The organism is Pseudomonas sp. FYR_2, assembly GCF_043106425.1.
GTDB lineage: Bacteria > Pseudomonadota > Gammaproteobacteria > Pseudomonadales > Pseudomonadaceae > Aquipseudomonas > Aquipseudomonas monteilii.
In genome coordinates, this window is record NZ_JBICMM010000002.1 from 1 (window position 1) to 55,948 (window position 55,948).

53 protein-coding genes and 1 other RNA gene (1 of these 54 cut by a window edge) are annotated in these 55,948 nt (G+C 62.3%); 13 read left to right on the forward strand and 41 right to left on the reverse strand.

Going from position 1 to position 55,948, the window contains the following annotated elements; all coding sequences use genetic code 11:
* Positions 1–4: 4 nt before the first annotated feature.
* The 3 genes from ACF8R4_RS00085 to ACF8R4_RS00095 all read right to left on the reverse strand — a co-directional run bounded on the left by ACF8R4_RS00085 (position 5) and on the right by ACF8R4_RS00095 (position 2,800).
* Positions 5–1,249 (reverse strand): MFS transporter, encoded by a 1,245-nt coding sequence (locus ACF8R4_RS00085; RefSeq protein WP_392491419.1) that lies wholly within the window; start codon positions 1,247–1,249, stop codon positions 5–7.
* A 111-nt stretch (positions 1,250–1,360) separates the two neighbouring features.
* Entirely contained in the window at positions 1,361–2,200 is an 840-nt protein-coding gene (locus ACF8R4_RS00090; protein WP_392491421.1) for a mechanosensitive ion channel family protein, read from the reverse strand.
* A 114-nt stretch (positions 2,201–2,314) separates the two neighbouring features.
* On the reverse strand, positions 2,315–2,800 hold the full coding sequence (locus ACF8R4_RS00095) for a YajQ family cyclic di-GMP-binding protein (RefSeq protein WP_016713577.1): 486 nt from the start codon (positions 2,798–2,800) through the stop codon (positions 2,315–2,317).
* Positions 2,801–2,900: 100 nt separating this feature from the next.
* On the opposite strand from ACF8R4_RS00095, the gene ACF8R4_RS00100 reads away from it, so the two are divergent.
* Genes ACF8R4_RS00100 through ACF8R4_RS00110 form a run of 3 tightly spaced genes read left to right on the forward strand, consistent with a single transcriptional unit; the run spans position 2,901 to position 6,448 of the window.
* Positions 2,901–3,818 carry a putative 2-dehydropantoate 2-reductase gene (locus ACF8R4_RS00100; protein WP_060498015.1) on the forward strand — a complete coding sequence of 306 codons (918 nt, stop codon included), beginning with the start codon at positions 2,901–2,903 and terminating at the stop codon, positions 3,816–3,818.
* A gap of 37 nt (positions 3,819–3,855) precedes the next feature.
* Complete coding sequence (locus tag ACF8R4_RS00105) at positions 3,856–5,880, forward strand: ATP-binding protein (RefSeq protein ID WP_060498016.1); 2,025 nt, start codon at positions 3,856–3,858, stop codon at positions 5,878–5,880.
* Position 5,881: 1 nt separating this feature from the next.
* Positions 5,882–6,448, forward strand: coding sequence for a cob(I)yrinic acid a,c-diamide adenosyltransferase (locus tag ACF8R4_RS00110; protein WP_060498017.1), 567 nt, complete (start codon positions 5,882–5,884; stop codon positions 6,446–6,448).
* Positions 6,449–6,480: 32 nt separating this feature from the next.
* Here the strand turns inward: ACF8R4_RS00110 and ACF8R4_RS00115 are convergent, their stop codons facing one another.
* The 4 genes from ACF8R4_RS00115 to secA all read right to left on the reverse strand — a co-directional run bounded on the left by ACF8R4_RS00115 (position 6,481) and on the right by secA (position 12,250).
* Positions 6,481–7,425: a Nudix family hydrolase gene (locus ACF8R4_RS00115; RefSeq protein WP_060498018.1), complete on the reverse strand. Its 945-nt coding sequence runs from the start codon at positions 7,423–7,425 to the stop codon at positions 6,481–6,483.
* A complete protein-coding gene (locus tag ACF8R4_RS00120) occupies positions 7,422–8,054 on the reverse strand; it encodes a glutathione S-transferase family protein (protein WP_060498019.1) in 633 nt (210 codons plus the stop codon). The genes ACF8R4_RS00115 and ACF8R4_RS00120 overlap by 4 nt, the downstream gene beginning before the upstream one ends.
* Before the next feature lie 155 nt (positions 8,055–8,209).
* The gene (argJ, locus tag ACF8R4_RS00125; protein ID WP_060498020.1) at positions 8,210–9,427 is read right to left on the reverse strand and encodes a bifunctional glutamate N-acetyltransferase/amino-acid acetyltransferase ArgJ; all 1,218 of its coding nucleotides are present in this window, start codon (positions 9,425–9,427) and stop codon (positions 8,210–8,212) included.
* An 87-nt stretch (positions 9,428–9,514) separates the two neighbouring features.
* Positions 9,515–12,250: a preprotein translocase subunit SecA gene (secA, locus tag ACF8R4_RS00130; protein ID WP_016713569.1), complete on the reverse strand. Its 2,736-nt coding sequence runs from the start codon at positions 12,248–12,250 to the stop codon at positions 9,515–9,517.
* A gap of 302 nt (positions 12,251–12,552) precedes the next feature.
* Here secA and ACF8R4_RS00135 point away from each other — a divergent pair, with 302 nt between their 5' ends.
* Complete coding sequence (locus tag ACF8R4_RS00135; protein WP_104833378.1) at positions 12,553–13,008, forward strand: DUF721 domain-containing protein; 456 nt, start codon at positions 12,553–12,555, stop codon at positions 13,006–13,008.
* Positions 13,009–13,061: 53 nt separating this feature from the next.
* Here ACF8R4_RS00135 and lpxC read toward each other — a convergent pair whose 3' ends face one another.
* The 18 genes from lpxC to rsmI form a co-directional block, all read right to left on the reverse strand.
* Positions 13,062–13,973, reverse strand: a complete 912-nt coding sequence (lpxC, locus tag ACF8R4_RS00140) for a UDP-3-O-acyl-N-acetylglucosamine deacetylase (RefSeq protein ID WP_016713567.1) — start codon at positions 13,971–13,973, stop codon at positions 13,062–13,064.
* Between the two features lie 112 nt (positions 13,974–14,085).
* Positions 14,086–15,282 carry a cell division protein FtsZ gene (ftsZ, locus tag ACF8R4_RS00145; RefSeq protein WP_003251871.1) on the reverse strand — a complete coding sequence of 399 codons (1,197 nt, stop codon included), beginning with the start codon at positions 15,280–15,282 and terminating at the stop codon, positions 14,086–14,088.
* A 55-nt stretch (positions 15,283–15,337) separates the two neighbouring features.
* Entirely contained in the window at positions 15,338–16,600 is a 1,263-nt protein-coding gene (gene ftsA / locus ACF8R4_RS00150) for a cell division protein FtsA (protein ID WP_016713566.1), read from the reverse strand.
* A gap of 14 nt (positions 16,601–16,614) precedes the next feature.
* On the reverse strand, positions 16,615–17,484 hold the full coding sequence (locus tag ACF8R4_RS00155; RefSeq protein WP_012274056.1) for a cell division protein FtsQ/DivIB: 870 nt from the start codon (positions 17,482–17,484) through the stop codon (positions 16,615–16,617).
* A gap of 5 nt (positions 17,485–17,489) precedes the next feature.
* On the reverse strand, positions 17,490–18,446 hold the full coding sequence (locus ACF8R4_RS00160; protein ID WP_060499797.1) for a D-alanine--D-alanine ligase: 957 nt from the start codon (positions 18,444–18,446) through the stop codon (positions 17,490–17,492).
* The gene (murC, locus tag ACF8R4_RS00165; protein ID WP_016713564.1) at positions 18,443–19,891 is read right to left on the reverse strand and encodes a UDP-N-acetylmuramate--L-alanine ligase; all 1,449 of its coding nucleotides are present in this window, start codon (positions 19,889–19,891) and stop codon (positions 18,443–18,445) included. The genes ACF8R4_RS00160 and murC overlap by 4 nt, the downstream gene beginning before the upstream one ends.
* The gene (gene murG / locus ACF8R4_RS00170; RefSeq protein WP_060499796.1) at positions 19,884–20,963 is read right to left on the reverse strand and encodes an undecaprenyldiphospho-muramoylpentapeptide beta-N-acetylglucosaminyltransferase; all 1,080 of its coding nucleotides are present in this window, start codon (positions 20,961–20,963) and stop codon (positions 19,884–19,886) included. The genes murC and murG overlap by 8 nt, the downstream gene beginning before the upstream one ends.
* Positions 20,953–22,167 carry a putative lipid II flippase FtsW gene (gene ftsW / locus ACF8R4_RS00175; RefSeq protein WP_060499795.1) on the reverse strand — a complete coding sequence of 405 codons (1,215 nt, stop codon included), beginning with the start codon at positions 22,165–22,167 and terminating at the stop codon, positions 20,953–20,955. Before ftsW ends, murG begins: the two co-directional genes overlap by 11 nt.
* On the reverse strand, positions 22,164–23,510 hold the full coding sequence (murD, locus tag ACF8R4_RS00180) for a UDP-N-acetylmuramoyl-L-alanine--D-glutamate ligase (protein ID WP_028698611.1): 1,347 nt from the start codon (positions 23,508–23,510) through the stop codon (positions 22,164–22,166). The genes ftsW and murD overlap by 4 nt, the downstream gene beginning before the upstream one ends.
* Positions 23,511–23,516: 6 nt before the next feature.
* Positions 23,517–24,599 (reverse strand): phospho-N-acetylmuramoyl-pentapeptide-transferase, encoded by a 1,083-nt coding sequence (mraY, locus tag ACF8R4_RS00185; RefSeq protein WP_016713560.1) that lies wholly within the window; start codon positions 24,597–24,599, stop codon positions 23,517–23,519.
* Complete coding sequence (gene murF / locus ACF8R4_RS00190) at positions 24,599–25,966, reverse strand: UDP-N-acetylmuramoyl-tripeptide--D-alanyl-D-alanine ligase (protein WP_060499794.1); 1,368 nt, start codon at positions 25,964–25,966, stop codon at positions 24,599–24,601. The genes mraY and murF overlap by 1 nt, the downstream gene beginning before the upstream one ends.
* On the reverse strand, positions 25,959–27,449 hold the full coding sequence (locus ACF8R4_RS00195; RefSeq protein ID WP_177337114.1) for a UDP-N-acetylmuramoyl-L-alanyl-D-glutamate--2,6-diaminopimelate ligase: 1,491 nt from the start codon (positions 27,447–27,449) through the stop codon (positions 25,959–25,961). Before ACF8R4_RS00195 ends, murF begins: the two co-directional genes overlap by 8 nt.
* Positions 27,446–29,194 carry a penicillin-binding protein 2 gene (locus ACF8R4_RS00200; RefSeq protein WP_164525225.1) on the reverse strand — a complete coding sequence of 583 codons (1,749 nt, stop codon included), beginning with the start codon at positions 29,192–29,194 and terminating at the stop codon, positions 27,446–27,448. Before ACF8R4_RS00200 ends, ACF8R4_RS00195 begins: the two co-directional genes overlap by 4 nt.
* On the reverse strand, positions 29,194–29,487 hold the full coding sequence (ftsL, locus tag ACF8R4_RS00205) for a cell division protein FtsL (RefSeq protein WP_056801817.1): 294 nt from the start codon (positions 29,485–29,487) through the stop codon (positions 29,194–29,196). The genes ACF8R4_RS00200 and ftsL overlap by 1 nt, the downstream gene beginning before the upstream one ends.
* The gene (gene rsmH / locus ACF8R4_RS00210) at positions 29,484–30,431 is read right to left on the reverse strand and encodes a 16S rRNA (cytosine(1402)-N(4))-methyltransferase RsmH (RefSeq protein WP_019097348.1); all 948 of its coding nucleotides are present in this window, start codon (positions 30,429–30,431) and stop codon (positions 29,484–29,486) included. The genes ftsL and rsmH overlap by 4 nt, the downstream gene beginning before the upstream one ends.
* Entirely contained in the window at positions 30,428–30,883 is a 456-nt protein-coding gene (gene mraZ / locus ACF8R4_RS00215; protein ID WP_004575120.1) for a division/cell wall cluster transcriptional repressor MraZ, read from the reverse strand. Before mraZ ends, rsmH begins: the two co-directional genes overlap by 4 nt.
* A gap of 308 nt (positions 30,884–31,191) precedes the next feature.
* An RNA gene (gene rnpB, locus ACF8R4_RS00220) (RNase P RNA component class A) lies at positions 31,192–31,567 on the reverse strand.
* Positions 31,568–31,634: 67 nt separating this feature from the next.
* Positions 31,635–32,510 (reverse strand): 16S rRNA (cytidine(1402)-2'-O)-methyltransferase, encoded by an 876-nt coding sequence (gene rsmI, locus ACF8R4_RS00225; protein ID WP_060499792.1) that lies wholly within the window; start codon positions 32,508–32,510, stop codon positions 31,635–31,637.
* 186 nt (positions 32,511–32,696) lie between these two features.
* On the opposite strand from rsmI, the gene ACF8R4_RS00230 reads away from it, so the two are divergent.
* The 4 genes from ACF8R4_RS00230 to ACF8R4_RS00245 all read left to right on the forward strand — a co-directional run bounded on the left by ACF8R4_RS00230 (position 32,697) and on the right by ACF8R4_RS00245 (position 36,140).
* Positions 32,697–34,514 carry a penicillin-binding protein activator gene (locus ACF8R4_RS00230; RefSeq protein WP_060499791.1) on the forward strand — a complete coding sequence of 606 codons (1,818 nt, stop codon included), beginning with the start codon at positions 32,697–32,699 and terminating at the stop codon, positions 34,512–34,514.
* Positions 34,514–34,885: a YraN family protein gene (locus ACF8R4_RS00235; RefSeq protein ID WP_019098045.1), complete on the forward strand. Its 372-nt coding sequence runs from the start codon at positions 34,514–34,516 to the stop codon at positions 34,883–34,885. Before ACF8R4_RS00230 ends, ACF8R4_RS00235 begins: the two co-directional genes overlap by 1 nt.
* A gap of 86 nt (positions 34,886–34,971) precedes the next feature.
* Positions 34,972–35,565, forward strand: a complete 594-nt coding sequence (locus ACF8R4_RS00240; protein ID WP_012274070.1) for a phosphoheptose isomerase — start codon at positions 34,972–34,974, stop codon at positions 35,563–35,565.
* The gene (locus ACF8R4_RS00245; RefSeq protein WP_016713549.1) at positions 35,562–36,140 is read left to right on the forward strand and encodes a BON domain-containing protein; all 579 of its coding nucleotides are present in this window, start codon (positions 35,562–35,564) and stop codon (positions 36,138–36,140) included. Before ACF8R4_RS00240 ends, ACF8R4_RS00245 begins: the two co-directional genes overlap by 4 nt.
* A 315-nt stretch (positions 36,141–36,455) precedes the next feature.
* Here ACF8R4_RS00245 and ACF8R4_RS00250 read toward each other — a convergent pair whose 3' ends face one another.
* The 7 genes from ACF8R4_RS00250 to rplM all read right to left on the reverse strand — a co-directional run bounded on the left by ACF8R4_RS00250 (position 36,456) and on the right by rplM (position 41,319).
* Positions 36,456–36,884: a ClpXP protease specificity-enhancing factor gene (locus tag ACF8R4_RS00250; protein ID WP_082426418.1), complete on the reverse strand. Its 429-nt coding sequence runs from the start codon at positions 36,882–36,884 to the stop codon at positions 36,456–36,458.
* Between the two features lie 10 nt (positions 36,885–36,894).
* Positions 36,895–37,518, reverse strand: coding sequence for a glutathione S-transferase N-terminal domain-containing protein (locus tag ACF8R4_RS00255; protein WP_392491428.1), 624 nt, complete (start codon positions 37,516–37,518; stop codon positions 36,895–36,897).
* A 118-nt stretch (positions 37,519–37,636) separates the two neighbouring features.
* Positions 37,637–38,416: a cytochrome c1 gene (locus ACF8R4_RS00260; protein ID WP_060499788.1), complete on the reverse strand. Its 780-nt coding sequence runs from the start codon at positions 38,414–38,416 to the stop codon at positions 37,637–37,639.
* Complete coding sequence (locus ACF8R4_RS00265; RefSeq protein ID WP_003251825.1) at positions 38,416–39,627, reverse strand: cytochrome bc complex cytochrome b subunit; 1,212 nt, start codon at positions 39,625–39,627, stop codon at positions 38,416–38,418. The genes ACF8R4_RS00260 and ACF8R4_RS00265 overlap by 1 nt, the downstream gene beginning before the upstream one ends.
* On the reverse strand, positions 39,627–40,220 hold the full coding sequence (gene petA, locus ACF8R4_RS00270; protein WP_003251823.1) for a ubiquinol-cytochrome c reductase iron-sulfur subunit: 594 nt from the start codon (positions 40,218–40,220) through the stop codon (positions 39,627–39,629). Before petA ends, ACF8R4_RS00265 begins: the two co-directional genes overlap by 1 nt.
* Positions 40,221–40,483: 263 nt before the next feature.
* Positions 40,484–40,876 (reverse strand): 30S ribosomal protein S9, encoded by a 393-nt coding sequence (rpsI, locus tag ACF8R4_RS00275; RefSeq protein ID WP_003260797.1) that lies wholly within the window; start codon positions 40,874–40,876, stop codon positions 40,484–40,486.
* A gap of 14 nt (positions 40,877–40,890) precedes the next feature.
* The gene (gene rplM, locus ACF8R4_RS00280) at positions 40,891–41,319 is read right to left on the reverse strand and encodes a 50S ribosomal protein L13 (RefSeq protein ID WP_003251819.1); all 429 of its coding nucleotides are present in this window, start codon (positions 41,317–41,319) and stop codon (positions 40,891–40,893) included.
* A gap of 257 nt (positions 41,320–41,576) precedes the next feature.
* Between rplM and ACF8R4_RS00285 the strand changes: the two genes are divergently transcribed.
* Together ACF8R4_RS00285 and ACF8R4_RS00290 are read left to right on the forward strand one after the other, a co-directional pair.
* Entirely contained in the window at positions 41,577–42,617 is a 1,041-nt protein-coding gene (locus ACF8R4_RS00285) for an NADP(H)-dependent aldo-keto reductase (RefSeq protein ID WP_060499787.1), read from the forward strand.
* Positions 42,618–42,853: 236 nt separating this feature from the next.
* Complete coding sequence (locus ACF8R4_RS00290) at positions 42,854–43,774, forward strand: GlxA family transcriptional regulator (RefSeq protein ID WP_174442268.1); 921 nt, start codon at positions 42,854–42,856, stop codon at positions 43,772–43,774.
* A 115-nt stretch (positions 43,775–43,889) separates the two neighbouring features.
* Here ACF8R4_RS00290 and zapE read toward each other — a convergent pair whose 3' ends face one another.
* From zapE to ACF8R4_RS00305, 3 genes are all read right to left on the reverse strand, one after another.
* Complete coding sequence (gene zapE / locus ACF8R4_RS00295) at positions 43,890–44,984, reverse strand: cell division protein ZapE (protein ID WP_060499786.1); 1,095 nt, start codon at positions 44,982–44,984, stop codon at positions 43,890–43,892.
* Between the two features lie 198 nt (positions 44,985–45,182).
* Positions 45,183–46,532 carry a tryptophan--tRNA ligase gene (locus tag ACF8R4_RS00300; RefSeq protein ID WP_392491431.1) on the reverse strand — a complete coding sequence of 450 codons (1,350 nt, stop codon included), beginning with the start codon at positions 46,530–46,532 and terminating at the stop codon, positions 45,183–45,185.
* Positions 46,533–46,557: 25 nt separating this feature from the next.
* Positions 46,558–47,193, reverse strand: a complete 636-nt coding sequence (locus ACF8R4_RS00305) for an alpha/beta hydrolase (protein WP_060499784.1) — start codon at positions 47,191–47,193, stop codon at positions 46,558–46,560.
* Positions 47,194–47,328: 135 nt separating this feature from the next.
* Between ACF8R4_RS00305 and ACF8R4_RS00310 the strand changes: the two genes are divergently transcribed.
* Positions 47,329–47,766 (forward strand): YhcB family protein, encoded by a 438-nt coding sequence (locus ACF8R4_RS00310; RefSeq protein ID WP_016713539.1) that lies wholly within the window; start codon positions 47,329–47,331, stop codon positions 47,764–47,766.
* A gap of 47 nt (positions 47,767–47,813) precedes the next feature.
* On the opposite strand, the gene ACF8R4_RS00315 is transcribed toward ACF8R4_RS00310, so the two are convergent.
* The gene (locus ACF8R4_RS00315) at positions 47,814–49,010 is read right to left on the reverse strand and encodes a methionine gamma-lyase (protein WP_104833382.1); all 1,197 of its coding nucleotides are present in this window, start codon (positions 49,008–49,010) and stop codon (positions 47,814–47,816) included.
* A gap of 127 nt (positions 49,011–49,137) precedes the next feature.
* On the opposite strand from ACF8R4_RS00315, the gene ACF8R4_RS00320 reads away from it, so the two are divergent.
* Complete coding sequence (locus ACF8R4_RS00320; RefSeq protein ID WP_016498026.1) at positions 49,138–49,617, forward strand: Lrp/AsnC family transcriptional regulator; 480 nt, start codon at positions 49,138–49,140, stop codon at positions 49,615–49,617.
* 110 nt (positions 49,618–49,727) lie between these two features.
* Here the strand turns inward: ACF8R4_RS00320 and cysN are convergent, their stop codons facing one another.
* From cysN to ACF8R4_RS00335, 3 genes are all read right to left on the reverse strand, one after another.
* A complete protein-coding gene (gene cysN, locus ACF8R4_RS00325; RefSeq protein ID WP_060499782.1) occupies positions 49,728–51,629 on the reverse strand; it encodes a sulfate adenylyltransferase subunit CysN in 1,902 nt (633 codons plus the stop codon).
* Positions 51,630–51,645: 16 nt separating this feature from the next.
* Positions 51,646–52,563: a sulfate adenylyltransferase subunit CysD gene (gene cysD / locus ACF8R4_RS00330; protein ID WP_013974136.1), complete on the reverse strand. Its 918-nt coding sequence runs from the start codon at positions 52,561–52,563 to the stop codon at positions 51,646–51,648.
* Between the two features lie 194 nt (positions 52,564–52,757).
* Positions 52,758–53,516, reverse strand: coding sequence for a Nif3-like dinuclear metal center hexameric protein (locus ACF8R4_RS00335; protein ID WP_104833383.1), 759 nt, complete (start codon positions 53,514–53,516; stop codon positions 52,758–52,760).
* Between the two features lie 157 nt (positions 53,517–53,673).
* Between ACF8R4_RS00335 and algW the strand changes: the two genes are divergently transcribed.
* Positions 53,674–54,834 (forward strand): Do family serine endopeptidase AlgW, encoded by a 1,161-nt coding sequence (algW, locus tag ACF8R4_RS00340; protein WP_019098030.1) that lies wholly within the window; start codon positions 53,674–53,676, stop codon positions 54,832–54,834.
* 31 nt (positions 54,835–54,865) lie between these two features.
* Here the strand turns inward: algW and ACF8R4_RS00345 are convergent, their stop codons facing one another.
* Positions 54,866–55,630: an amino acid ABC transporter ATP-binding protein gene (locus ACF8R4_RS00345; RefSeq protein WP_043207442.1), complete on the reverse strand. Its 765-nt coding sequence runs from the start codon at positions 55,628–55,630 to the stop codon at positions 54,866–54,868.
* Between the two features lie 10 nt (positions 55,631–55,640).
* Positions 55,641–55,948, reverse strand: the 3' portion of a protein-coding gene (locus ACF8R4_RS00350; RefSeq protein ID WP_392491433.1) for an amino acid ABC transporter permease. It continues 790 nt past the right edge of the window; the window shows 308 of its 1,098 coding nt (coding positions 791–1,098); its start codon lies off the right edge, out of view — the gene reads right to left on this strand; it ends in the stop codon at positions 55,641–55,643.

Sequence of the window (55,948 nt, forward strand, 5' to 3'; positions counted from 1 at the left end):
AAGATTACTGAGCGACAGCCCCTTCCCCAGGCCGCCCGCCTACGACAAACCACAGCGGCCACAGCGCCAACGCCCCCGCCACACCCGCCGCCAAGGCAAAGTGCAGCAAGCTGGCCCCGGCGCCGATCATGGCCAGCACTGCCCCGCCCAAGCCCAGCAAGGCAATGGTGATCATCCCCAGCATGGCCGACACCAGGCCCTTGCTCTGCTCGCTGGAGAACAACGTCATGCGGTACAGCACGGCGTTGGCTACACCCAACCCCAGCGCGTACAGCGACATGCCCGCCACCACGCTGGTCACGCTTGGCCAGTACCAGGTCGCGAGCACCATCAGGCTCAGGCCGGCCAGATAAGGCCACAGCGCGCCTCGCACCAGGGCCGGCAGCGGGTAGCGGTCGGCGATGCGGTTGATGATCAGGTTGCCCAGGATCAGCCCGCCAAATACCGGCAGCTGCCACAAGGCGTATTCCATTGTGCTCAGCCCCTCATCGTGAATCAGCAGCACCGGCGACAGGCCGATCCAGCCAATCAGCGGCAAACCGACCAGCCCCAGGGCAGCACTGCCGGCAACGAAACGGCGGTTGGCCAACAACTGGCCATAACCGGCCAGCAACGGCAGCAGGTGAATCGGCGTAAATGCCAGGCGAGAACCGTCACGGCGCTCCACACCCAGCGTTTCCGGCATCAACCGGTACAACAGCACCCAGGCCAGCACCGCACCGATGGCAAAGGCCACGAACAGCCAGCGCCAATCCAGCCACTGCAGCAGCAAGGTACCCACCAGCGGCCCGAGCAACGGCGACAGCAAGGCGATGTTGGCCAGCAGGGCCATCATGCGCACCGCATCAGCCTCGCTGAACGCTTCGTTCAAGGCCGGGTAGCTGACCGTGACCACGAAGCCCAGGCCGATGCCCTGCAACAGGCGCAACAGGTTGAACAGGCCGATGTCGGGGACCCAGAACGTGGCCAGGCAGGCCAGGCCGAAGCACGCGCAGCCAGCCAGCAACAGCGGGCGCCGGCCATAACGGTCGGCCAGCGGGCCGATCAGCCATTGCAGCACCACGCCCCCCAGCAGGTACAGATTGAGGGCATGGGGGATGTATTCGGGGCTGGCGTTCAGGTCGCCCACCACCACCGGCATGGCCGGCATGACTGCGTCGCTGGCCAGGTAGGTCAGCAGCTCGAACAGGGCCAGAGTGAGGCCGAACAACAAGGCGCGCAGGGGGGTGATGTAGAGCAGTGGTTTCATGATGGCGTATCGGGTGTGGCAGGAGGGGTAAGGCTATATGCCAGAAATGGCGCGATATTGCTGTGAACAAGTGTAAAAACCGGGGCCTTGCGCCCCGGTTTCAATGAGGTGTCACTGCGTTGCAGTCTCCTGCACCACGCGAATCACCCGCTGCGGGAACGGAATATCGATCCCTTCAGCCTTCAGCCGGTCACGCGCATGCTCGTTGAGCATGAACATTACATCCCAGTAATCGGCGGTCTTGACCCACAGGCGCAACGACACGGTGATCGAGCTGTCGCCCAGGGTGGAAATCACCGCCTGCGGTGCCGGGTCGGACAACACGCGGGGGTCCTGCGCCAGCTCCAGCAACACATTGCGGGCCTTTTGCAGGTCGGCCTCGTAGTCCACGCCCACATCGAACACCACCTTGCGCGTCGGCTGGCGGTTGGTGTTGGTGATGATGCCGTTGGACAGGCTGCCGTTGGGCATGATCACTGTCTTGTTGTCACCGGTGCGCAGCACGGTGTGGAAGATCTGGATGCTGTCGACCGTACCGGCCACACCCTGCGCCTCGATCCAGTCACCGATGCGGAACGGGCGGAACATCAGGATCAACACCCCACCCGCGAAGTTTGCCAGGCTACCCTGCAGCGCCAGGCCGATCGCCAGGCCTGCGGCACCGATAGCGGCGACAAACGAGGTGGTCTCGATGCCGATCATCGACGCCACGCTGACGAACAGCAGCACCTTCAGCACAATGTTCGACAAAGTGCTGATAAACCCTTGCAGGGCCGCATCGGCGCGCAACCCGGCCAGCTTGCCCAAGCGCGTGCTGACCCGGTTGATCAGCCACCAGCCAATGGCCAGTGTCAGCAGCGCCAACAGCAGGCGGCTGCCGTATTGCATGATCAACGGGATCCACGTCTGGGACTGGCGGACGAGCTGTTCGACTTCAGCGTTCAAATCCATATTCATCTCCTGATGCCTGAAGGCATGTACACGGTAAAACCGGCCGCAACCCGCAACGCGGCCATGGAACCGATGGACATCATTTGGCCATCGGGGTTCCGGGCATTACCTGCATCAGTCGCGGAAGTTGTTGAACTGCAGCGGCATGTCGAATTCCTTGGTGCGCAGCAGGGCGATGGCTTCCTGCAGGTCGTCACGCTTCTTGCCGGTCACGCGCACTTGCTCGCCCTGGATGGCGGCCTGCACCTTCAGCTTGCCATCCTTGATGGTGGCAACGATCTTCTTGGCCAGGTCCTTGTCGATGCCTTCGCGGAACTTGGCTTCCTGTTTCTTTTCCTTGCCGGAGGCGTACGGGTCTTTGGTTTCCAGGCATTTCACGTCGATCTTGCGCTTGACCAGCGCCAGGCGCAGGATTTCCAGCATGGCTTCGAGCTGGAATTCTTCCTCGGCGGTGAGCATCACGGTCTGCTCTTTGTCCTTGAACTCGAAGGTGCCCTTGCCCTTGAGGTCGTAGCGGCGGTCCAGGTCCTTGATGGCGTTGTCGACCGCGTTCTGCACTTCGTGCTTGTCCAGTTCCGATACCACGTCGAACGAAGGCATGGTTGTTCTCCCAAAATAAAAGCGCGCTCAGGCTGACGATGGAGCGCGCTGGGTTTGACGGTTAAAATGCGGGCTCATTATAACGGGTTGCGAAACGCATATGAGCAGCACCTGGCATATTCTCGGCGCCGGCAGCCTGGGCAGCCTGTGGGCCTGCCGCCTGGCGCGCGCAGGCAAAGCTGTGCGCCTGATCCTGCGGGACGGTCAACGGCTGCAGGCCTACCAGCAAACCGGCGGCCTGACCTTGGTTGAACAGGACCAGCACCACCACTACGCCATTCCCGCCGAAACCGCGCAGGCGCAAGGCCCCATCCACCGCCTGCTGGTGGCCTGCAAGGCCTACGATGCCGCCCCGGCCATTGCCGGTGTGGCACACAGGCTGGCCGAGGGTGCCGACGTGGTGTTGCTGCAGAACGGCCTGGGCAGCCAGGACGACGTGGCCGACCTGGTGCCCCATGCACGCTGCATCTTCGCGTCCAGCACCGAAGGGGCGTTCCGCGAAGGCGACTGGCAGGTACGCTTTGCCGGCCATGGTTTCAACTGGCTGGGTGACCCGCGCCACCCGACCCTCCCCGCCTGGTTCGATGACCTGCATGACGCCGGCATCCCCGCTGAATGGACCGTGGACATCCTTACCCGCCTGTGGCGCAAACTGGCGCTCAACTGCGCCATCAACCCGCTGACCGTGCTGCACGACTGCCAGAACGGCGGGCTGCTGGGGCACCTGAGCGAAGTTGACGCGCTGTGTACCGAACTGGCCGAATTACTGCGCCGCTGCGGCCAACCGCAAGCAGCAGTCGAGCTGGACGAGGAAGTGCAACGGGTGATCCTCGCCACCGCAGCCAACTACTCTTCCATGTACCAGGACGTGCGCGCCGGCCGACGCACCGAGGTGCATTACCTGCTCGGCCATGCCTGCCGCGCAGCCGGGCGCCATGGCCTGCAATTGCCGCAGCTTGAACACTTGCGGCAGCGCCTGGTCGATAACTTGCGCACACGTGGCTTGCCCTGCGACTGATGCGGCCCTTCAACCGGATACGGACATTGCCTAGCCCATGACCTTGCGCCAACGCCTGGAAAACCTCCCGGTCGGGCAGAAGCTGCTGGCGGCCCTGCTGGTATTGCTGGTGACCATCCTGCTGGTGGCCAACCTCACCTTCATCAGTGCCGCCTACTGGATCACCCAGGAGAGCATGGCCCCGCAGGCGCTGCAGACTATCGGGCGGCTGGTGGCCAACCCGCAGCTTGCCTCCCGCGCGGGTGACACCGCAGAAACCGCCAACGCCCTGCTCAAGGAGCTGGACAGCTATACGCCATTACGTGCGGCCGCCGTCTACGGTGGCGATGGCCGCATGCTGGCGCAATTGCAGCATGGCGATCCGCTAACCCTGCCCAAGCGTTTTCGCAACATCGACGGCTGGCGCCTGATGGAGTTTCGCAGCACCCAGCTGATCCGCATCCCGCGCGACGCCAACCCGCCGGCGCACCTGCTGCTGGTGGCCAGCAGCGAGCTGCCCACCGCCTTCTACACCGGCACCCTCAGCGCCAGCCTGGGCATCCTGGTGTTCAGTATCCTGCTGTGGATCGTCATCGCCCGGCAGATCAAGCGCCTGATTACCCAGCCGATCAACCAGCTTGAAGAGCTCAGCCGCCAGGTCACCCGCGAAGAAAGCTACGCCCTGCGCGCCCGGCGCGGCAACGACGATGAAATCGGCAGCCTGGCCGATGCCTTCAACACCATGCTGTCACGCATCGAAGCCCGCGAGCAGCAGCTCAAGCGCGCCCGCGACGAGTTCCAGGATGCCTATGACCAGGCCCAGGGCCTGGCCGAGGAAACCCGCCACACCAACCGCAAGCTGGAGCTGGAAGTACAGGTACGCAGCAAGATCGAGAAAAAGCTCACGGGCTTCCAGAACTACCTCAACAGCATCATCGACTCGATGCCCTCGGCGCTGATCGCCCTCGACGAACAGCTCTACGTGACGCAGTGGAACCACGAAGCCACGGTACTCTCCGGCACACCACTGGACGAAGCGCTGAACCAACCGGTATTCATCGCCTTCGAACCGCTCAAGCCATTCCTTCCGCAACTGAAGGAAACGGTCGAGAAGCACCGGGTGGCAAAGATCGAGCGGGTCACCTGGCCCAAGGGCGACGACCTTCGCCACTACGCCCTGACCTTCTACCCGCTGACCGGCGGCGGCGGGCGCGGCGTGGTGATTCGCATCGACGACATCACCCAGCGGCTTTCGCTGGAAGAGATGATGGTGCAGTCGGAGAAAATGCTTTCAGTCGGTGGCCTGGCTGCCGGCATGGCCCACGAGATCAACAACCCGCTGGGTGCCATTCTGCACAACGTGCAGAACATCCGCCGGCGCCTGTCACCGGAGCTGCCGCGCAACCAGGAACAGGCCGAAGAGCTGGGTATCGACCTGCCAACGGTCAACCGTTACCTGGCCAGCCGCGAAGTGCCGCAATTGCTGGACGGTATCCAGCAGGCTGGCGCGCGAGCCGCCAAGATCGTCACGCACATGCTCAGTTTCAGCCGCCGCAGCAACCGCCAGCTGGTGCCGTGCGACCTGCCGGCCCTGATCGACCAGGCGGTGGAAATTGCCAGCAACGACTTCGACCTCACCATCGGTTTCGACTTCAAGGGCCAGGCCATCGTGCGCCAGTTTGACCCCACACTGGGTCCGGTGCCGTGCACGGCCAACGAACTGGAGCAGGTACTGCTCAACCTGCTGAAAAACGCGGCCCAGGCCATCCACCTGCGCCCTCAGCCGAGTGAACCCGGGCGTATAACCCTGCGCACGCGGCTGAATCCGCCTTGGGCGGAAATTCAAGTCGAGGACAACGGCGTCGGCATGCCCGAGGCGGTGCGCAAGCGCACCTTCGAGCCGTTTTTCACCACCAAGGAAATTGGCCAGGGCACCGGGTTGGGCCTGTCGGTCTCGTACTTCATCATCACCAATAACCATAAGGGGCAGATGGAAGTGCAGTCCACGCCCGGCCAGGGCACCTGCTTTACCCTGCGCCTGCCCCTCGGCCAGCCGGCGGCGCCGGCCAATACGGAGAAGTGACATGGGCTACCGCCTGTCGAAGATCTACACCCGCACCGGCGACAAGGGCGAAACCGGCCTGGGCGACGGTCGCCGGGTACCCAAGGACCACCCGCGGATCGAGGCGATTGGCGAGGTGGACAGCCTGAACAGCCAGTTGGGCGTACTGCTGGCGGGGTTGGTCGAGCAAGGGCTGGATGAGGTGAGCGCCGTGCTGGCGCCGTGTCAGCACCGCTTGTTCGACCTTGGGGGCGAGTTGGCAATGCCGAGTTACCAGGCGTTGAACCTGGCGGAGGTCGAGCGGCTGGAGGCGGCTATCGATGTGTGGAATGAGGAGCTGGGGCCGTTGAAGAACTTCATACTGCCCAGTGGTTCGGCATTGGTCGCTCAGGCGCACGTATGCAGGTGTCTGGCACGCAGTACGGAGCGACGGTGTCAGCAGCTGAATGCGGTGGAGCCACTGGAGGGCGTCGGCTTGGCGTATATCAACCGGCTTTCGGATCTTCTGTTTGTGGCGGCCCGGATCATTGGGCGGCGGCAGGGCATTGCTGAAGTGCTGTGGCAACCTGCCGAGAAGCCTCAGAGCTGATATTGCCGGGGCTGCTTTGCAGCCCCAATTGCTCAGATTTCAGGCCAGAACGCCCGGATCCCGGCCACACCTTGTGCACCGGCTTCCCAAGCCTGCTCGCGTTCACCGGGCCCTACCCCACCCAGCAGGTAGACAGGCTTGTTGAACCCGGCGATCAACCGCTGCGCCTCATCCCAGCCCAACGGCACCGCCTCGGGATGAGTCTGGGTCGCCTGCACGGGCGACAGGGTGACGAAGTCCACGCCCATCTGCTCCGCCAGCGCCAGCTCCTCAGCGCTGTGGCACGACGCTGCCAGCCAACGTTCCTTGGGGAATGGCCGGCCCTTGGCCGCGTACTTGCGCAACTGCGCCGCCGTCAGGTGCCAACCCGCCGAGGGGAAGTCACCCAGCCACTCCAGCGGCCCCTTGAGCATCAGCTGTGCCTTACCCGCACACAGCCCTACCGCATCCACCGCCACATCGCGGTACTTGGGGTCGTACATGTCCGGGGCACGCAGCTGGATCAGCCGAATACCGCTGGCCACCGCCTTCTGGATGCCCTTGAGCATCTGCGGCACTTCCAGGCCATCCGGGGTAATCAGGTATTGGTCCGGCAGGCGCGCAGCGGCAACGATCGGCTTGTTGGCCTCCGGGAATTCGTACTGCGGCAAGTCGCGCGGGGCCACCCATTCCAGCGGCTGCCCTTCGGCGCCATGGGGTTCGCCGGTGAACGCGTCGACCTCGCGCACGTCCAGCAGCACCTGCTTGTCCGGGTAATCATGGCTGACCTTGATCAGCGCACGCGAACGGGTCACCTCGATGCCCAGTTCCTCGCGCAGCTCACGGGCCAGCGCCGCTTCCACGCTTTCGCCCGGTTCTACCTTGCCGCCGGGAAACTCCCACAGGCCGCCCTGGTGCTGGGTATCCGCCCGGCGTGCGATCAGAATACGGCCGTCATTGCCGCGAATCACGGCAGCTACTACATGAATCCGTTTCACCCTTCACGCTCCGCCAGGCCTGCCTGCTGCCAAGCCTTGAAGGCTGGCCACTGATAAATGGTCTCGATGTAGGCGGCCGCCTCTGCTGGCACCGCCACGCGGTAGGTGCGTAGGCGTACGGCCACCGGGGCGAAGAAAGCATCGACCAGGCTCGGCTTGCCGAACAGGAACGGGCCGTTGTCCTTGGCCACCACGCGGCATTCGGACCAAAGCGCGACGATACGGTCGATGTCGACTTGCACGTCCAGTGGCACTTCGTCCAGGGCCCTGTCACGCGACAAGTCGAACGGCATGGCGCCGCGCAGGGCAAAGAAGCCGCTGTGCATCTGCGCGCAGGCAGAGCGGGCCTGGGCACGGGCAGCGACATCGGCAGGCCACAGTTGCGCGTCAGGGTGCTGTTCGTTGAGGTATTCGCCAATCGCCAGGGAGTCGGCGATCACACCGTGCTCGGTCTTGAGCAGCGGTACCTTGCCAGTGGCGGAGAATGCGAGGATGCGCTGACGGGTGTCAGGCTGGTTGAGTTTGATCAGGGTTTCTTCGTAGGGCACGCCAGCCAGCTCGAGGGCCAGGGCGCCACGCAGCGACCAGGAGGAATACAGCTTGTCGCCGATGATCAGGTGATAGCTCATGGTTCGGCTCCATCAGGTTTGTATTGCAAAACCCGCAGGCTGCTATGCAGCCTTTCGCGGGCAAGCCCGCTCCTACAGGGATCGCACCGCCCCTACAGGCAGTGCAAAACCTGTGGGAGCGGGCTTGCCCGCGAAGGGGCCTTAGGATCAGTACATCAAGTACGGTACTCGGCGTTGATCTTCACGTATTCGTGGGACAGGTCGGTGGTCCAGATGGTTTCGCTGCACGCACCACGGCCCAGCTCGATACGAATGGTGATCTCTTCCTGGGCCATCACTGCCGAACCTTGCGCTTCGGTGTAGCTTGGGCTGCGGCCGCCCTGGCTGGCAATGCACACGCTGTCCAGGTACACGTCGATCAGGCTCACATCCAGCTCCGGCACGCCTGCACGGCCAACAGCCGCGAGGATACGGCCCCAGTTCGGGTCGGAGGCGAACAGTGCAGTCTTGATCAGCGGCGAGTGGGCCACGGCGTAGCCGACGTCCAGGCATTCCTGGTGGTTGCCACCGCCGTTGACCTGCACGGTCACGAACTTGGTAGCACCTTCGCCGTCACGAACGATGGCCTGGGCCACCTCCATGCACACTTCGAACACCGCCTTTTTCAGCGCTTCGAACAGCGCGCCGCTGGCTTCGGTGACTTCTGGCAGGTTGGCCTTGCCGGTGGCGATCAGCATGCAGCAGTCGTTGGTCGAGGTGTCGCCGTCGATGGTGATGCGGTTGAACGACTTGTTGGCGCCGTCCAGCATCAGGTCCTTGAGCACCGCCGGAGCAACCTTGGCGTCGGTGGCGATGTAACCGAGCATGGTGGCCATGTTCGGGCGGATCATGCCTGCACCCTTGCTGATACCGGTGACAGTCACGGTCACGCCATCGTGCTGGAACTGGCGGCTGGCACCCTTGGGCAGGGTGTCGGTGGTCATGATGCCGGTGGCGGCTTCAGCCCAGTGGTTTTCCGACAGGTTGTCGAGGGCGGCCTGCAGTGCACCTTCGATCTTCTCGACCGGCAGCGGCTCACCGATCACGCCGGTGGAGAACGGCAGTACCGACTCGGCCGGCACGCCAGCCAGCGCGGCCAGCTTGGCGCAGGTACGCTCGGCAGCCGCCAGGCCTGGCGCGCCGGTACCGGCGTTGGCATTACCGGTATTGGTCAGCAGGTAACGCACGGTGCCCTGTACACGCTGCTTGGACAGGATCACCGGCGCTGCGCAGAACGCGTTGAGGGTGAACACACCGGCCACGCTGGAGCCTTCGGCACAGCGCATCACCACCACGTCCTTGCGCCCAGGGCGCTTGATGCCTGCAGAAGCGATGCCGAGTTCAAAACCCGGAACCGGGTGCAGGGTGGGCAAAGGACCAAGACCAACAGCCATTAGAGCGCTCCTAGAAAACGGTGAATATGGAAAAAGGGGGCCGCAATGCGGCCCCCAGGGTTGTCACGATACAGCAATCAGGTCAGATCACTCGATCTGGCCATGGCAATGCTTGAACTTCTTGCCCGAACCACACCAGCACGGCTCGTTACGGCCCAGCTTCTGGTCATTGCGCACCGGCGCCGAGGCTACTGCCACTTCGGCACCTTCTTCGCTCAGTTGCTCGCTTTCCAGGCCCGGTGCAGCGGCATGCTGAAACTGCATGCGGCTGGCCAGTTCCTCGGCCTCGCGGCGCAGACGGGCTTCTTCCTCGGCCGGGTCTTCGCGGCGAACCTGAACGTGCGACAGCACGCGGATGGTGTCGCGCTTGATCGACTCGAGCAGCTCCTGGAACAGGGTGAACGACTCGCGCTTGTATTCCTGCTTCGGGTTCTTCTGCGCATAGCCGCGCAGGTGAATACCGTGACGCAGGTGGTCCATGGTCGACAGGTGGTCTTTCCACAGGTCGTCCAGCACGCGCAGCAGGATCTGCTTCTCGAAGGTACGCAGGGCGTCGATACCGGCCTGGTCTTCCTTCTCGGTGTAGGCCGTGGTGATTTCGTTCAGCAGCTTCTCGCGCAGGGTCTCTTCGTAGAGGTGATCGTCCTCGTCGAGCCACTGCTGGATCGGCAACTTCATGGCGAAATCGCTGGCCAGCGACGCTTCCAGGCCGGCCACGTCCCACTGCTCGGGCAGCGACTGCGGCGGGATGTGCTGGCTGATGGTAGCGTCCAGCACTTCCTTGCGGAATTCGACGATGGTGTCGCCGATGTTTTCGGCGGCCAGCAGGCTGTTGCGCATGTGGTAGATCACCTTGCGCTGCTCGTTGGCCACGTCGTCGTATTCGAGCAATTGCTTACGGATGTCGAAGTTGCGGCCTTCGACCTTGCGCTGGGCCTTCTCGATGGCGTTGGTGACCATGCGGTGCTCGATGGCCTCGCCCGACTGCATGCCCAGTGCCTTCATGAAATTCTTCACCCGGTCAGAGGCGAAGATGCGCATCAGGCTGTCTTCCAGCGACAGGTAGAAGCGACTGGAACCCGGGTCGCCCTGACGGCCGGAACGGCCCCGCAGCTGGTTGTCGATACGGCGCGATTCGTGGCGTTCGGAGGCGATCACATGCAAGCCACCGGCTTCGATCACCTGCTGGTGACGCTTCTGCCAGTCGGCCTTGATTTGCGCGATCTGCTCGGCGGTCGGGTTTTCCAGGGCGGCCACTTCGGCTTCCCAGTTACCACCCAACAGGATGTCGGTACCACGGCCGGCCATGTTTGTGGCGATGGTCAGCGCGCCCGGGGCACCGGCTTGCGCGATGATCTCGGCTTCCTTCTCGTGGTACTTGGCGTTCAGTACCTTGTGGTCGATGCCTTCCTTCTTGAGCAGGTTCGACATGTGCTCGGACGTTTCGATGGTCGCGGTACCCACCAGGATCGGCCGGCCCTGCTTCATGCTTTCCTTGATGTCAGCGATGATCGCAGCGTATTTCTCGTCGGCGGTCAGGTACACCAGGTCGTTGAAGTCTTTACGCGCCAGTGGCTTGTTCGGCGGGATCACCATCACGTTCAGCGCGTAGATCGATTGGAACTCGAACGCTTCGGTGTCAGCGGTACCGGTCATGCCGGACAGCTTGGTGTACAGGCGGAAGTAGTTCTGGAACGTGGTCGAAGCCAGGGTCTGGCTCTCGGCCTGGATGTTCAGGTTCTCTTTGGCTTCGATGGCCTGGTGCAGGCCCTCGGACAGGCGACGACCCGGCATGGTACGACCGGTGTGTTCGTCGATCAGCAGTACCTGGCCGTCCTGGACGATGTACTCGACGTTGCGGTGGAACAGCTTGTGCGCGCGCAGGCCAGCGTAGACGTGGGTCAGCAGGCCCAGGTTGTGCGCCGAGTACAGGCTCTCGCCCTCGGCCAGCAGGCCGGCCTGGGTGAGCATTTCCTCGATGTACTGGTGACCGGCTTCGTTCAGCTCGACCTGACGGCTCTTCTCGTCGATGGTGAAGTGGCCTTCCTGGGTAACCTGGCCTTCCACTTCCTCAATGTGCTGGGTCAGGCGCGGGATCAGGCGGTTGATCTCGATGTACAGCTTGGAGCTGTCTTCGGCCTGGCCGGAAATGATCAGCGGGGTGCGCGCTTCGTCGATGAGGATGGAGTCGACTTCGTCGATCACGGCGAAGTTCAGTTCACGCTGGAACTTCTCGTCCTGGCTGAACGCCATGTTGTCGCGCAGGTAGTCGAAACCGAATTCGTTGTTGGTGCCGTAGGTGATGTCGGACGCATAGGCCGCGCGCTTTTCTTCCGGCGGCTGGAACGCCGAGACGATTCCGACCGACAGGCCGAGGAATTCGTACAGCGGGCGCATCCAGTTGGCGTCACGGCGGGCCAGGTAGTCGTTGACGGTGACCACGTGCACACCCTTGCCGGACAGTGCATTGAGGTACACGGCCAGGGTACCGACCAAGGTCTTGCCTTCACCGGTGCGCATTTCTGCGATCATACCCTCGTGCAGGGTCATGCCGCCGATCAGCTGCACGTCGAAGTGGCGCATGCCCATCACGCGTTTGCCGGCCTCACGGGCCACGGCGAAGGCTTCAGGCAGCAATTGGTCCAGTGTCTCGCCTTTGGCCAAACGCTCCTTGAACTCTGCGGTTTTGCCCCGCAGCTGTTCGTCGGAGAGGGCCACCATCTTCTCTTCGAAGGCATTGACGATACTCACCGTCTTGAGCATGCGTTTCACTTCACGCTCGTTCTTGCTTCCAAAAAGTTTCTTTAACAAAGGCGCAAACATATCGGCAGGATCTTCCACACGTAGGGATGGAGGGCGGCCCCATGAGTCGCCCGTGCAGCCCTGAGGCCGCATGCGAACGAGCATTCTACCCGGAAACGATGGTGAGGAAAGTGGTGGATTTCCACGATGCTATTACAGCGTTTTGGCGGGGGCTTGTCTTAGATAGGGGCATTTTCCCTGAGTTCAAGGCTTGGCAACATGAAAGGTATCGAGAATTAGTCTTATCTTCTGCTGCCCGCGAAGAGGCCGGTGCAGGCTATAGAGGTGTTAAACTGCTGACCACGTAACCTCATGCATACCCCATGACCTACAAACCCTCCCCCGCCCAGCCACCTTCCGCCCTGCTCCGCCAGGTGCGCCCGCTGCGCCTGCTGCTGAACCAGGCCGAGCGCCTGGAGCACCTGCAGCGCCTGCTGGAAAGCCAGCTGCAACCGGCCGCCCGCGAACACTGCCATGTCGCGTCCTGGCGCGATGGTACCTTGCTGTTGGTGGTTACCGACGGCCATTGGGCAACGCGCCTGCGCTACCAGCAAAAGCGCCTGCTGGCGGCATTGCAGGCCATGGAAGCCTTCGGCAACCTCCGGCGCATCCTGTACAAGGTCCAACCGCCGCTGGTGCCGGCCAAGCGCGGCGGGCATGCTGCCGAACTCTCGAACAGCGCCGCCGAGAGCCTGCGCGACACCGCCGAGGGCATCACCGACCCCAAGCTGCGTGCCGCACTGGAACGGTTGGCTGCCCACGCCAACAGCAAGGCATAAAAAAGGCCACCCGAGGGTGGCCTTGATTACAACACTAGAGAGAGTGTTCGAACTTACACGGCCGCAACAGGGCGCATGTACGAGATCGGTGCCGTGCTGGCATCTTCGAAAGTGACCACTTCCCAGGCATCGGTTTCGGCAATCAGCTTGCGCAACAGCTGGTTGTTCAGCGCGTGGCCGGACTTGTAGCCCTTGAACTCGCCGATCAGGCTGTTGCCCAGCAGATACAGGTCGCCAATGGCGTCGAGGATCTTGTGCTTGACGAATTCGTCATCGGAACGAAGGCCGTCTTCGTTAAGCACACCCGTTTCGTCGACGACGATGGCGTTCTCTACACTGCCGCCCAGCGCAAGGTTGTGCTTGCGTAGGTACTCGATGTCACGCATGAAACCGAAGGTGCGGGCGCGGCTGACTTCCTTCACGAACGAGGTGCTGGAAAAGTCGACGACTGCACTCTGGGTCTGGCCCTTGAGGACCGGGTGATCGAAGTCGATCTCGAAGCTCACCTTGAACCCTTCGAAAGGCAGGAACGTGGCGCGCTTGTCGCCCTCTTCCACGGTGACCTCACGCAGGATGCGGATGAACTTCTTGGCTGCGTCCTGTTCTTCCAGGCCGGCAGACTGAATCAGGAATACAAAAGGACCGGCGCTGCCATCCATGATCGGCACTTCCGAGGCGGAGAGCTCGACGTAGGCGTTATCGATGCCCAGGCCCGCCATGGCGGAGAGCAGGTGCTCGACCGTATCGACCTTGACGTCACCGTTGACCAGCGTCGTCGACATGGTTGTCTCGCCGACGTTGGCCGCACGCGCAGGGATTTCGACCACAGGGTCGAGGTCGGCGCGGCGGAAGACGATGCCGGTGTCAACAGGTGCAGGCTTGAGGGTCAGGTAAACCTTCTCCCCGGAGTGCAGACCGACACCTGTGGCACGGATGGTATTCTTCAGGGTGCGTTGTTTAATCATGGCATTGGCCGCTTCAGCGCAAATTGCGAACAGGTATCAACAAAGGCTGGGGATGATAACAGACCCAACCTTTGATGAATACCAATCACCTTTATACCCCTGATAAATTCCATTAATCAGCCTGACGACGCAGGAAAGCCGGGATATCGAGGTAGTCCAGGTCGTCCTGAGGGTTCAGTTTAGCGGCTGCGGCAGCACCTGCATGTGCCTGGTTACGCATTACGGTCGGGCGCTCCAGGTCACGGTAGTTGACCGCTGGCTGCTCCTGACGAACCGGTGCGGGGTTGGATGCTTCGTACGCCTGCTGAGCGGTCTGCAGGGTGTTGTCCACCACTTTGACCGGCTTCTCGATGCGCGCGCCCAGGCCGGTGGCCACAACGGTCACGTGCAGTTCGTCGCGCATGTCCGGGTCGATCACGGTGCCGACCTTGACCATGGCGTGGTCAGAGGCGAAGGCCTCGATGATGCTACCCACATCGGAGTATTCACCCAGCGACAGGTCCGGGCCTGCGGTGATGTTCACCAGGATGCCGCGGGCGCCCTGCAGGTTGACGTCTTCCAGCAGCGGGTTGCGGATGGCAGCCTCGGTGGCTTCACGCGCACGGTTCGGGCCGCTGGCGCAACCAGTACCCATCATGGCCATGCCCATTTCGCCCATCACGGTACGCACGTCGGCGAAGTCGACGTTGATCATGCCCGGACGCTTGATGATGTCGGAGATACCGCGCACGGCACCGGCCAGAACATCGTCAGCCTTGGCGAACGCCGACAGCAGGCTGGCATCCTTGCCCAGGATGGTCAGCAGCTTCTCGTTAGGGATGGTGATCAACGAGTCGACGCTTTCGGCCAGCATGCGGATGCCTTCATCGGCGATCTGCATACGTTTGCGGCCCTCGAACGGGAACGGACGGGTCACCACGGCTACGGTGAGGATGCCCATTTCCTTGGCCACTTCGGCAATGATCGGCGCTGCACCGGTACCGGTACCGCCGCCCATGCCAGTGGTGATGAACACCATGTTGGTGCCCTGCAGCACTTCAGCGATGCGCTCACGGTCTTCCAGCGCGGCCTGACGGCCGACTTCCGGATTGGCACCGGCACCCAGGCCCTTGGTCACGCCAGTGCCCAATTGCAGGATGGTACGCGCACCGATGTTTTTAAGCGCTTGAGCATCGGTGTTGGCGCAAATGAATTCCACGCCTTCGATGCTGCTCTTGACCATGTGGTTGACGGCGTTGCCGCCACCACCACCAACGCCGATCACCTTGATGACCGGGCTTTGCGGGACGTTGTCTACGAGCTCGAACATTTTCCCTCTCCTTACAGTTCTCTAGTTGTTGCGCCTACCACTACTGCTTTGAAACTTAGAAGTTGCCCTGGACCCACTTCTTGAAGCGCTCAAGTACTGGGGCCTTCGGTTCATCGCCATAGCTGTTGTTGCTGCTGTTGCTGTTACCGGTCAGGACCATGTCCTCGGACTGCTTCAGCAGACCGTAGGTGAGCAGGCCCACGCCGGTGGAATAGATCGGGTTGCGCACCACGTCGCTCAGCCCCCGAACGCTGTGCGGTACGCCCAGGCGTACCGGCATGTGGAAGATTTCCTCGGCCAGTTCCACGGCACCTTCCATCTTCGCGGTGCCGCCGGTGAGGACGATGCCGGCCGGCACCAGGTCCTCGTAGCCGCTGCGGCGCAGCTCGGCCTGGATCAGGGTGAAGAGCTCGTCGTAACGTGGCTCCACCACCTCGGCCAGGGCCTGGCGCGACAGCTCGCGCGGTGGGCGGTCGCCCACGCTCGGCACCTTGATGGTCTCGCCGGCACCGGCCAGTTTGGCCAGGGCGCAGGCGTAGCGGATCTTGATTTCTTCGGCGTACTGGGTCGGGGTACGCAGGGCCATGGCGATGTCGTTGGTCACCTGGTCGCCGGCAATCGGGATGACCGCGGTGTGACGAATGGCGCCTTCGGTGAAGATGGCGATGTCGGTGGTGCCACCACCGATGTCCACCAGGCATACGCCCAGTTCTTTTTCATCGTCGGTCAGCACCGAGTACGCCGAGGCCAGCTGCTCGAGGATGATGTCGTCGATTTCCAGGCCACAGCGGCGTACACACTTCTCGATGTTCTGCGCCGCATTCACTGCGCAGGTGACCACGTGAACCTTGGCTTCCAGACGCACGCCCGACATGCCCAGTGGCTCGCGCACGCCTTCCTGGTTGTCGATCACGTAGTCCTGCGGCAGAGTGTGCAGCACACGCTGGTCGGCCGGAATAGCCACGGCCTGGGCGGCGTCGAGCACGCGCTCCAGGTCGGCTAGGCTGACCTCGCGGTCGCGGATGGCGACGATGCCGTGGGAGTTCAGGCTGCGGATGTGGTTGCCGGCCACGCCAACGAAGGCCGAGTGGATACGGCAGCCGGCCATCAGCTGGGCTTCTTCCACCGCACGCTGGATCGACTGCACGGTGGACTCGATGTTCACCACCACGCCTTTCTTCAGGCCGCGGGACGGATGGGTGCCGATCCCGACGATTTCCAGGGTGCCGTCTTCGCCCACTTCGCCCACCAGCGCCACCACCTTGGAGGTGCCAATGTCCAGCCCGACGATCATTTTGCCGCTATGCGCGTTTGCCATGGTCCTGCCTCTCTCTAATTCTTCGCAACGGCGGGTTGGGCCGTCGTCGGTGCAATCGGTTCCCGCCAGCCAACGGCAAGTCCGTTGGAATAACGCAGATCAATGCGGGCGATAGTGGTGATCTGGTCTTTGAGTGTCTTGTCGTAAATGGCAATGAAACGGCGCATCTTCTCCACCAGATGGTCGCGCCCCAGCAGCAGCTCGATGCCTGGCCCGGCGCTGCTCGCGCCCGTGGTCAGGAACCAGCTGCCTCGCTCGCGCAGCTCCAGGCGAGCGATGGAAAAGCCCAGGGGGCGCAGCATCTGGCTCAATACCTGATACTGCTGCATGACTTGTTGCTGAGCACGTTGCGGCCCGGCCAGCTGCGGCAGGTGCTCGTAGTTGGCCAGTTCACGCGGGGTAAAGGCCTGGCCCTGGTTGTTGAGCAAGGCTTCGTCACCCCAGCGTGCCACCGGCAGCTGTTCTTCCAGGCGGATCACCACCTCGTCGGGCCACACCCGGCGCACTTCGGCGTGGGCGATCCATGGCATCTGTTCGAGTTCCGCACGCATCGCCGGCAGGTCGACGCTGAAGAAACTCGCCGCCACGTAGGGCGCGATACGCTGCTGCACCGATTGCTGGCTGATGTAGCTGAGGTCACCCTGCACGTCGATCTTGGTGATCGGCCGGTCGGCATAGGGCATCAGGCGAATGGCACCCTCATAGGCACCAAAGCCGGCCGCCACCAGCAGCACCGGCCACAGCAGGCGTTTGAGGCCGCCCAGGCTTGGACGCGGCAGGCGCGCCGATACGGGCTCGTCGGCCACCAGCCGGCTGGCACCACGCGGCACCGGCTTACTACGGCCGGTAACGGGTTGCTGCTGACGTATCATCGCGCCTTGCATGGTTATTAACCTCGCGTCGCCACGCTTTCAGCCAGGATTGCCAGCACCAGTTGCTGGAAGTCCAGGCCAGCCGCGCGGGCCGCCATGGGCACCAGGCTATGATCAGTCATGCCGGGTGCGGTGTTGACTTCGAGCAGCCAGAACCGGCCCTGCTCGTCCTGCATCACGTCCAGACGCCCCCAGCCTTCGATGCCGATGGCATCGCAGGCGCGTGCGGTCAGGTCGATCAGTTCCTGTTCCTTGTCACTGTCCAGGCCGCACGGGATGCGGTACTGGGTATCGTTGGCGATGTACTTGGCGTCGTAGTCGTAGAACACATGCGGCGTCCCCAGTGCGATCGGCGGCAGCACCTGACCGCGCAAGACCGCGATGGTGAACTCCGGGCCGTGGATCCACTGTTCCACCAGTACCTGGGAATCGTATTTGGCGGCGTCCTGCCAGGCAGCGACCAGTTCCTGGGCGCTGTTCACCTTGGCCATGCCGATGCTAGAGCCTTCATGGGCGGGTTTGACGATAAGCGGGAAGCCCAGTTCCGTACTGGCCTGCAAACAATCGCTTTCGCTCGCCAATACCGCGTGGCGCGGGGTGGGAATACCCAGGCTCTGCCACACCTGTTTGGTGCGCAGCTTGTCCATGGCCAACGCCGAGGCAAGGATGCCACTGCCGGTGTAGGGGATGCCCAGGCACTCCAGCAGGCCTTGCATGCTGCCGTCTTCACCGCCACGGCCGTGGAGGATGATGAAGGCGCGGTCGATCTTCTCACTTTGCAGGCGGTCGAGCAGGTCGTCGCCCACATCGATGGCGACCACGTCGACACCGGCAGTGGTCAGGGCATCGATCACCGCAGCGCCGGACTTCAGCGACACTTCACGCTCGGCGCTTTTGCCACCGTACAGCACGGCGACACGGCCGAACGCCTTGACGTCCAGGGTTGAGTGCAGCTTTTCGTAGGCGCTGGTCATTTCGACTTCTCCTGCTTGGCGCCAGCGAACAGCGGGCTTTTCATCAGTTGCGGGGCGAGGCCGCCGACATCACCGGCACCCTGGCAGATCAGGATGTCACCTGCGCGCAGCAGCGGTTTCACCAGCGGTGCCAGCTCGGCGCCACGTTCGATGTAGATCGGGTCCAGCTTGCCGCGCTGGCGGATGCTGTGGCAAAGCTGGCGGCTGTCGGCACCGGGAATCGGCTCTTCGCCGGCCGGGTAGACCTCCATCAGCAGCAACACGTTGGCATCGCCCAGCACCTGGACGAAATCGTCGTACAGGTCGCGGGTGCGGCTGTAGCGGTGCGGCTGGTAGACGATCACCAGGCGGCGGCTTGGCCACCCCCCCCGCACGGCCTTGATCACCGCCGCCACTTCGGTCGGGTGGTGGCCGTAGTCGTCGACCAGCATCACGCTGCCGCCTTCGACCGGCAGTTCGCCATACACCTGGAAACGTCGACCGACACCCTGGAAGCCAGACAAGCCTTGGATGATGGCCTCGTCGGTGATGCCTTCGTCAGTGGCGATGGCAATGGTGGCCAGGGCGTTGAGCACGTTGTGGTTGCCGGGCATGTTCACCGACACCTCAAGCGGCTCGCGGTCGCGACGCAGCACGGTGAAGTGCGTTTGCATGCCCTGCTGGCGCACGTTGATGGCGCGGATGTCGGCCTCTTCGCTGAAGCCATAGGTTACGGTCGGGCGCTTCACCTGCGGCAGGATCTCGCGCACCACCGGGTCGTCCAGGCACATCACGGCCAAGCCGTAGAACGGCAGGTTGTGCAGGAACTCGACGAAGGTTTTCTTCAGCTTGTTGAAGTCACCTTCATAGGTCGCCATGTGGTCGGCGTCGATGTTAGTGACCACGGCTACCATCGGCTGCAGGTGCAGGAAGCTGGCATCGCTTTCATCCGCTTCGGCGATCAGGTAGCGGCTGGTACCCAGCTGGGCATTGGTGCCGGCAGCGGTCAGGCGGCCACCGATGACGAAGGTCGGGTCCAGGCCGCCGGCGGCGAACACCGAGGCCAGCAGGCTGGTGGTGGTGGTCTTGCCGTGGGTACCGGCCACGGCCACGCCATGGCGGTAGCGCATCAGCTCGGCAAGCATCTCGGCGCGCGGCACTACCGGAATGCGGCGCTCCAGGGCGGTGGCCACTTCCGGGTTGGCCGGGTTGATGGCGCTGGACACCACCAGCACATCGGCGGTGGCGGCGTTCTCGGCGCGGTGGCCGACGAAGATCTCGGCACCGAACGATTCCAGGCGCTCGGTCACCGGCGAGGCTTTCAGGTCGGAACCGGACACTTCATAGCCCAGGTTCAGCAACACTTCGGCAATGCCGCACATGCCCACGCCGCCGATACCGACGAAGTGGATACGGCGGATACGGCCCATCTTCGGTTGGGGCATGGCTTTCTGGCTCTCAACCATGGGCCACCTCCAGGCAGATATCGACCACGGTGCTGGTTGCGGCAGGTTTGGCCAGGCGCCGTGCGGTGCCTGCCATGACGTTGAGTTTTTCGGGTTGCATCAGCACCTCGTTCAGGCGTTCAGCGAGCTGCGCTGCGCCAGTTGTCGCTTGTGGCATCAGGAAGGCAGCGCCTTCTCGGGCCAGATATTGGGCGTTGTGGGTCTGGTGATCGTCGATGGCGTGGGGCAAAGGCACCAGCATCGAGGGCAGGCCTGCTGCCGCCAGCTCGCTGACGGTCAGGGCACCGGCCCGGCACACCACCATGTCGGCCCAGCCATAGGCTTGGGCCATGTCCTTGATAAAGGGCTCTACCTGAGCCTCGACGCCCGCCTCGTGATAACGCTCGGCGGTAATCGGCGCGTGTTGCTTGCCGGCCTGGTGGAACACCTCTGGCCGCAGGGTGGCGGGCACTTCGGACAGGGCCTTAGGCAACAATTTGTTCAATGGTTCCGCACCCAGACTGCCACCGAGCACCAGCAGGCGTGCACGGCGCTCGGCCAGGGGGGCGCGTTGCGCTTCCATGAACAGCTCCGGGCGCACCGGGTTGCCGGTGGTACGACGCTTGTCGCTGGCCTCGAAGGTGTTCGGGAAAGCTTCGCAGACCCGCGCCGAGAGCGGCACCAGCAGCCGATTGGCGGTACCTGCACGCGCGTTCTGTTCGTGGATCACCAGCGGCACGCCACACAACCGCGCGGCCACACCGCCGGGGCCGGTCACGTAGCCACCAAAGCCCAGCACGCACACCGGCTTGAGCTGGCGAATGATGCGCCGAGCCTGCAGCACGGCCTTGACCAGAGTGAACGGCGCCTTGAGCAGCGACAGTTTGCTTTTGCCGCGCAGGCCGCTGACCTGAATCAGGTGCAGTGGCAAGCCAGCCTGTGGCACCAGCTCGTTCTCAATGCCACGCGGGGTGCCCAGCCAGTGCACGCTGTAACCGCGCGCCTGGAACTCCCGCGCGCAGGCCAGGGCCGGGAACACGTGGCCCCCGGTGCCGCCAGCCATGATCAATACGTTCTTGCCGTCAGCGGCCATGACTGGTCTCCTCGGCAAAATCGCTTTCGCTGAATTCGTGTTCCTCGCTGCCCAGGTGCGTACGGCTTTCCCACTCGATGCGCAGCAACAAACCCACGCAGGCGCAGCAGATCACCAGCGAGCTACCTCCGTAACTGAGGAACGGCAGGGTCAGGCCTTTGGTCGGCAGCAGGCCGACGTTTACGCCGATGTTGATCAGGAACTGGCCAATCCACAGGAAGGCCAGGCCAAAGGCCACATACGCTGCAAAGAACTGCTTGGCTTTTTCGGCCCACAGGCCGATGTACAGGGCACGCACGGTGACGAACACGAACAATGCGATGGTCACCAGCGAACCGACGACGCCCAGTTCTTCGGCCAATACCGAGAACACGAAGTCGGTGTGCGCCTCGGGCAGGTAGAACTGCTTCTGCACGCTGTTGCCCAGGCCAACGCCCAGCCACTCGCCACGGCCGAAGGCGATCAGTGCCTGGGTCAACTGGTAGCCCGAGCCGAACTGGTCGGACCACGGGTCGGTAAAGGTAATAAGTCGCGCCATCCGGTACGGCTGCGCCTGTACCAGTACGAACACCGCCAGCACCGCCAACACCACCATCAGACTGAAGCGGAACAGCCCCACCCCGCCCAGGAACAGCATGGCCGCCGCGGCACCCATCATTACCACGGTGGCGCCGAAGTCCGGCTCCATCAGCAACAGGGCAGCCATGGGCAGCAGCACGATGAACGGTTTGAAAAAGCCCATCCAGGTCTCGCGTACCTCGGTTTGCCGACGTACCAGGTAACCGGCCAGGTAAACGACCACGAATACCTTGGCGATTTCCGAAGGCTGCACGTTGAAGAAGCTGAAACCGATCCAGCGCATCGAACCGTTCACCTCACGGCCGATACCCGGCACCAGCACCAGCACCAGCAGGCCGAAGGCGCCCAGCAGCATCATGAAGCCCATGCGCTGCCAGGTGGCGATCGGCACCAGCATGGTGGCGCCACAGGCCACCAGGCCCAGGAACACGTACACCAGGTGGCGGAACATGTGATAAAGCGGGTTGCCCGACTGCACCGCAGCCACTTCCGACGACGCCGAGGTGATCATCACCAGGCCCAGGCCCAGCAAGGCCAGGCAGCCGGCGAGCATCGGGAAGTCCAGGTCGATGCCACGGCCGCTGATCAGCGGCGACGGGTAGGGCTTGAAGATGCCGAAGATCATGCAAGGCCTCCCGCTGCCTGGGCGAACAGGCGCCCGCGCTCTTCGAAGTTCTTGAACATGTCGAGGCTGGCACATGCGGGCGACAGCAGCACGGCATCGCCGGCCTGAGCCAGTTCGGCACACTGTTGCACGGCGTCATCAAGGGTCTTGACCCGTACCAGTGGCACGTCATCACCCAGGGCCTCGGCCAGGCGCTCGGCATCACGGCCAAGCAGTACCACGGCCCGGCAGAAGCGCTTGACCGGCTCACGCAAGGCCGTGAACTCGGCACCTTTGCCGTCGCCACCGGCGATCAATACCAATTTGCCTTCGATATCGGCACCCAGGCCTTCGATGGCGGCCAAAGCTGCACCGACGTTGGTGGCCTTGGAATCGTCGTACCAGTTCACGCCATTGCGCTCACGCACCCACTGGCAGCGATGGGCCAGGCCACCGAACTCGCGCAGGGCTTCGAGCATGGGCTCGAACGGCAGGCCTGCGGCATGCCCCAGGGCCAACGCCGCCAAGGCATTGCTCTGGTTGTGCGCACCGCGAATCTTCAGTTCACGCGCTGGCATCAGCGCCTGGAACTCGAATGCCAGGTATTTCTCGCCATCCACTTCGCGCAGGCCGAAGGCCTTGAAGTCCGGCTGGTTGAGGCCGAAGGTCCAGCACGGGCGGCCTTCCACCGGCAGCGGCCGGCTCAGGGCGTCCTGACGGTTGACCACGACCTGCTTCGCGCCACGGAAAATCCGGTGCTTGGCCAGGTGGTAGGCCGGCAGGCCGCTGTAGCGGTCCATATGGTCTTCGCTGATGTTCAGTACGGTGGCCACTTCAGCATTGAGCTGGTCGGTGGTTTCCAGCTGGAAGCTGGACAGCTCCAGCACGTACAGCTCGACGTCATCGGCCAGCAGGTCCAGCGCCGGGGTACCGAGGTTGCCACCCACCGCTACACGCTTGCCCGCCTTGGCGGCCATTTCGCCGACCAGAGTAGTGACAGTGCTCTTGGCGTTGGAGCCGCTGATGGCAATGATCGGCGCTTTGGCGTTGCGGGCGAACAGTTCGATGTCACCGGACAGTTTCACACCACGCGCAGCAGCCTGCTGCAGGGCTGGCGTGGCCAGGGCCAGGCCAGGGCTTACGTACAGTTCGTTGGCGCGGCACAGGAAGTCCACATCCAGTTCACCACAGCGCACTTCCACCTGCGGGTAATCACGGCGCAGGGTGTCCAGTTCCGGCGGTTGCTCGCGGGTGTCGGCGACCGCAAAGGCAATGCCCCGGTTCGCCAGGAAGCGAACCAGGGACATGCCGCTCTTGCCGAGGCCGACAACGATGCGGAATTGGTCGGAAGCGATCAAAGACACGCTCATCTACCTCAGTTTCAGGGTTGCAAGGCCAATCAGCACCAGAATCACGGTGATGATCCAGAAGCGGACGATCACCCGTGGTTCTGGCCAGCCCTTGAGTTCAAAGTGGTGGTGGATCGGCGCCATGCGGAACACGCGCTTGCCGGTCAGCTTGAAGGAGGCGACCTGGATCACCACCGACAAGGTTTCCATGACGAAGATGCCGCCCATGATGAACAGGACGATTTCCTGGCGAACGATCACCGCGATGGTGCCCAGCGCCGCGCCCAGCGCCAGCGCACCGACATCACCCATGAAGACTTGTGCCGGGTAGGTGTTGAACCACAGGAAGCCCAGGCCGGCACCGATCAGCGCGCCACAGAACACGATGAGTTCGCCCGAGCCCGGAACGTAAGGGATCAGCAGGTATTCGGCGAACTTCACGTTACCCGACAGGTAGCAGAAGATGCCCAGGGCGCCGCCGACCATCACCGTCGGCATGATTGCCAGGCCGTCGAGGCCGTCGGTGAGGTTGACCGCGTTGCTGGAGCCGACGATGACGAAGTAGGTCAGCACCACGAAGCCGATGCCCAGCGGGATGGTGACGTCCTTGATGAACGGCAGGATCAACGTGGTCTCGACGCTGGTCGGCGCGGTCTTGTACAGGAACACGGCCGCAGCCAGGCCGAACACCGACTGCCAGAAGTACTTCCAGCGGCTTGGCAGGCCACGCGAGTTCTTTTCGATCACCTTGCGGTAGTCATCGACCCATCCGATGGCACCGAATGCGAGCGTTACGATCAGCACCACCCACACGTAGCGGTTGGACAGATCAGCCCACAGCAGCGTGCTGATCGCGATGGCCGACAGGATCAATGCGCCACCCATGGTCGGGGTGCCGGACTTGGACAGGTGCGATTGCGGGCCGTCATTACGCACGGCCTGGCCGATCTGACGAATTTGCAGGGTACGGATCATCCACGGCCCCAGCCACAGCGCCAGGGACAACGCGGTCAGCACACCAAGAATCCCGCGCAGGGACAGGTACTGGAAGACCGCGAAGCCTTTGTGGAACTGTTGCAGATACTCGGCCAACAGCAGCAGCATTAATGTTTCTCCCCGCTGGCACCGCACAATGCCGCCACGACGTTTTCCATCGCAGCGCTGCGCGAGCCCTTGATCAAGATAGTGGTGTCGCTGGCACTTTCGGCGCTAACGGCGTCGATCAGCTCAGCTTGAGTAGCGAAATGACGGCCATTGGCGCCGAACGCCTTGACCGCATATGTCATGTTGGAACCCACTGCGTACAGGGCATCGACCTTGCCACGCGCGTAGTCACCCACCTGACGGTGGCCTTCTTCCGCCCATTGCCCCAGTTCGCCGATATCTCCAAGCACCAGGACGGTGCGCCCGGAAAAGCCGGCGAGTATATCAATGGCCGCGCACATGGAGGTGGGATTTGCGTTGTAACTGTCGTCGATTACCCGCACACCGTTCGGCGCGATCTGCGCCACGGTGCGGCCCTTGACCGGTTGTACCGCAGCCAGGCCGGCGGCGATGCCGCTAAGGCTCAGACCAACGGCATGGGCGGCAGCCGCAGCGGCCAAGGCGTTGCTGACGTTGTGGGTACCCAGCAGGTTCAGCTGTACCGGCACGCTGCCATCAGGCCCATGCAGGGTGAACGACGGGCAGCCCCGGGCATCACGGCCAATATGACTGGCGTGGAAGTCTGCCTGCGGGTTATCCAGTGCAAAGGTGAAAATGCGGTGGTCGCCGGCACGCTTGCGCCAGATGTCGAACGCCTTGTCAGCCAGGTTGAGGATGGCAGTGCCGCCCTCGCCCAGGCCTTCGAGAATCTCGCCCTTGGCTTCAACGATCTTTTCCGGCCCGCCGAACTCGCCAACGTGGGCGGTACCGGCGTTGTTGATGATGACCACCTGAGGCTTCGTTAGGCCGACGGTGTAGCGGATTTCACCAATGCGCGAAGCGCCCAGTTCGATCACCGCCGCGCTGTGCTCGGGGGCGATCTCCAGCAGGGTCAGCGGCGCGCCCAGGTCGTTGTTCAGGTTGCCACGGGTGGCATGCACCAAGCCACGGGTACGCAGGATGCCGGCAAGCATTTCCTTGACGGTGGTCTTGCCGCTGGAACCGGTAATGGCAACAACAGGCTTGTCGAAGGCGGCGCGGTTCAAGGCGCCGAGCTGGCCGAGCGCTACCCGGCAATCCTTGACCAGCAATTGCGGCAGGTCGACACCGGCCACTTCACGCTCGACCAGGGCAGCGACTGCGCCTTTGGCCTTCACATCGGCCAGGTAGTCGTGACCATCGAAACGCGGACCGGCCAAGGCGACGAACAGCTGCCCGGCGCTGACGCTGCGGCTGTCGATGCTGACACCGGTGAAGGTGGCCTCGCCACCGATTTGTTGACCACTCAGTGCTGTGGTCAGCTGGCTGAGTGACAGCGGCTTAAGCATGTGGAGCCTCCCAGGCTGCAAGTGCCTTCTCGGCTTCAGTCAGGTCGGAGAAGTCATGGCGCTGGCCATTGATCTCCTGGTAATCCTCGTGCCCCTTGCCGGCCAGCACGATCACGTCGCTGGCAGCAGCGGTGGCAATCAGGTGCGCGATGGCTTCACCACGGCCGGCGACGAACTCGACCTCGGCAGGCTTGGCGAAGCCGGGGCGGATGTCGTCGAAAATGCGCAGCGGGTCTTCAGTGCGCGGGTTGTCGTCGGTGACCAGCACGCGGTCGGCCAAGCGCTCGGCCACTTCGGCCATCAGTGGGCGCTTGCCACGGTCGCGGTCTCCACCGCAGCCAAACAGGCACAGCAGCTTGCCGTGGGCGTGCGGGCGCAGGGCTTCAAGCACTTTCTCGAGGGCGTCCGGGGTGTGCGCGTAGTCGACCACCACCAGCGGCTTGTCGCCGCCACCCAGGCGCTGCATGCGGCCTACCGGCCCTTGCAGGTGCGGGGTGACCTTGAGAATTTCGTCCAACGAATAGTCCAGCGCCAGCAGGGTCGCCACGGCAGCCAGCATGTTGCTCAGGTTGAAGCGGCCCAACAGCTGGCTGCGCAGAGCGCGCTCACCCTGGGCGGTGACCAGGGTGGCACGCACACCATCGTCATTGAATACGGCTTCGCGGCAGAACAGCGAAGCGTCCGGGTTTTCCAGGCTGTAGCTAAGCAGCCGGGTCTCGATGTGATCGACACTCGGGCGCCGGGCAAAGTCATCGGCCAGGCGACGCCCAAAGGCGTCATCCAGGTTGACCACCTGGCAACGCAGGCTCGGCCAGGCGAACAGCTTGGCCTTGGCGGCCTCATAGGCCTCCATGCTGCCGTGATAGTCGAGGTGGTCGCGGGAGAGATTGGTCATCACCGCGATGTCGAATTCCAGTGCGGCAACCCGGCCTTGCTCCAGCGCATGGGAGGAAACCTCCATGGCCACAGCCTTGGCGCCACCTTTCTTGAGGTCGTTGAGGGTCGACTGCACCGCGATCGGGTCGGGCGTGGTCAGGCGACCGCTCTGCAGCTCACCGTAGAAGCCGGTCCCTAGGGTGCCAATCAGGCCGCAGCGCTGGCCGAGCAGGTCGAGCGCCTGGGCCACCAACTGGGTAACGCTGGTCTTTCCGTTGGTGCCGGTCACCCCCACCAGGTTCAACTGACGGCTGGGCTCGCCATAGAAACGCCCGGCAATATCCGACAGCTGAGCGATCAGGCCTTTGACCGGAATCAGCGGCACATCGGTCAGCGGCAGCACGTTGGCGCCCTGCTCTTCGTAGGCCACTGCAGCGGCGCCACGGGCCAGCGCATCGGCAATATGCTCGCGACCATCGACCTTGGCGCCCGGCACGGCCAGGAACAGGTCACCCGGGCGCACATTGCGGCTGTCCAGGGTCAGCTCACGAATCAGCGGGTCACGACTGGCGTGGGCGAAAAGTTTGCTCAATGGCATTGTCATCATCCACGCCCTCCCTTGGCGGCTGCTGCGTTGACTTGCGATTGCACGGCGGGTGCCGCTGGCGCGGGTGGCGGCAGGTTATCTGGCGGCACGTTCATCAGACGCAAGGTGCCGGACATGACCTTGCTGAATACCGGCGCAGAAACCAGGCCACCGAAGTAGCCGCCTTTGCCCGGCTCGTCGATGACCACGACGATGGCATAGCGCGGGTCGCTCATCGGACCGAAGCCGGCGAACAGCGAGCGGTAGGCGTTTTCGGTGTAGCCCTTGGAACCCACGGTGGCCTTACGCGCGGTACCGGACTTGCCGGCCACGTGATAGAACGGCACCTGGGCGCGGAACACACCACGCGGCGCTTCGATCACCTGCTGCAGCATGCCCTGAACGGTTTCGGCGGTTTCCTTTGGAATGGCCTGCACAGCGTCCGGCGCCTTGTCGACCTTGAGGATCGACAGCGGCACCATCTTGCCGTCGTTGGCCAGCGCCGCGTAGGCATGCACCAGTTGCAGGGCGGTCACCGACACGCCATAGCCATAGGACAAGGTTGCGGTCTCAGCCTTGCGCCACTCGCGGTGATTAGGCAGGTTACCGACGCGCTCACCCGGGAAACCCAGACCGGTGTACTGGCCCAGGCCGACCTGGGACATGACGCGGTAGATAGCCTCACCGCCAATGTCGAAGGCGATCTTGCTCATGCCGACGTTACTGGAGTTGATCAGGATCCCGGTCAGGTCGAGGATCGGGCCTTCACTGCGCGATACGTCCTTGATGGTGTAGCGGCCGATCTGCAGGCTGCCCGGGTACACCTCGACCTTGTCGGTCGGCTTCCAGCGCCCGCTCTGCAGGGCCGCACTCATGGAGATCGGCTTGACCGTGGAGCCTGGCTCGAACACGTCGATGATCGCCCGGTTACGCATGGCCGCCGGGAACATGCTGCGGCGGTTGTTGGGGTTGTAGGTCGGCTGGTTGACCATGGCCAGGACCTCACCGGTCTTGACGTCCATGATCACCAGGCTGCCGGCCTTGGCGTCCTGTTCGGCAATGGCATTGCGCAGTTCGCGGGTGGCCAGGTACTGCAGGCGCAGGTCTATCGACAACGCCAAGGTCTTTCCGGCCTTGGCGTTCTTGGTTACCTGGATGTCTTTGATCAGCCTGCCGCGCCGGTCCTTGATCACCTGCCGCTTGCCCGGCACGCCGGCCAGCCATTCGTCATAGGCCAGTTCGACACCTTCGCGACCATGGTCGTCGAGGTCAGTGAAGCCGACCATGTGCGCGGTGACATCACCCGCCGGATAGAAGCGACGGAATTCTTCCAGGCCGTACACACCAGGCACTTTCAGGTCGAGCACATGCTGGCCCTGCTCCGGGGTCAGGCCGCGGACCAGGTAGATGAATTCCTTGTTGGCTTGCTGGGTCAGGCGCTCGGTCAGCTGCTGCGGGTTTTGCCCCAGCGCTGCGGCCAACTGCGGCCAGCGCTCTTTGGACGCCTGCATTTCCTTGGGGTTTGCCCACAGGGTGGTAACCGGGGTGCTCACGGCCAGCGGTTCACCGTTGCGGTCGGTAATCAGGCCACGGTGCGCCGGAATAGGGATATGACGCAGGCTGCGCGCGTCGCCCTGCCCCTTGAGGAAGTCACGGTCAACGACCTGCAAATCGATGATGCGCCAGCAAATGGCACCGACCATGATGGCCAGCAAGCCGATCACCACGCGGAAGCGCCACGGGTAGAGTGCGCCTTCGAGCTTCATCATGGCGCCACCATCCGCACTTCGTCAGCCGAAGGTACGCGCATCTTCAATTGCTCGGAAGCCAGACTCTCGATACGGCTGGCAGCAGTCCAGGTGCTCTGTTCAAGAATCAGGCGCCCCCACTCGGCCTGGGCCTTGTCACGCTCGTTCAGCTCACCGTACAAGGTGTTGAGCAACTGACGGTTCCAGTGCGCGCTGTAGGACACGGCGATAGCCGAAACCAGCACGGCAACGAACAGCAGAAGCATCAGGAAGCTTCCGCCTGGCAAGGGTTTGGCAAACAGCCTGCTCACCGCAGCTTCTCCGCCACGCGCATCACGGCGCTACGCGACCGTGGGTTGGCCTTGAGCTCGGCTTCGGAGGCGAACTGGGCCTTGCCGATGAGCTTGATTTTCGGCTCGAAGGCCTTGTGCTGTACCGGCAGGTTGCGCGGCAGGTTGTCGGCCTCGCCCTTGACCAGCTTGCGCATGAACAGCTTGACGATACGGTCTTCCAGCGAGTGGAAGCTGATCACCGCCAGGCGGCCACCGACTTCGAGGGCATCGAGCGCGGCCTCGAGGCCGGCTTCCAGGTCACCCAATTCGTTGTTGACGTGAATGCGAAGGCCCTGGAAGGCACGGGTAGCCGGGTTCTTGCCTTTTTCCCAGGCTGGGTTGGCCACCTTGAGTACTTCCGCCAGGTCGGCGGTGCGGGTGAAAGGCTCCTTTTCACGGCGCTCGACCACGGCACGCGCCATGCGGCCGGCGAAGCGCTCTTCACCGTATTCCTTGAAGACGCGGGCAATTTCTTCCACCGGCGCGGTGGCGATGAACTCGGCGGCACTGATGCCCTGGGCCGGGTTCATGCGCATGTCCAGCGGGCCGTCATTGAGGAAGCTGAAACCACGCTCAGGGTCATCCAGCTGCGGCGACGACACGCCAAGGTCCAGCAACACGCCGCTGACCTTGCCGTGCAGGCCGCGCTCGGCCACTTCCGCGCCCAGCTCGGCAAAGCTGCGCTGCACAATGACAAAGCGGCCGTCTTCGGCCGCCAGCGCTTGCCCTGTGGCAATCGCCTGTGGATCTTTATCGAAGCCCAGCAGCCGCCCTTGCGGCCCGAGCTTGCTGAGAATCAGCCGGCTGTGTCCGCCACGGCCAAAGGTGCCGTCCAGATAGCAACCGTCGGCGCGCAGGGCCAATGCCTCGACAGCTTCGTCGAGCAGGACGGTAATGTGGTTGAAGCCGCTATCTATGGTCACAGGATCAGGTCACGCAATTCGTCGGGCATGGCGCCCGGTTGTTGAATAGCTGCAAGGTCGGCTGCCGAAACCGCGTTCCAGGCATCTTCATCCCACAGCTGGAATTTGTTCAGCTGCCCCACCAGCATCGCCTTCTTGTCGAGCTTGGCGTACTCACGCAGGCGGGGCGGTACCAGGAAACGCCCACTGCCATCGAGCTCCAGGTCAACCGCATTGCCGATCAGCAAACGCTGCAGGCGACGGTTTTCCTCACGCAACGATGGCAAGGCACGCAACTTGGCTTCTATCTGTTCCCACTCATCGAGGGGATAAACACACAAGCAGGGGTCCACGGCGTCGATGGTCACGATCAGCTGACCATTGCAACGCGAATCGAGCTCGTCACGGTACCGGCTCGGCATGGCGAGACGGCCCTTGGCATCGAGGCTGACGGCGTTGGCTCCGCGGAACACGGCTGCGATTCCCCACAATGTTAGCTTTTTTGTGCCAGAAAACCCACTTCATCCCACTTTCTGCCACTTGCGCACACTATAGGAATCCGCCCGCAGCACCGTCAAGGCACGTTCATAAGGAAAAGCCTTACAGGACCGAGATTTAGCGCGTTAAGAGAAGGTGGAAGCACTACCAAGTAGAAAAAAAGACGAGAAAAATCAAACCCACGCAAGCGAATGGAGTTCGAAGTTAAAGTGATTTATCAAGAGTAAGATTTTTTCGGTATTACCAGAGAGGATCTGCTATCGAATGAAGCAGAGAAGGAAAGGTGGAGAGTCGATCTGTAAGCCGGGTTTTGTCGAGGACAGTCATTCCTCTACGACGGCCATCACTGGACGCCTCTAGCAACCTACCCGGTTCCGACGCGGGCCACGCCTGATGGAACCCTATTTGGTCTTGCTCCGAGTGGGGTTTACCTAGCCACGCACTGTTGCCAGCCGTGCGGTGCGCTCTTACCGCACCTTTTCACCCTTACCGGCACCGAAGTGCTTAGGCGGTTATTTTCTGTGGCACTTTCCGTAGGCTCACGCCTCCCAGGCGTTACCTGGCACTCTGCCCTATGGAGCCCGGACTTTCCTCCCCCTGCTGCTCACACAACAAAAAGTTGCGGAACAAAAACAGGCAGCGACTGTCCGATCGACTCTCCGCCGACAAGGTTACCGGCACGCGCGCTTGAGAACAAGCAATACCGGCATTTATATCAATTTGCCACTATTCGGCTTTCTGCTTTTCAAGGGCAAGTTGATACAACAGGTTCTTGCGCACCCCGGTAATTTCAGCCGCAAGTGCAGCCGCCCGCTTCAGCGGCAACTCGGCTAACAACAGGTCGAGCACCCGCTGGGCCTCGGCACTGATGGCCTGCTCGCCCTCCGGCGCACTCCAGCCACCCACCAGTACCACGCACTCACCGCGCTGCTGGTTGCTGTCGCCGGCCACAAAGGCACGCAATTCAGCCAGCGGCAGGCCCTTGAGGGTCTCGAACGTCTTGGTCAGTTCGCGCGCTAGCAAGGCCGGGCGGTCGCCACCAAAAACCGCCTCCATGTCTTCAAGGCACTCCAGGATTCGGTGCGGGGCTTCATAGAAGATCAGCGTGCGCGGCTCTTCCTTTACCTGCTCCAGGCGTGCCCGGCGCCCGGCCTGCTTGGCTGGCAGGAAACCTTCGAAGATGAAGCGATCCGACGGCAAGCCGGCCGCCGACAGCGCAGCGATCAGCGCACAGGCACCTGGCACCGGCACCACATTCACCCCAGCGGCCCGCGCCTGGCGCACCAAGTGGTAGCCCGGGTCGGAAATCAGCGGCGTGCCGGCATCAGAGACCAATGCCACGCTCTCGCCAGCCAGCAGCTTGGTGAGGAAACGCCCGCCTTCGTCACGCTCGTTGTGCTCATGACAGGCAGCCAGCGGCGTGTCGATGCCAAAGTGCTGCAGCAACCGGACCGAATGGCGGGTGTCCTCGGCGGCGATCAGCGCCACGTCCGCCAGCACCTTCAACGCCCGGGCGCTCATGTCATCGAGGTTGCCGATAGGGGTTGCCACCACATACAGCGTCCCCACCGTGGATTTCGAAGCCCCTGCCACATCAGTCACTGCGCACACCTGTCATTCGGATCAAAGGCGCCATTGTAGCCCGAGCGCCTGCAACAGGGCGCAAAGAACTTCACCAGCGACCGGCGGCAAGCCACCTATAGTGAAGGATCTATACGGCGACATCGCGCCCCGGCCAGTGCTTGGGTACAATTGCCGGCCAACTTGATCGAGTAACAGGACCTTTACATGATCGCTTGCCTGCGGCTGCTCACAGCCCTCTGCCTCGCTGCCCTGCTGGCGGCCTGCGCCAGCTCGCCCTCATCCAGCCTGGGCGAACTGCCACGCACCCCGGATGCCAGCATCGAGCAACTGCTCGAAAAGGCTGCTTCCAGCAAGTCTGCGCAAGACGCCGCCCTGCTGCGCCTGAGCGCAGCCGACCTGGCCTACAAGCAGAAGGACTTCCCACGCGCCGCACGCATTCTCGAGCAAGTCCCGCTGGACACGCTCAAGCCGGCCCAGCAAGTGTTCGCCAGCACCCTCGCTGCCGAACTGGCCATGAGCCGCAACCAACCCAAGGCCGCCCTGACTGCACTGGCTCACCCTAGCCTGCAGCGCGTCGCCGAGCTTCCGGCAGAGCAGCAAGCACGCACCTACAGCGTACACGCCGCCGCCCTCGAAGCCGACGGCCAGGCCCTGGCTGCTGCGCAACAGCGTGTACTGCTGGCCCCGCTGCTCAGCGGCCAGGCCGCCAGCGCCAACAACGATGCCATCTGGGCACTGGTCGCCTCGCTGCCGGCAGAGCAACTGCAGCAGCCAGCCAACGACCAGACGCTGAGCGGCTGGACCAGCCTGGCCTTCGCCGTGAAAAGCGCCGGCACCCTGGAGCAGCAGCAAGCGGCTATCGAAGCCTGGGTCAAACAGCACCCGGACCACCCGGCAGCCCTGCAACTGCCGCAGGCACTGACCAAGCTCAAGGAACTGGCCAGCCAGCCGCTGACCAAAATTGCCCTGCTGCTACCGCAGGAAGGCCCGCTGGCCGGTGTTGCCCGCGCGTTGCGTGACGGCTTCATGGCCGCCCACTTCCAGGCCCAGCAGGCCGGCCAGCCAGCGCCTGCAGTGCAGGTGTTCGACAGCTCGCGTATCGGTTCGCTCGATGATTTCTATCGCCAGGCCCAGGCCGCTGGCGTGCAACTGGTCATCGGTCCGCTGGAAAAACCGCTGGTGAAGCAACTGGCCGCCAAACCTCAGCTGCCCATTACCACCCTGGCGCTGAACTACGCCGACGCCGGTCAGAAGGCGCCGCCGCAGCTGTTCCAGTTCGGCCTGGCTGCCGAAGACGAGGCCCGCGAAGTTGCCCGCCGCGCACGCGCAGACGGCATGGTTCGCGCCGTCGCCCTGGTGCCGAGCGGCGAATGGGGCGACCGCGTACTGGCCGCCTTCCGCCAGGACTGGGAGGGTAATGGCGGCACCCTGCTCGCCGCCGAGCGCATCGCCCAACCCGTCGCCCTGGCCCAGCAAATTGCCGACCTGTTCCAGCTGCGCCAGAGCGAAGGCCGCGCCAAGAGCCTGCAAAGCACGGTAGGCGGTAACATCGCAGCGCAACCGTCGCGCCGTCAGGACATCGACTTCATCTTCCTCGCCTCGACCCCACAGCAGGCACAGCAGATCAAGCCGACCCTGAACTTCCAGTATGCCGGTGACGTGCCTGTCTACGCGACCTCGAACCTGTACAGCGCCAGCGGCGACGTCAACCAGTACAATGACATGAACGGCATTCGCTTCTGCGAAACGCCGTGGTTGCTCGACTCCAGCAACAGCCTGCGCCAGCAAGTCGTGCAACAGTGGCCGCAAGCCGCTGGCAGCCTGGGCCGCCTGTATGCCATGGGCGTCGATGCCTACAGCCTGGCGCCGCGCCTGGGCCAGCTGAAAGCACTGCCAGACAACCGCGTCATGGGCCTTTCGGGCAGCCTGAGCATCAACGCCAACCAACGCGTCGAGCGCCAGTTGCCATGGGCAGAATTTGCTGGCGGCCAGATCAAGCGCCTGCCTGACACCGCGCGTTGATGGCCGCAGCATCACCAACCCGCGCCGGGCAAGCGGCAGAAAACCAGGCCCTTGAGTACCTTCAGGGGCAAGGTCTGCAGCTGCTGGCGCGCAACTGGCGATGCAAAGGCGGTGAGCTTGATCTGGTCATGCTTGACGCCGATACAGTAGTATTCGTCGAAGTCCGCTACCGGTTGCACGCGGGCTTCGGAGGCGCCCTCGACAGTATCGACGGGCGCAAGCAGAAACGGCTGGTGCTTGCCGCCACCCTGTTCCTGCAGAAGGAGCCCCATTGGGGCAACCACCCCTGCCGCTTCGACGTAGTCGCCCTGCAGGGCAGCCACCATGCAGGCAGACCGCTTCAATGGCTGAAAAACGCCTTCGAATGCTGAACCCACTTCGTTTTTTTTGCTCTATGTATCGCGGGCCGGTCGTTGTTGCGCGTAGCAAAGGCCACCGCCCTACTTAAGGTCACCAGATGGACATGCAATCCCGAATCCGCCGGCTGTTTCAGGCCAGCATCGATACCAAGCAACAGGCAATGGACATCCTGGCACCGCACATCGAGCAGGCCAGCCTGGTCATGGTCAATGCGCTGCTCAACGAGGGCAAGATGCTCGCCTGCGGCAACGGCGGATCGGCTGGCGATGCCCAGCATTTTTCCTCCGAGCTGCTCAACCGCTTCGAACGTGAACGCCCGAGCCTGCCTGCCATCGCGCTGACCACCGACAGCTCGACCCTGACCTCGATCGCCAACGATTACAGCTACAACGAAGTCTTTTCCAAGCAGATCCGCGCCCTGGGCCAACCCGGCGACGTTCTGCTGGCGATTTCCACCAGCGGCAACTCGGCCAACGTGATCCAGGCGATCCAGGCCGCACATGACCGCGAAATGATTGTCGTAGCATTGACTGGCCGCGACGGCGGCGGCATGGCTTCGCTGCTGCTGCCCGAGGACGTGGAAATCCGCGTACCTTCCACCGTTACCGCGCGTATCCAGGAAGTCCACCTGCTGGCGATCCACTGCCTGTGCGACCTGATCGACAGCCAACTGTTCGGGAGTGAAGAATGACCCCAATGCGCCTCGGCCTGATGGCCCTGACCCTGTGCCTGAGCGTCACCGGTTGCAGCTCGGTACTTACCTCTACACGCAATTCGCCGATCGAGGACGATCGCGGCACGCGCACCATCGGCAGCAAGATCGACGACTCGCTGATCGAGACCAAGGCCGCCGTGAACATTTCCAAAGCCAGCCCTGACCTGGACAAAGGCTCGCACATCGTTGTCAGCAGCTACAACGGCATCGTCCTGCTGGCCGGGCAAACCCCGCGCGCCGACCTCAAGAGCCTTGCCGAGCAAACCGCCGGCCAGGTGCAGCGGGTCAAGAAAGTGCACAACGAACTGCAGGTGATGCAGCCCTCCTCCATCCTGGCACGCAACAACGACGCCTGGCTGACCACCAAGATCAAGACCCAGATGCTGACTGACAATGCCGTGCCCAGCTCGCGCATCAAGGTGATTACCGAAAACGGTATCGTCTACTTGCTCGGCCTGGTAACCCAGCAGGAGGCCAACTCGGCCACTGCCGTGGTACAGGGCGTGTCGGGCGTGCAGAAGATCGTCAAGCTGTTCGAATACATCGACTGATTCGGCTGGAGAATTTCGGCGCCTGCGAGATCGAGCGCCGCCCGCGCGGCGCATCGCGAGCTGCGCTCGCTCCTACGCTTGTTTCGGGCCAGTAACGCCTGTGACAGGCGCGCGCGACCGCCTGGCTTGTACGACACAATATCGCGCCATGCGCCAAGGCGTTCACGCGCAAATCCCCCAGGAATAATTGGCCCGAAACAGACGTAGGAGCGAGCGCAGCTCGCGATGCGCCGCGCGGGCGGCGCTCGATCTCACAGGCGCTGAAAGTGGTGTGGCAGGCACAAAAAAGGCGATCCGGTTGGATCGCCTTTTTTGTTACTTGACCACTTTCAGGCTCGGTCGGCCACTTGGGCGTGGCGGCTGCCCACCACCCTCTGGCGGCCCGTCGTCATCCGGCTGCACGTCATCGTCTTCCGGCTCGTCGCCATCCATTGGCGACTCCAGCTCGAAGACCATGCCCTGGCCATTTTCGCGGGCATAGATGCCTAGAATGGCGCCAACGGGTACGAACAGCGAGTGGGCCACTCCACTGAAACGACCCTCGAAGCTGACCGCTTCATTGTCCATGTGCAGGTGGCGCACAGCGCTTGGGGAGATATTCAGGACAATCTGGCCATCACTGGCGAAACCATCCGGCACCTGAACTTTCGGGAATTCGGCATTGACCAGCATATGGGGCGTGCAATCGTTGTCGACGATCCACTCGTACAGTGCTCGAACCAGATAGGGGCGACTGGAGTTCATCAACGGCTCCTTAAAGCTTGCGCATTTCACGTTCTACGGAGGACAGGCTCGCCTGGAAAGGCTCGCGGGCGAACTGACGTTCCATGTAATCCAGCAGCGGCTTGGCTTGCCGCGGCAACTCGATACCCAACACCGGCAAACGCCAGAGTATGGGCAGTAGACAGCAATCGACCAGGCTTTGCTCATCGCTCATGAAACAGGCGAATTCATTGAACAGCGGCGAAACGCCGGTCAGGCTTTCGCGCAAGGCCTTGCGCGCTTCGGTTCTGGCAGCCTCGCTGCTGCGTGAATCGAGCACGGTATCGGCCAGGGCACACCAGTCGCGCTGAATGCGGTGCATCAGCAAACGGCTGTTGCCACGCGCAACCGGGTATACCGGCATCAGCGGCGGGTGTGGGTAACGCTCCTCCAGGTATTCCATCACCACGGTCGACTCATACAACGCCAGGTCACGGTCGACCAGGGTCGGCACACTGCCGTAAGGGTTCACCTCGGCCAGCTTGGGCGGCAGGCGGGCGGGGTTGACATCGATGACCTGTACGGCAACGCCCTTCTCGGCCAACACCAGGCGTACCCGATGACAATAGTGATCAGCGGGATCGGAATAGCAGGCTAACCTGTTGGTTGCGCCCATGTAGCGGCTCCTCGCACGGGATGCTTGTGCAACTTTAAATGAAAACGCGCCCGGGGCGCCCCCGGCATTTCTGCTGGGGCGCCCCGGGCGCGTTCAACAACCAGAAACTACTGCGTGATCAGTGCACGTCCTTCCAGTATTCACGCTTGAGCAAGTAGGCGAATACGAAGAAGAAAGCCAGGTACAGCAACACATAGGTACCGATGCGCTGGCTTTCCAGTTTGACCGGGTTGGCCGAATAGGCCAGGAAGGTCACCAGGTTCTTGACCTTCTCGTCGAACTGCTCGGTCGTCAGGGTACCGGATTTCGGCGTAATGGTCAGCTGGTCGCAGGCTTCATGGGTGATCGGGCTACCGGTCAATGGGTCGAACTGCTTCTTGCCATCGGTCACGGTCTGCACCTGCTTGCAACCGACCACCTGATTGCCTTGCAGGCCGACCAGCACGTTGGGCATGCCGACGTTCGGGAACACCTTGTTGTTCACCCCGTAAGGCCGCGACGGGTCCTCATAGAAGCTACGCAGGTAGGTGTACAGCCAGTCGGTACCGCGCACCCGAGCCACCAGCGTCAGGTCTGGCGGCGCGGCGCCAAACCAGGTCTTGGCGTCACTGGGCTTCATGCCAATCTGCATGTGGTCGCCAATCTTGGCACCGGTGAACACCAGCTTCTCCAGCATCAGTTCGTGAGGGATGCCGAGGTCATCGGCCACACGCTCGTAACGCTGGAACTTGGCACTGTGGCAACCCATGCAATAGTTGGCAAAGGTGCGCGCACCATCCTGCATGGCGGCCTTGTCGGTCAGGTCGATATCGACCTTGTCCAGCTCCAGGCCGTGTTCAGCAGCGAAGGAAAAGGCAGGCATCACTGCCAGCAAAAATACTGCAATCAACTTTTTCATCAGCCAGTCACCCTTTCCGGAACCGGTTTGGTCTTCTCGAGCCTTGTGTAGAACGGCATCAGCAGGAAGTAGGCGAAGTACAACACCGTGCATACCTGCGACAGCAAGGTGCGCCCAGGTGTCGGCGCCAGTACGCCCAGCACGCCGAGAATGACGAAGGCCACGCAGAACACCAGCAGGAAGACCTTGCTGATCCAGCCCTTGTAACGCATGGAACGCACCGGGCTTCGGTCGAGCCAGGGCAGTACGAACAGCACGGCGATGGCCGCACCCATGGCGATGACGCCCATCAGCTTGTCAGGCACCGCACGCAAAATGGCGTAGAACGGTGTGAAGTACCACACAGGCGCAATGTGCTCAGGCGTCTTGAAGGCGTTGGCCTGCTCGAAGTTCGGTTTCTCCAGGAAGTAGCCACCCATTTCAGGGAAGAAGAACACCACCGCGCAGAACACGAACAGGAACACCACCACGCCGACGATGTCCTTGACGGTGTAGTACGGGTGGAACGGAATGCCGTCCAGCGGAATGCCGTTTTCGTCCTTTTTCTTCTTGATGTCGACGCCATCGGGGTTGTTCGAACCCACTTCGTGCAGGGCAAGGATGTGCAGCACCACCAGGCCGAGGATGACGATGGGCAGTGCGACCACATGCAAGGCGAAGAAGCGGTTCAGGGTGATACCCGAGATCAGGTAGTCGCCGCGGATCCACTGAGTGAGGTCGTCGCCAATCACCGGAATGGCGCCAAACAGCGAGATGATCACCTGGGCCCCCCAGTACGACATCTGCCCCCACGGCAGCAGATAGCCCATGAAGGCTTCAGCCATCAGCGCCAGGTAGATCAGCATGCCGAACAGCCAGACCAGTTCGCGCGGCTTCTGGTAGGAGCCGTACAGCAGGCCACGGAACATGTGCAGGTAGACCACGATAAAGAACGCCGACGCACCGGTGGAGTGCAAATAGCGCAGGATCCAGCCGTATTCCACGTCACGCATGATGTACTCGACCGAGGCGAATGCCTCTTCCGCCGAGGGCGTAAAGCTCATGGTCAGCCATACGCCGGTGACGATCTGGTTGACCAGCACCAGCAGCGCCAGGGAGCCGAAGAAGTACAGGAAGTTGAAGTTCTTGGGCGCGTAATACTTGCTAAGGTGGTCTTCCCACATCTTGGTGGCGGGGAAGCGAGCATCAATCCAGTCCATGAACTTGCTCATCATGCGTTCTCCTGGTCGACGCCGATGACGATGATCTCGTCCGACTCGTAAGAGTGCGGTGGCACTGGCAGGTTGAGAGGTGCCGGCTGCGACTTGTAGACGCGACCAGCAAGGTCGTAGTGGGAGCCGTGGCACGGGCAGAAGTAGCCACCCACCCACTTTGGACCGAGATCGGCAGGCGCCACTTCCGGGCGGAAGGTGGGCGAACACCCCAGGTGCGTGCACAGGCCGACGAGAATGAGGATTTCCGGCTTGATCGAGCGAACCTCAGGGTCGACGTAAGCCGGCTGCACCGAGGCCTTGGACTCTGGATCAGACAGGTCGCCGGTGATTTTTTTCAGGTTACCGAGGATTTCCTCCGTTCGCCGCACAATGAACACCGGCTGGCCACGCCACTCGGCCACCATCTGCTGCCCGGCCTCGACCTTGGCGATATTGACCTTCACCGGTGCACCCGCGGCTTTCGCCTTGGCACTGGGAAACCATGACCCCACGAACGGTACCGCAGCCCCCACTGCTCCCGCTGCCCCGACCACGGATGTCGCGGCTACGAGGAAGCGGCGCCGGCCTGCGTTGACGCCGTCATTGCTCATTCAGTCCTCTCCCATCAGCTTGCTTGGCCTGTTGAACCAGGCTTGTACTTAGGTTGTGTCAATGGCACTAAAAATTGGCCGCCATGGTAAGAAACAAATCCACACACTGACAAGGTGATTACCCCGGCAAGGGGCGACAACCCGCGCTTTGCTTGATCTGCGTCTATGCGACAAGTGGCCACTGACATGCTGACAGGTTAGTTCAAGCCAAAAAAAAAGCCCGGTTCCAAGGAACCGGGCTTTTCTCGACTGCCGAAGCGGTATTAACGCTTGGAGTACTGAGGACGCTTACGCGCTTTACGCAGACCCACTTTCTTACGCTCGACTTCACGAGCATCGCGGGTGACGTAGCCAGCACGACGCAGAGCGCCACGCAGGGTTTCGTCGTATTCCATCAGGGCGCGGGTGATACCGTGACGGATCGCACCGGCCTGACCGCTGACACCACCACCGGAAACGGTGACGTAGATGTCGAACTTCTCAACGGTTTCGGTCAGCTCGAGTGGCTGGCGAACAACCATGCGAGCGGTTTCGCGACCGAAGAACACGTCCAGAGAACGGTTGTTGATGGAAATGTTACCAGTACCCGGACGCAGGAATACGCGAGCGGTTGCGGTCTTGCGACGGCCAGTGCCGTAGTTTTGAGTCGCCGACATAATGAACCTTCCCGTTAGATCTTCAGTTCTTGAGGCTGCTGAGCAGTGTGTGGGTGAGCAGCACCCGCGTACACTTTCAGCTTGCGGTACATGTCGCGACCCAGCGGATTCTTAGGCAGCATGCCTTTGACCGCGGTTTCGATAACACGCTCAGGGGCCTTGGCGATCAACTTCTCGAAGTTGATTTCCTTGATACCGCCCGGGAAGCCGGAGTGGGAGTAGTACATTTTGTCGGAAGACTTGGCACCAGTCACACGAACCTGCTCGGCGTTGATAACGACGATGTAGTCACCGGTGTCAACGTGAGGGGTGTATTCTGGTTTGTGTTTGCCACGCAGACGGGTAGCGATTTCGGTAGCCAGACGACCCAGGGTCTGGCCAGCGGCGTCAACTACGAACCACTCGCGCTTTACTGTTTCCGGTTTAGCAGTAAAAGTTTTCATTCTCTAAAGCCTCAGAGGCCGCCCAGCGAAAAATAGACGGCGAATCTTACTGGATAGTGCACAGCTTGCCAAGGGCAAACGCGCAGCCGAACGCTGACGCTTTTGGGGGCTCGGGTCGGGCACGCCAATGTTCGACGGGGTTCTTCCTGCGTGGTGGTGCATCACTTCCGCCACACGGAGAGGGGCCGAATTATCCAGATTGCGCGAAAAATTTCAACCTGCTTTGATGGGCTTCTTTGCCAAGGAGTGTCTACCTGATGGAATACCGCCAGCTCGGCCGTACCGACCTCAACGTCAGCGCCCTGTGCCTGGGCACCATGACCTGGGGCGAACAGAACGTTCAGGCCGAAGCCTTCGAACAGATCGCCCGGGCCAAGGCCGCCGGGATCAACTTCATCGACACCGCCGAGATGTACCCGGTACCGCCCCGCCCCGAAACCTACGCAGCCACCGAGCGCATCATCGGCAACTGGTTCCGTGAACATGGCGACCGTGACGACTGGGTACTGGCCAGCAAGGTCGCAGGCCCCGGCAACGGCATCAGCCACATTCGCGACGGCCAGCTCAAACACAACCGTCAGCACATCGTCGCGGCACTGGACGAGAGCCTGAAGCGCCTGCAGACCGACCGCATCGACTTGTACCAGTTGCACTGGCCGGAGCGCAGCACCAACTTCTTCGGCAAGCTGGGCTACCAGCACCTGCCACAGGACCACTTCACCCCGCTGGAAGAAACCCTCGAAGTACTCGACGAACAGGTGCGTGCGGGCAAGATCCGTCACGTCGGCCTGTCCAACGAAACGCCGTGGGGCACCATGAAGTTTCTGCAACTGGCCGAGAGCCGTGGCTGGCCGCGGGCGGTATCGATCCAGAACCCCTACAACCTGCTCAACCGCAGTTTCGAGGTAGGCCTGGCGGAAGTGGCCATCCGTGAGCAGTGCGGCCTGCTGGCCTACTCGCCGCTGGCCTTCGGCATGCTCTCGGGCAAGTACGAGAACGGTGCACGGCCGGAAAATGCCCGCCTGACCCTCTTCAGCCGCTTTGCCCGCTACTCCAACCCGCAGACCGTGGCGGCCTGCAGCCGCTACGTGCAACTGGCCCGCGAGCATGGCCTGGACCCGGCGCAGATGGCCCTGGCATTCGTGACCCGGCAGCCTTTCGTGACCAGCAACATCATTGGCGCGACCAGCCTCGAGCAACTGGAGAGCAACCTGGCCAGCATTGAGCTGAGCCTGAGCGACGAGCTGCTGGTAGGGATCGAGGCGATTCACCAGGAGCAGCCCAACCCTGCCCCTTGATCAAAGCCACAAGCGGCAAGCTTCAAGTTGCAAGACAGAGCGGGCGAGTACCGACCTGCTTTTTTCTTGCAGCTTGTAGCTCGAAGCTTGCAGCTGGGCAAAAAACATAAGACGATCCAGCCGGTGATTGACCACTCTACCCTATAAGAACAATGACAATGATGTTTACCCAACCCTCCGCGTCGCTGCGGCGCGTCAGCATCCTGGCCATTGACAAGGTGTTCGCTTCGACCTTGATGCAAGCCAAGGATTTCTTCCACCTCGCCAGCCTGCGCTACAGCAAGCAGCTGGGCCTGGGCCTGCAGCCCATGTTCGAAATCCGCCTGGTGAGCCCCGACGGCCAGCCTGTGGACAGTTTCAGCAATGTGCAGTTACCGGTCGACGGTGGCCTGGACGATGCCGATGTGATCATCCTCCCGGCCTATTGGGACGACTTCGACAACCTGCTGCAGCGCTACCCACAGGTGCTACCGTGGCTGCGTGACCAGCATGCGCGCGGCGCGGTGCTGTGCGCCGAGGCCAGTGGCGTGTTCTGGCTGGCCGAGTCCGGCCTGCTCGATGGCAAGGAGGCGACGACCTACTGGCGCTTCTTCAACAGCTTTGCCGAGCGCTTTCCGAAGATCCGGCTGAACCAGGACAAGCACCTGACCGACGCCGACAATATCTATTGCGCGGGCGGCGCTACCTCGGCCTGCGACCTGTACATCTACCTGATCGAACGCTTCTGCGGCGCCAACGTGGCCCGCGCCGTGGCCCGCGACATCCTCTACGAAGTCCAGCGCAACTACACCCCGGGGCGTATGGGCTTTGGCGGGCAGAAGCTGCACCAGGACCTGATCATCCTGCAGATCCAGCACTGGCTGGAAGAGCACTTCGCCGACAAGTTCCGCTTCGAGGATGTGGCCCGCAACCACGGCATGAGCATCCGCAACTTCATGCGCCGCTTCCAGGGCGCGACGGGCGACAAGCCGCTGCACTACCTGCAACGGCTACGGATCGAAACAGCCAAGGGGTTGCTGTCGAGTACGCGCAAGAGCATCAAGACCATCAGCTATGAGGTCGGTTATGACGATGCCAGTTTCTTTGCGCGGCTGTTCCGTCAGCACACCGAGTTGTCGCCGAACCAGTATCGGCAACAGTTCATGCAGGAAGCCTGAAAGGCTTCCTGAGCGGCAAGCTACAAGCTTCAAGCGGCAAGAAAAAAGCCAGAGCAACATGCGGTTTGCTCTGGCTTTTTTCTTGCCGCTTGAAGCTTGTAGCTTGCCGCTGCCTTTAGGGCTTGTGTGCGCGCGACAGGAATTCGTGCGACTGCATCTCCAGCAACCGGCTCAGGGTGCGCTGGAACTCGAAGCTCAGACGCCCACCGGTATACAGATCCTTCAGCTCCACCTCAGCCGAAATGATCAACTTGACGTTACGGTCGTAGAACTCGTCCACCATGTTGATGAAACGGCGGGCGATGTCGTCGGTGGTCACGCCCATCTGCTCCACGTTGCTCAGCAGCACTGCATGGAAAATCTTGCCCAGCTCGATGTAGTCGTTCTGGCTACGCGGCCCGTCGCACAGGGCGCGGAAGTCGAACCAGGCAACGTCATCGCAAGTACGCAGCGCATTGATCGGGCGGTTCTCGATCATCAGCACGTCATTCTCGACCGCCTGGGTGCACTCAGGGGTCAGCGCCTTGAAGCTGGCGCGCATGCTCTGATGCGCCGCATCGTTGAGCGGGAAGTGGAACAGCTCGGCCTGCTCCAGGTGACGCAGGCGGTAGTCGACGCCGCTGTCGACGTTCACCACGTCGGTGTACTGCTTGATCATGGCGATGGCCGGCAGGAAGCGCGCACGTTGCAGGCCGTCCTTGTACAGGCCGTCCGGCACGATGTTGGAGGTAGCCACCAGCGACACGCCGTTCTTGAACAGCTCCTCCATCAAGGTGCCGAGAATCATGGCATCGGTAATGTCCGACACGAAGAATTCGTCGAAGCAGATTACCTTGGCTTCTTCGCTGAAGCGCTTGGCAATGATGGTCAGCGGGTTCTTCTCGCCCTTGAGGGTTTTCATTTCCTCGTGCACACGCTTCATGAAGCGGTGGAAGTGCGTACGCATCTTCTGCTTGAACGGCAGCGCTTCGTAGAAGGTATCGACCAGGTAGGTCTTGCCTCGCCCTACCCCACCCCAGAAGTACAGGCCCTTGACCGGGGTCTGCTCCTTCTTGCCGAACAGCTTGCCGAACACGCCCGGCTTGTTGTTCTGCGCGTGCACCAGGTCGTCGTACAGGCGCTGCAGGTGACGCACCGCAGTTTCCTGCGCCGCGTCATGGAAGAAGTCGGGACGTTTCAGATCTGCTTGATAGCGTTCTAAGGGAGTCATGATTCGTTAGCGAGGCAACAAAAAACGGGCCGTCACTGTAGCGACAGGCCCGCTTAATGGCAATGAGACTTGCGTCAATATGCCTCAGTCCGAGTGGAATCCTGTGGGAGCGGGCGCGCCCGCGAACACCGGCGAAGCCGGTGCCACGCACCGCGGTGCCTGCTTCGCGGGCTTGCCCGCTCCCACAGATAAACATCCTCAGTCCTGCTGGGGTGCCAGGGCATCACGCAGGCTTTGAATAGCTGCATCACGGGCTTCGGCGCTGTCGAACTGCGGCCCGTCAGCCACCTGCTCGCCGTTCAGCCACAGGCCGAAGCCCAGGCCGTCGACGCGCACATCCGCCTCGCCACCCTGCTGCAACTGCTTGCTGACGGCGCCGGCACTCTTGCCATCGGCAAAGCTGCGCGACAGCAGCAGTTGCTCGCCATCAGCGGCCAGCAGGCGGAAGCGGAAGCTGCCGTCTTCGTCGCGGAAGCTGACGAAACGCGCGCTCTTGGCGGCTTTCTTCTTCACTTCGGTATTGACCTGGACGCCACTGCGGAACGAACGCAGGCCTACAGACTCGCGCAGTTGCTCGAGGAATGGCGTGGCGATCTTGCGGGCCTTGGCGGCGCCGGCCAGCAGGATGTCTTCCAGCTCCGCCGGCCGGGCGATCAACTGGTGGTAGTACTCACGCTTTTCGGCCAACTGACCGTCCAGCAGCTGGAACAGGCGTTGCTTGGCATCACCCCAGCCCAGGCCCTGCAACAGCTCTTCGCGGAACCCGGCACATTGTTCAGGCGTCGAGAAGGCCTGGAACAGGGTGAACAGGTGCGAATTGTCCGGGTCTTTCGCTTCGCCTGGGGCGCGCGAGTCGGTGACGATGCGCGAGATGGCGTCTTTCATGTCCTTGGCGCTGGTGAACAACGGGATGGTGTTGTCATAGCTCTTGGACATCTTGCGCCCGTCCAGGCCTGGCAGGGTCGCCACGCTTTCCTCGATCACCGCCTCCGGCAGGGCGAAGAAGTCCTTGCCCTGGCCGAACAGGTGGTTGAAGCGCTGGCCGATGTCACGGGCCATTTCCACGTGCTGGATCTGGTCGCGGCCGACCGGCACCTTGTTGGCGTTGAACATCAGGATGTCGGCAGCCATCAGCACCGGGTAGCTGAACAGGCCCATGGTCACGCCAGCGTCCGGGTCTTCGCCGGCCTCGACGTTCTTGTCCACCGAGGCCTTGTAGGCATGGGCACGGTTCAGCAGGCCTTTAGCAGCAACGCAGGTCAACAGCCAGGTCAGCTCGGGGATTTCCGGGATGTCGGACTGGCGGTAGAAGGTCACTTTGTCCGGGTCCAGGCCACCGGCCAGCCAGGTCGCGGCGATTTCCAGGCGCGAACGCTGGATGCGCATCGGGTCGTCGCACTTGATCAGGGCGTGGTAGTCGGCCAGGAAGTAGAACGAGTCGACACCGGGCTGCTGGCTGGCACGGATCGCCGGGCGGATGGCGCCGGCGTAGTTGCCCAGGTGCGGTGTGCCGGTGGTGGTGATACCGGTAAGGATGCGCGTGGTCATGGGTGTTCGCTTATTCAGGCTTGGCTCAGTTCGAAAGGCGCGGCAGCAGCAGATCCTTCAGATCGGTCAGCTTGCCATGGAAGAAGTGTCCGCATTCTGCCACTTTCAGCAGCTCATGGGGGCGCGACAGGCTGTCAGACCATTCGTAAACCAGCTGCGGCGCAACGACTTCGTCGGCATCCGGTTGCACCACGGTGATCGGGCAGCGCTGTGGCAGCGGGAATTCCGCCGTCAGGCGCATGACTGCCGGGGCGATCATGAACAGGTGCTGCAACTCGGTGCCTGCAGCCTCCAGGCGGCCGGCCAGGCTGGTGGCGACGAAGCCGCCGAACGAGAAGCCCATCAGCACCAGCGGCAGTTCAGGATGTCTGGCCCGCAGCCAGGCTGCGGCAGCGTCGGCATCGGCCACTTCGCCTGCGCCCATGTCATGGCTGCCGGCGCTTTGGCCAACGCCACGGTAATTGAAACGCAGGGTGACGTAACCGGCATCGCGGGCGGTGCGTTGCAGGGTCGAGACCACCTTGTTGAGCATGGTGCCGCCCTGGACCGGGTTGGGGTGGCAGATCAGCACCGCGCCACGGGCATCGGCCACATCAAGGTACAAGGCTTCCAGCTGGCCGCTGGGGCCATCGATGAACAAGGGGGTTTCGCGGACAAGCAAGGCACTACTCCGTGACCTCGGGAGGGGTCGATTCGTCTAGGTGAGGAATTCTGTTCTGATTTGCGATCGCTCGCGGTATACAGCGCAGGTCTGAGCCGTTAACGTAAAGCAAAGCCGTTTATAGAGGAAGGACTCGTGGAACTCTCGCTCCTTGTTTGGTTGTTGCCAACCCTGGCCCTGGTCATTGGCGTGGTCGTCGGTTTCGTCGTGGCCCGCCTGCTGCCCAATGCCGCGCCCAGCAGCACACAGCGTCAGCTGGATGACATCCAGAAGCGTTTCGACAGCTACCAGAACGAAGTGGTCACCCACTTCAACAGCACCGCCGTGCTGGTCAAGAAACTGACCCAAAGCTACCAGGACGTGCAGGATCACCTGGCCGAAGGCGCCAACAGCCTGGCCCTGGATGAAGTCACTCGCCAACGCCTGCTGGCTGCACTGCACTCCGAAGCGCCGCAAGGACCACGTGACCGCCTGACCCCGCCGAAAGACACCGCCGAAGTGCCACGCGACTATGCACCGAAAGCGCCCAACTCGCCGGGCATGCTGGATGAGAGCTACGGGCTCAAGCGTTAATCCGCTGAACATGAAAAAGGCCTCGCAAGAGGCCTTTTTCGGTTTACCTATTTGCAAGCCTGCAATGCCTGCTCGACATCCGCCAATAGATCCTCCACATCCTCCAGACCCACCGACAACCTCACCAGCCCCTCCGATATCCCGTGATGTGCCCGCTCTTGCGGCGTGTAACTGGAGTGCGTCATGCTCGCCGGGTGCTGTGCCAACGACTCGGCATCCCCCAGGCTCACCGCCCGAGCAAACAGCTGTAGCGCATTCATGAAGCGCCGCCCCGCCTCGATACCGCCCTTGAGCTCGAAAGCGATCATGCCGCCCGGCAAACGCATCTGCCGTTGCGCCAGTTCGTACTGGGCGAACGACGGCAAACCGGGGTAATGAATCAGCTCCACCTGCGGCTGCCGGGCCAGAAACTCGGCCACCTGCCGGGCATTGCTGCAATGCCGGTCCATGCGCAGAGCCAGGGTCTTGATCCCGCGCATCAGCAACGCCGCATCATGTGGCGACATTACCGCCCCGGTCATGTCTTTCAGCCCTTCCAGGCGAATACGGTCGACCAGCGCCTTGCGCCCCACTACCAGGCCGGCGGTGATGTCGCCATGGCCACTGAGGTACTTGGTTGCCGAATGCACCACCAGGTCCGCCCCCAGCTCAAGTGGCCGCTGCAAGTAAGGCGTGCAGTAGGTGTTATCCACCACGACATGCACATCATGCCCCTGCACGGCCTGGGCAACCGCCGCGATGTCCACCAGTTGCATGTTGGGGTTAGCCGGCGTTTCAAAGTAGATCATCCGTGTTTTACTGTTGATCGCCGCTTTCAATGCCTTGGCATCGTTCAGGTCGACATGGCGGACCTTCACCCCGAACTCACCAATACCGTGGTGCAGAAAAGCGAAGGTGCAGCCATACAAGGTGCGCCCGACAATCAGTTCATCACCCGGCCGCAACAGGGTCCAGATGGTCGAGGTAATAGCGCCCATACCCGACGCCAACGCCAACCCCGCCTCACCGCCCTCCAGTGAAGCCATGCGTTGTTCCAGCAGTGCCAGGGTGGGGTTGGAGATGCGGCTGTAGAAATGCCCCGCCGCCTCCCCAGCAAAGCACGCAGCGCCGTATTCAACAGTGGGGAAGGCATAGGTGGCGGTCTGGTACACCGGCGGCACCAGCGCGCCACCGTGGGAAAGCGGGTCGTAGCCATGGTGAATGGCCCGCGTGGAAAAACCGGTGTTGTTATGGGAGTCGCGCATGGCAACAGCCTCTTGTGGTTTGTTATAAGCTTATGCCACCGAGCTGCCCGATTTTTTCCAAAATAGCCCACCGATCTGCGTGCTTGTTGGAACAAAAACAATAATCAACGGACCAGGAGGGCAAAACATGCCTTCAAGCCTCGACCGCACCGACCGCGCCCTGCTCGCGGCCTTGCAAGACAACGCCCGCCTTACCGTCGCCGAACTCGCCGACCAGGTGGCGCTCACCACCTCACCCTGCTGGCGACGGGTCAAGCTGCTGGAAGACAACGGCTACATCACTGGCTACCAGGCCATTCTCTCGCCCAAGTCGCTAGGGTTTGGCGTGACCGCGTTCGTCAGCATCATGATGGACTCGCACACCAAGGACATGGCACTGGCGTTCGAGCAGCGGCTGATGGAAATCCCTGAGATCGTGGCCTGCCATAACATCTCCGGGCGCTATGACTTTTTGCTGGAGATCCTGGCAAGGGACCTGGAGTCGTTCGGGGAATTCACTCGGGAAGTGCTGCAGCGGTTGCCGGGGGTGAAGGAGATCTATTCGAGTTTTTCCTACAAGGCGGTGAAGGAAAGACGGGTGATACCTGTGTCGGAGAAACACATCTAAGTGGCTCCTACATCTGAACATTGGTTAATGATCAAGCAGAGAACCTGTGGGAGCCGGAACCAGACAATAAAAAAACCCGCCGAAGCGGGTTTTTAATTGCAGGCCAGCGCTTAGATCGCGCCACGCTGGCGCAGCACGTCCAGCACCAGCTTCACGCCTTCATCCACGCTGGTGGACTGGGTGTCGATCACCAGATCCGCATCCAGCGGCACATCGAACGGGAAGCTTTCGCCCGGGATGTTGTCGCCACCGGCAGCGTACAGGCCTTGTGGGTCACGCTCACGGCAGGCCAGCGGCGATGCCTGAACGTACACAGTCACCAGTCGGTCTTTGCCGATCAGCGCCTTGGCCTGCTCGCGGCCTTCGGCATCCGGGGCCACGAACGCAGCCAGGGTCAGCAAGCCGGCTTCGTTGAACTGGCGCGCCACATGGGCGGCGCGGCGCCAGTTCTCGGTGCGACCGGCACGGTCCTGTGGCAGGCCCTTGTTCAGGTCGTGGCGCAGGTTCTGGCCGTCGAGCACGTACACCGCACGGCCCATATCGAACAGCTTGCGCTCCACGGCATAGGCCAGGGTGCTCTTGCCAGCGCCGGACAGGCCGCTGAACAGCACGGTGGCTGGCTGCTGACCAAAGCGCAGTGCACGCTCCTCGGTGGACACGTGAGCCTGCTTGCCATGCTGGCCGGTGCTGCCGTGCGGCAGTACTGGCGGGGCGATGATCATGCCGGCGCCGACGGTGCCGTTGGTCAGGCGGTCGATGACGATGAACGCACCGGTGGTGCGGTTGCTGTCGTAACCGTCCAGCGCGATCGAAGCGTCCAGGGCAACCTTCACGCGGCCGATCTCGTTCAGTTGCAGTGCGCTGGCAGCGCCCTGCTCCAAGGTATTCACGTCAACCTTGTGGGTGATGCTGGCAACCGAGCCCGGCACGTAGCTGGTGGCGCGCTTGATGTCGTACTTCTTGCCCGGCAGCATCGGCTCTTCGGCCATCCACACCAGCATGGCGTCGAACTGGTCGGTCACCGGCGGTACGTTGTCGGCGTGTACCAGCAGGTCACCACGGGAGATGTCGATCTCGTCTTCCATGGTCAGGGTCACGGCCTGGCCTGGGCCTGCGTTTTCCAGTTCACCCTCATAGGTGACGATGGACTTGACGCGGCTGCTCTTGCCCGACGGCAGCACGACGATTTCGTCGCCCTTGTGTACCACGCCGCTGGCGATGGTGCCGGCGAAGCCGCGGAAGTTCAGGTTCGGGCGGTTCACGTACTGCACCGGGAAGCGCAGGTCGGTGAAGTTGCGGTCGGCCGACACTTCGACGGTTTCGAGGATTTCCATCAGCGTCGGGCCGGCGTACCACGGCGAACGCTCGCTGTGGTTGACCACGTTATCGCCCTTGAGCGCCGACATCGGCACGAAGTGCAGGCTGCTTGGGGTCAGGTTGATGGCGTCGGCAAACTTCAGGTAATCCGCCTTGATCGACTCGAAGACGTCCTGATCGAAGCCTTTGAGGTCCATCTTGTTGACCGCGACCACGATGTGCTTGATGCCCAGCAACGAAGCGATGTAGCTGTGGCGGCGGGTCTGGGTCTGCACGCCGTAGCGGGCATCGACCAGGATGATCGCCAGGTCGCAGGTGGACGCACCGGTGGCCATGTTGCGGGTGTACTGCTCGTGGCCCGGGGTGTCGGCAATGATGAACTTGCGCTTGGCGGTGGAGAAGTAGCGGTAGGCGACATCGATGGTGATGCCCTGCTCGCGCTCGGCCTGCAGGCCGTCTACCAGCAGTGCCAGGTCGACTTCTTCGCCGGTGGTGCCGACTTTCTTCGAATCACGGGTGATGGCTTCGAGGTGGTCCTCGTAGATCATCTTCGAGTCGTGCAGCAGGCGCCCGATCAGGGTGCTCTTGCCGTCATCCACGTTACCGCAGGTGAGGAAACGCAGCAGTTCTTTGCGCTCGTGCTGAGCCAGATAAGCGAGGATATCTTCGCTGATCAAATCGGATTGGTGCGACATGGAGTAACCCTGAAAATTAGAAGTAGCCCTGACGTTTTTTGTCTTCCATGGAACCGGCGCCATCGTGGTCGATGACTCGGCCCTGGCGCTCGGAAGTGCGCGTCAGGAGCATTTCCTGAATGATGTCGGTGAGCGTTTCGGCTTCCGACTCGACAGCCCCCGTCAACGGGTAGCAACCGAGGGTACGGAAACGCACCTTCTTCTTGACGATGCGCGCTTTCTCTTCATCGGTGAGATGCTCGAGGATGCGCTCGTCGTCGATCATGATCAGGGTGCCGTTCTTCTCGATCACTTCGCGCTCAGCGGCGAAGTACAGCGGCACGATCGGGATGCCTTCGAGGTAGATGTACTGCCAGATGTCCAGCTCGGTCCAGTTCGACAGCGGGAAGACGCGGATCGACTCGCCCTTGTTGACCTTGCCGTTGTACACGTTCCACAGCTCGGGGCGCTGGTTTTTCGGGTCCCAGCGGTGCTTGCTGTCCCGGAACGAATACACACGCTCCTTGGCCCGCGACTTCTCTTCGTCGCGGCGCGCGCCACCGAAGGCGGCATCGAAACCATGCTTGTCCAGTGCCTGCTTCAGGCCCTGGGTTTTCATGATGTCGGTGTGCTTGGAGCTGCCATGGGTGAACGGGTTGATGCCCTGCGCCACACCCTCGGGGTTGACGTGGGTGATCAGTTCCAGGCCCATTTCCTCGACCATCTTGTCGCGGAAGCTGTACATCTCCTGGAATTTCCACTGGGTGTCGACGTGCATCACCGGGAACGGCAGCTTACCCGGGAAGAAGGCCTTGCGCGCCAGGTGCAGCATCACGGCGGAATCCTTGCCGATCGAGTACAGCATCACCGGGTTATCGAACTCGGCGGCCACCTCGCGGATAATGTGGATGCTCTCCGCCTCCAGCTGTTTCAAGTGCGTCAGTTTGTCGACCATGGCTACTCACGAAAAACGATCTTATGGACGGCCTGCGGGCCGTGTTCGAGCGAGCCACTTTATCACAGCGGGTGCTTCTATTTAGGAGGCGGGCTAGATCGAAAAGGTCTAACGATATGACTGGGGGTTTGGGCTGAAACGGGGCCGCCCTGCGGCCCTTCGCGGGCATGCCCGCGAAACAGGCGACGCCGATCTCAGATGGGGTTCGGGCAATCGATAAACAGATGCTCCACGGCAAACCGCCGCGCCAGGTAATCACCCAACGCCTGCACCCCATATCGCTCGGTGGCATGGTGCCCGGCCGCGATGAAGCTGACGCCATTCTCCCGTGCACTGTGGTAGGTCTGCTCGGATGCCTCTCCGGTAAGGTACAAGTCCACTCCGGCCGCAATCGCCGTATCGATGTAACCCTGCCCGCCACCGGTGCACCAGCCGACCCGGCGGATCATCTCGTCTCCCTCCACCAGCAACGGCTCACGTCCCAGCACTTCCTGCACGCGCCGGGCAAAGTCGCGGGCCGTCATCGGTTCGACCAGCGAGCCGACCAGTCCCACCACCTTGGGGTTTTCCGGGTCCAGCGGCCCTTCGACGGTGATGTCCAGTTGCCGTGCCAGCTGCACGTTGTTGCCCACGTCCGGGTGCACATCCAGCGGCAGGTGAAACGCCAGCAGGCTGATATCGTTGTTCAGCAGGGTCTTCAGCCGACGCTGACGAATGCCTGTGATGCACGGGTTCTCACCCTTCCAGAAGTAACCATGGTGCACCAGTACCAGGTCGGCCTCGGCCTCGACTGCGGCATCCAGCAACGCCTGGCTGGCGGTAACACCGCTGACGATGCGGCTGACCTGCGGCCGGCCTTCGACCTGCAGGCCATTGGGGCAATAATCCTGGATCTTCGCGCTGCCCAGGTAGCGTTCGGCTTCCTCGACCAGGGTGTTGAGAGCGACGGCCATGAAAATCTCCTCGAAAACTGCGCTTTTCTCGGGCGCAACGCCCGTATAATGCCGGCCATTATGGGCCGTCGCCGGCACTGGGGGAACCGGTGTATGATCGCGCGCGCTCATGCCCCACTGCGCGGCCAATGGCCCCTGCTCTTTCCAGGATTCGTTCATGTTCAAGGCGTTTCGTTACTTTGGCTGGCCCCTGCTCACCGGCGTGCTGATCGCCATGCTGATCATCCAGCGCTTCCCGGAATGGGTCGGCCTGCCCAGCCAGGACGTCAACCTGCAACAGGCGCCACAAACCACCCGCATCATGCAGGGCCCGGTGTCTTACGCCGACGCGGTGACGCTGGCCGCGCCTGCGGTGGTCAACCTGTACACCACCAAAGTGGTGAACAAAAGCGCCCACCCATTGTTCGAAGACCCACAGTTCCGCCGCTTCTTCGGCGACAACCTGCCCAAGCAGCGCCGCTGGGAGTCGAGCCTGGGCTCGGCAGTGATCATGAGCCCCGAGGGCTACCTGCTGACCAATAACCATGTCACCAGCGGGGCCGACCAGATCGTCGTGGCGTTGAAGGATGGCCGCGAAACCCTGGCCCGGGTGATCGGCAGCGACCCGGAAACCGACTTGGCAGTGCTGAAGATCGACCTGAAGAACCTGCCGGCGATCACCATCGGCCGTTCCGACACCATTCACATCGGCGACGTGTCGCTGGCCATCGGCAACCCGTTCGGCGTCGGCCAGACCGTCACCATGGGTATCATCAGCGCCACCGGCCGTAACCAGCTGGGCCTGAACAACTACGAAGACTTCATCCAGACCGACGCCGCCATCAACCCGGGTAACTCGGGCGGCGCCTTGGTCGATGCCAATGGCAACCTGGTCGGCATCAATACCGCGATCTTCTCCAAGTCGGGCGGTTCGCAGGGCATCGGCTTCGCCATTCCGGTGAAACTGGCGCTGGAGGTGATGAAGTCGATCGTCGAGCATGGCCAGGTGATCCGTGGCTGGCTGGGCATCGAAGTGCAGCCGCTGAGCCAGGAGCTGGCCGAGTCGTTCGGCATGAAGGACCGCCCGGGTATCGTGGTGGCGGGCATCTTCCGCGAAGGGCCGGCGGCCAAGGCCGGGCTGCAACTGGGTGACGTGATTCTGAGCATCAACGGGGAACCGGCCGGTGACGGGCGCAAGTCGATGAACCAGGTGGCACGGATCAAGCCCAACGAGAAGATCACCATCGAGGTGATGCGCAACGGGCAGCAGTTGAAGCTGATTGCCGAGGTGGGGCTGCGGCCACCACCTGCTCCAGCAGCCACACAAGAAGAGAAGTAAAAAATGGGGCCGCTTAGCGGCCCCATTTGCATCAGTGCAGGATCTGGCTGAGGAACAACTTGGTCCGGTCACTGCGCGGCCGGTCGAAGAAGTCATCCGGCGCCGCCTGCTCCACGATCTCCCCCTTGTCCATGAAGATCACCCGGTTCGCCACGGTGCGGGCGAAGCCCATTTCGTGGGTTACACAGAGCATGGTCATGCCATCCTCGGCCAGGCCCACCATGGTATCGAGCACTTCCTTGACCATTTCCGGGTCCAGCGCCGAGGTCGGTTCGTCGAACAGCATGATCTTCGGCTTCATGCACAGTGCACGGGCAATCGCCACACGCTGCTGCTGGCCACCGGACAACTGCCCCGGGTACTTGTGCGCCTGCTCCGGAATACGCACGCGCTCCAGATAATGCATGGCAATTTCTTCGGCTTTGCGCCGGGGCATCTTGCGCACCCACATCGGTGCCAGGGTGCAGTTTTCCAGAATGCTCAGGTGCGGGAACAGGTTGAAGTGCTGGAACACCATGCCCACCTCGCGGCGGATGGCCTCGATCTGCTTGAGGTCGTTGGTCAGCTCCACACCATCCACCACGATGCGCCCCTGCTGGTGTTCTTCCAGGCGGTTGAGGCAACGGATGGTGGTGGACTTGCCCGAACCGGACGGCCCGCACAGTACGATTCGCTCGCCCTGGCGCACGTTCAGGTTGATGTCCTTGAGCACATGGAACTGGCCATACCACTTGTTCACACCCTGCATCTGGATGATGCCTTCGGGGCCGACAGGCTGCTTGATCGCTTCACTCATTTCGAAACTCCTAACGCTTGTGGCCAGTGTCCAGCTTGCGCTCCAGGTGCATGGAGTAGCGGGACATACCGAAACAGAAAATCCAGAACACCAGGGCGGCGAACACATAGCCCTCGGTGGCCATGCCCAGCCAGGCCGGGTCGGCGGCGGCTTGCTTGACGCTGTTCAGCAGGTCGAACAGGCCGATGATGATCACCAGGCTTGTGTCCTTGAACAGGGCAATGAAGGTATTGACGATGCCGGGAATAACCAGCTTGAGCGCCTGCGGCAGAATCACCAGGCCCATCGCGCGCCAGTAGCCCAGGCCCATGGCCGCAG

Excerpts from the sequence above, each read along its gene's own strand:
- murG (WP_060499796.1), bottom strand. The coding sequence starts at position 20,963 with ATGGCCGCTGACGGCAAGAACGTATTGATCATGGCTGGCGGCACCGGG.
- rpsI (WP_003260797.1), bottom strand. The coding sequence starts at position 40,876 with ATGTCGGCGACTCAAAACTACGGCACTGGCCGTCGCAAGACCGCAACC.
- ACF8R4_RS00245 (WP_016713549.1), top strand. The coding sequence starts at position 35,562 with ATGACCCCAATGCGCCTCGGCCTGATGGCCCTGACCCTGTGCCTGAGC.
- cysN (WP_060499782.1), bottom strand. The coding sequence starts at position 51,629 with ATGTCGCACCAATCCGATTTGATCAGCGAAGATATCCTCGCTTATCTG.
- zapE (WP_060499786.1), bottom strand. The coding sequence starts at position 44,984 with ATGACTCCCTTAGAACGCTATCAAGCAGATCTGAAACGTCCCGACTTC.
- ACF8R4_RS00335 (WP_104833383.1), bottom strand. The coding sequence starts at position 53,516 with ATGGCCGTCGCTCTCAACACCCTGGTCGAGGAAGCCGAACGCTACCTG.
- ACF8R4_RS00135 (WP_104833378.1), top strand. The coding sequence starts at position 12,553 with ATGACCTACAAACCCTCCCCCGCCCAGCCACCTTCCGCCCTGCTCCGC.
- ACF8R4_RS00120 (WP_060498019.1), bottom strand. The coding sequence starts at position 8,054 with ATGAGCTATCACCTGATCATCGGCGACAAGCTGTATTCCTCCTGGTCG.
- ftsZ (WP_003251871.1), bottom strand. The coding sequence starts at position 15,282 with ATGTTCGAGCTCGTAGACAACGTCCCGCAAAGCCCGGTCATCAAGGTG.
- ACF8R4_RS00240 (WP_012274070.1), top strand. The coding sequence starts at position 34,972 with ATGGACATGCAATCCCGAATCCGCCGGCTGTTTCAGGCCAGCATCGAT.
- ftsA (WP_016713566.1), bottom strand. The coding sequence starts at position 16,600 with ATGGCAAACGCGCATAGCGGCAAAATGATCGTCGGGCTGGACATTGGC.
- ACF8R4_RS00250 (WP_082426418.1), bottom strand. The coding sequence starts at position 36,884 with ATGAACTCCAGTCGCCCCTATCTGGTTCGAGCACTGTACGAGTGGATC.
- secA (WP_016713569.1), bottom strand. The coding sequence starts at position 12,250 with ATGTTTGCGCCTTTGTTAAAGAAACTTTTTGGAAGCAAGAACGAGCGT.
- petA (WP_003251823.1), bottom strand. The coding sequence starts at position 40,220 with ATGAGCAATGACGGCGTCAACGCAGGCCGGCGCCGCTTCCTCGTAGCC.
- ACF8R4_RS00320 (WP_016498026.1), top strand. The coding sequence starts at position 49,138 with ATGCCTTCAAGCCTCGACCGCACCGACCGCGCCCTGCTCGCGGCCTTG.
- ftsW (WP_060499795.1), bottom strand. The coding sequence starts at position 22,167 with ATGATCTTCGGCATCTTCAAGCCCTACCCGTCGCCGCTGATCAGCGGC.
- cysD (WP_013974136.1), bottom strand. The coding sequence starts at position 52,563 with ATGGTCGACAAACTGACGCACTTGAAACAGCTGGAGGCGGAGAGCATC.
- murF (WP_060499794.1), bottom strand. The coding sequence starts at position 25,966 with ATGCTTAAGCCGCTGTCACTCAGCCAGCTGACCACAGCACTGAGTGGT.
- ACF8R4_RS00100 (WP_060498015.1), top strand. The coding sequence starts at position 2,901 with ATGAGCAGCACCTGGCATATTCTCGGCGCCGGCAGCCTGGGCAGCCTG.
- ACF8R4_RS00300 (WP_392491431.1), bottom strand. The coding sequence starts at position 46,532 with ATGACCACGCGCATCCTTACCGGTATCACCACCACCGGCACACCGCAC.
- ACF8R4_RS00090 (WP_392491421.1), bottom strand. The coding sequence starts at position 2,200 with ATGGATTTGAACGCTGAAGTCGAACAGCTCGTCCGCCAGTCCCAGACG.
- ACF8R4_RS00095 (WP_016713577.1), bottom strand. The coding sequence starts at position 2,800 with ATGCCTTCGTTCGACGTGGTATCGGAACTGGACAAGCACGAAGTGCAG.
- ACF8R4_RS00085 (WP_392491419.1), bottom strand. The coding sequence starts at position 1,249 with ATGAAACCACTGCTCTACATCACCCCCCTGCGCGCCTTGTTGTTCGGC.
- ACF8R4_RS00110 (WP_060498017.1), top strand. The coding sequence starts at position 5,882 with ATGGGCTACCGCCTGTCGAAGATCTACACCCGCACCGGCGACAAGGGC.
- ACF8R4_RS00345 (WP_043207442.1), bottom strand. The coding sequence starts at position 55,630 with ATGAGTGAAGCGATCAAGCAGCCTGTCGGCCCCGAAGGCATCATCCAG.
- ACF8R4_RS00230 (WP_060499791.1), top strand. The coding sequence starts at position 32,697 with ATGATCGCTTGCCTGCGGCTGCTCACAGCCCTCTGCCTCGCTGCCCTG.
- ACF8R4_RS00315 (WP_104833382.1), bottom strand. The coding sequence starts at position 49,010 with ATGCGCGACTCCCATAACAACACCGGTTTTTCCACGCGGGCCATTCAC.
- ACF8R4_RS00290 (WP_174442268.1), top strand. The coding sequence starts at position 42,854 with ATGCAAGCCAAGGATTTCTTCCACCTCGCCAGCCTGCGCTACAGCAAG.
- ACF8R4_RS00260 (WP_060499788.1), bottom strand. The coding sequence starts at position 38,416 with ATGAAAAAGTTGATTGCAGTATTTTTGCTGGCAGTGATGCCTGCCTTT.
- ACF8R4_RS00285 (WP_060499787.1), top strand. The coding sequence starts at position 41,577 with ATGGAATACCGCCAGCTCGGCCGTACCGACCTCAACGTCAGCGCCCTG.
- ACF8R4_RS00160 (WP_060499797.1), bottom strand. The coding sequence starts at position 18,446 with ATGACCAGCGCCTACGAAAAGCTGCACTCAACCCTGGACGTCAAGGCG.
- ACF8R4_RS00255 (WP_392491428.1), bottom strand. The coding sequence starts at position 37,518 with ATGGGCGCAACCAACAGGTTAGCCTGCTATTCCGATCCCGCTGATCAC.
- murC (WP_016713564.1), bottom strand. The coding sequence starts at position 19,891 with ATGGTTGAGAGCCAGAAAGCCATGCCCCAACCGAAGATGGGCCGTATC.
- rplM (WP_003251819.1), bottom strand. The coding sequence starts at position 41,319 with ATGAAAACTTTTACTGCTAAACCGGAAACAGTAAAGCGCGAGTGGTTC.
- argJ (WP_060498020.1), bottom strand. The coding sequence starts at position 9,427 with ATGGCTGTTGGTCTTGGTCCTTTGCCCACCCTGCACCCGGTTCCGGGT.
- ACF8R4_RS00200 (WP_164525225.1), bottom strand. The coding sequence starts at position 29,194 with ATGAAGCTCGAAGGCGCACTCTACCCGTGGCGCTTCCGCGTGGTGATC.
- mraY (WP_016713560.1), bottom strand. The coding sequence starts at position 24,599 with ATGCTGCTGCTGTTGGCCGAGTATCTGCAACAGTTCCACAAAGGCTTC.
- algW (WP_019098030.1), top strand. The coding sequence starts at position 53,674 with ATGTTCAAGGCGTTTCGTTACTTTGGCTGGCCCCTGCTCACCGGCGTG.
- ACF8R4_RS00195 (WP_177337114.1), bottom strand. The coding sequence starts at position 27,449 with ATGATGACAATGCCATTGAGCAAACTTTTCGCCCACGCCAGTCGTGAC.
- ACF8R4_RS00265 (WP_003251825.1), bottom strand. The coding sequence starts at position 39,627 with ATGAGCAAGTTCATGGACTGGATTGATGCTCGCTTCCCCGCCACCAAG.
- lpxC (WP_016713567.1), bottom strand. The coding sequence starts at position 13,973 with ATGATTAAACAACGCACCCTGAAGAATACCATCCGTGCCACAGGTGTC.
- ACF8R4_RS00105 (WP_060498016.1), top strand. The coding sequence starts at position 3,856 with ATGACCTTGCGCCAACGCCTGGAAAACCTCCCGGTCGGGCAGAAGCTG.
- ACF8R4_RS00155 (WP_012274056.1), bottom strand. The coding sequence starts at position 17,484 with ATGCAAGGCGCGATGATACGTCAGCAGCAACCCGTTACCGGCCGTAGT.
- ACF8R4_RS00235 (WP_019098045.1), top strand. The coding sequence starts at position 34,514 with ATGGCCGCAGCATCACCAACCCGCGCCGGGCAAGCGGCAGAAAACCAG.